The following is a 57,671-nucleotide window of genomic DNA, read 5'->3' on the forward strand; positions in this document are numbered from 1 at the left end:
TCGATCAGGTACGTGTCGGACCGGCGCCCCGGCGGCAACTGGATGCTGGGCAAGCCGATCCAGGTCGCCGAGGCGCGTGACCTCAACAGCAATGGACTCAAGATCGTCTCGTGCTACCAGTACGGCAAGGGCAACACCGCCGATTGGCTCGGCGGAGCCAACGCCGGTCTCCAGCACGCGCAGCGCGGAATGCAACTGCATGCCGCCGCGGGCGGGCCCGCCAGCGCGCCGATCTACGCCTCCATCGACGACGACCCGTCCTATGACCAGTACAAACAGCAGATAGCTCCCTACCTGCGGTCCTGGGAGTCGGTGATCGGTCATCAGCGCACAGGTGTGTACGCCAATTCGAAGACCATCGACTGGGCGCTGCACGACGGTTTGGGCACTTATTTCTGGCAGCACAACTGGGGTTCACCCAAGGGGTTCGCCCACCCGGCCGCCCATTTACACCAGGTCGAGATCGACAAACGCAGCGTTGGCGGGGTCGGGGTCGACATCAACGAGATCCTCAAGCCGGAATTCGGGCAGTGGGCCTAGCCTCCTTGCACCCTCTCCGGCCACCGTCCGGCCGCGACCCTTAGAGATCCCAGCAAACACTCGTTCGCTCATTCTCCGGCGCAGCGGGCGCGTGGGCCACCTCGATGACGCGACGGAAGCGCGCTCGACGCGACTCCAGGGCTCGAAATTTTTACATAACGATTACATAACAAAACTGCTTTGATCAGGGCAGTTATAGCTACTCGACCGTAACCACCTGCACGCAGCAGGTTTGTTCGCGGCGCCCGCGCGGCGGATTAAACGCGGTGTTATCCACGACACGGTTACCCGTGCGTAGAACTCATCAGTAACCGATCACCACACAAAACGGGGGTCCGTCCTTATGACACTCTTAGTACAGCCGATGCAGTCCGCCGCGCCGCTCAACCCACACGGGGGGTCCGCCGACAACGCACCAGCCAGACAGATTTTCGGTCGCGATTCGATGCGGAATCGACGGACTCCGTGAGTTCCTGTCCCCTTCGGACCGGCTGAACGCACTGATACGTAAGACGCATATGAGGCATTGAGGGAGATACAGACGTGACGATCCACGAGCACGACCGGGTGTCCGCTGACCGCGATGGAAAAGGCCCCCACGCGGCAGCCGGTGACACCCACGCTCTGGTCGACCGACTGACGGCCGGCGAGCCGTACGCCGTTGCGTTCGGTGGCCAGGGCAGCGCCTGGCTGGAAACCCTCGAAGAACTCGTGTCGTCCGCCGGCATCGAATCCGACCTGGCAACGCTGGCCGGTGAGGTGGAGCTGCTGCTCGAACCGGTCGCCAAAGAGTTGGTGGTGGTACGGCCGATCGGTTTCGAGCCGCTCGCCTGGGTGCGCGCGTTGGCGGCCGAGGATCCAGTCCCCTCGGACAAGCACCTGACGTCCGCCGCGGTGTCCATCCCCGGCGTGCTGCTCACCCAGATCGCGGCCGTGCGCGCGCTGGCCCGCCAAGGCATGGACCTCAAAGCCACCCCGCCGGTGGCCGTCGCCGGGCATTCGCAAGGGGTGCTCGCGGTCGAGGTGCTCAAGGCCGCGGGCGCCCGCGACGCAGAGCTGCTGGCAATGGCTCAGCTCATCGGCGCGGCCGGGACGCTGGTCGCCCGCAGGCGCGGCATCTCCGTGCTCGGCGACCGCCCGCCTATGGTGTCGGTGACCAACGCCGACCCCGAGCGCATCAGCCGACTGCTCGACGAGTTCGCGCAAGACGTCCGCACCGTGCTGCCGCCGGTGCTGTCCATCCGCAACGGCCGTCGCTCGGTCGTCATCACAGGCACCCCCGAACAGCTGTCCCGGTTCGAGCTCTACTGCCAGCAGATCTCGGAGAAGGAGGAGGCCGCCCGCAAGAACAAGCTCCGCGGCGGGGACGTCTTCTCGCCGGTCTTCGATCCGGTGCAGGTGGAGGTCGGCTTCCACACGCCCCGGTTGGCCGACGGCATCGACATCGTCGGCGGCTGGGCCGAGAAGGTGGGGCTCGATGTCGCGCTGGCCCGTGAGCTGACCGAAGCGATCCTGGTGCGACGTGTCGACTGGGTCGAAGAGATCAGCCGTGTGCACGAGGCCGGTGCGCGCTGGATCCTCGACCTGGGACCCGGCGACATCCTGACTCGGCTGACCGCGCCGGTGATCCGCGGCCTGGGCGTCGGCATCGTGCCCGCCGCGACCCGCGGCGGGCAGCGCAACCTCTTCACCGTCGGGGCCGTCCCCGAGGTGGCGCGGGCGTGGTCGACCTACGCCCCCACCGTCGTTCGTCTTCCCGATGGCAGGGTCAAGCTCTCGACGAAGTTCACTCGGTTGACGGGACGCTCGCCGATCCTGCTGGCGGGCATGACCCCGACCACCGTCGACGCCAAGATCGTCGCCGCCGCGGCCAACGCCGGGCACTGGGCCGAGCTGGCGGGCGGTGGGCAGGTCACCGAGGAAATCTTCGCCGGTCGCGTCGATGAGCTCGCCACGCTGCTCGAGCCCGGCCGCACATATCAGTTCAACGCGCTGTTCCTCGACCCGTATCTGTGGAAGCTACAGGTCGGCGGAAAGCGGTTGGTGCAGAAGGCGCGTCAGTCCGGCGCGGCAATCGACGGCCTGGTGGTCAGTGCCGGCATCCCGGATCTCGAGGATGCCGTCGAGCTGATCGAGGAATTGAACGACGTCGGCATCAGTCACGTCGTCTTCAAGCCCGGCACGGTCGAACAGATCCGCTCGGTCATCCGCATCGCGACCGAGGTGCCCACCAAGCCGGTGATCATGCACATCGAGGGTGGCCGCGCCGGTGGCCACCATTCGTGGGAAGACCTCGACGACCTGCTGCTGGCAACGTATTCGGAGTTGCGGTCGCGCCCCAACATCACCGTCTGCGTGGGCGGTGGCATCGGCACGCCCGAGCGGGCGGCCGAATACCTGTCCGGGCGGTGGGCGCAGGCCTACGGCTTCCCGCTGATGCCGATCGACGGCATCCTGGTCGGCACCGCGGCGATGGCGACCAAGGAGGCCACCACGTCGCCTTCGGTCAAGCGGATGCTGGTCGAGACGCAAGGCACCGAACAGTGGGTCGGCGCCGGAAAAGCCGCGGGCGGCATGGCTTCCAGCCGCAGCCAGCTGGGTGCCGACATTCACGAGATCGACAACAGCGCTTCGCGGTGCGGCCGGCTGCTCGACGAGGTCGCCGGTGACGCCGAGGCCGTTGCCGAGCGTCGCGACGAGATCATCGCGGCGATGGCCAACACCGCCAAGCCGTACTTCGGCGACGTCGCCGACATGACGTACTTGCAGTGGTTGCAGCGCTACGTCGAGCTGACCATCGGCGAGGGCAACTCCACCGCCGACACCGCCGCACCGGGCAGCCCGTGGCTGGCCGACACCTGGCGCGACCGGTTCCAGCAGATGCTGCAGCGCGCCGAAGCCCGTTTGCACGCAAACGATTCCGGCCCGATCGAGACGCTGTTCGATGACCCGGCGCTACTGGAGAGCCCCCAGCAGGCCATCGCCACGCTGCTTGCGGAATACCCCGACGCCGAGACCGTGCAGCTGCACCCGGCCGACGTCCCGTTCTTTGTCACCCTGTGCAAGACGCTGGGTAAGCCGGTCAACTTCGTGCCGGTCATCGACAAGGATGTGCGGCGCTGGTGGCGCAGCGACTCGCTGTGGCAGGCGCACGATGCCCGTTACGACGCCGACCAGGTGTGCATCATCCCGGGCACCGCGGCCGTGGCCGGCATCACCCGCATGGACGAGCCCGTCGGTGAACTGCTGGACCGCTTCGAGCAGACCGCCATTGACGAGGTGTTGTCCTCCGGTGGTCAGCCCCGGGCCGTCGCGTCGCGTCGGCTGGGTCGCCCCGACGTGACCGGGCCGCTCGCCGTCGTGCTCGACGCTCCCGACGTGCAGTGGGCCGGCCGCACCGCGATCAACCCGGTACACCGAATCGCCGACCCCGCCGACTGGCTGGTGCACGAAGGCTCTGAAGGCCCCGAAAGCCGTCGCGCCACGCACTCGTTCACCGGGGCGCGGCTCGCGGTCGACGGCGACCGAGTGGTGCTGAGTGTCCCGGTGTCGGGCATCTGGATCGACATCCCGTTCACGTTGCCCCCCAACACGATTGACGGTGGCACCCCGGTGGTTTCCACCGAAGACGCCGCGACCGCCATGCGCGCGGTGCTGGCGATCGCCGCCGGAGTCGACGGGCCGGAATTCCTGCCGGCCGTCGTCGACGGGACCGCCACCGTGGCGGTCGACTGGGACCCCGAGCGGGTCGCCGACCACACCGGAGTCACCGCCACCTTCGGGGAGCCGTTGGCGCCCGGTCTCACCACCGTGCCCGACGCGCTGGTCGGCCTGTGCTGGCCCGCGGTCTTCGCGGCGATCGGCTCGGCGGTCACCGACGCCGGCCTCCCGGTCGTGGAGGGCCTGCTGAGTCTGGTCCACCTCGACCACGCCGCCCACGTGGTTGGCGCGCTGCCCAAGGTCGCAGCCGAATTGACCGTCACCGCAACGGCTTCGCCGGCCATCGACACGGACATGGGCCGCGTCGTCCGCGTCTCGGTGACGATCGCCGACCCCAACGGCGCGACGATCGCCACCCTCGATGAGCGGTTCGCGATCCTAGGCCGCACGGGTGCCGCCGAACTCACCGAGCCGGTGCGGGCCGGCGGCGCAGTTTCGGAGAACGCGACCGACACCCCGCGTCGCCGCCGCCGCGACGTCCGGTTGACCGCCCCGGTCGACATGCGGCCGTTCGCCGTGGTGTCCGGTGACCACAACCCGATCCACACCGACCGGGCCGCCGCCTTGCTGGCCGGCCTGGAATCGCCCATCGTGCACGGCATGTGGTTGTCGGCCGCCGCGCAGCACGCGGTGACCGCCACCGACGGCCAGGCGCGCCCCCCGGCCCGGCTGGTCGGCTGGACCGCGCGGTTCCTGGGCATGGTGCGCCCCGGCGATGAGGTCGACTTCCGCGTCGAGCGTGTCGGAATCGACCAGGGCGCAGAGGTTTTGGATGTCTCCGCCCGCATAGGCTCGGACCTGGTGATGTCGGCGACGGCCCGACTGGCCGCCCCGCACACGGTTTATGCCTTCCCCGGCCAGGGGATTCAGCACAAGGGCATGGGCATGGATGTGCGCGCCCGGTCCAAGGCCGCCCGCAAGGTGTGGGACAAAGCGGACAAGTTCACCCGCGACACGCTGGGCTTCTCGGTGCTGCACGTGGTGCGCGACAACCCGACCAGCATCATCGCCAGCGGCGTGCACTACAACCACCCCGAGGGCGTGCTGTACCTGACGCAGTTCACCCAGGTCGCGATGGCGACCGTGGCGGCGGCACAGGTCGCCGAGATGCGTGAGCAGGGCGCGTTCGTGGAAGATGCCATTGCCTGCGGCCACTCCGTCGGGGAGTACACCGCGCTGGCCTGCGTCACCGGCATCTACGAGCTGGAAGCGTTGCTGGAGACGGTGTTCCACCGCGGCTCCAAGATGCACGACATCGTGCCGCGCGACGAGCTCGGCCGCTCCAACTACCGACTGGCGGCGATCCGGCCGTCGCAGATCGACCTGCCAGATGATGAGGTGCCCGCGTTCGTCGCCGAAATCGCCGACCGCACCGGGGAATTCCTGGAGATCGTGAACTTCAACCTGCGTGGTTCGCAATATGCGATCGCCGGCACGGTCCGCGGTCTGGAGGAGCTGGAAGCCGAGGTCGAGCGCCGTCGCGAGCTCACCGGCGGCAAGCGCTCGTTCATCCTGGTGCCCGGCATCGACGTGCCGTTCCACTCGCGGGTGTTGCGCGTCGGGGTGGCCGAATTCCGCCGCTCGCTGGAACGCGTCATGCCGCGGGACAAGAATCCCGACGTCATCATCGGGCGCTACATCCCCAACCTGGTGCCGCGCCCGTTCACCCTGGACCGCGATTTCATCCAGGAGATCCGTGACCTGGTGCCCGCCGAGCCGCTCGACGAGATCCTCGCCGACTACGACACCTGGCTCGCAGAACGCCGAAACGACATGGCGCGCATCGTCTTGATCGAGCTGCTGGCATGGCAGTTCGCGAGCCCGGTGCGCTGGATCGAGACTCAGGACCTGCTGTTCACCGAAGACGCCGCGGGCGGCCTGGGCGTGGAACGGTTCGTCGAGATCGGCGTGAAGTCGGCGCCGACCGTCGCCGGACTGGCCACCAACACCCTGAAGCTTCCCGAATATGCCCACAGCACAGTCGAAGTGCTCAACGCCGAGCGCGACGCCGCGGTGCTGTTCGCCACCGACACCGACCCCGAGCCGGAGGCGGAAGACGTTGATTCCGATTCGGCCGTTCCGGCCTCATCGGACGGTGCACCCATGTCCGATGTCGTCCCTGCCGTCGCTGCGGCTCCTGCCGCAGCTCCGTCCGGGACTCCACGCCCCGACGACATCGGGTTCGACGCCGCCGACGCCACCCTGGCGTTGATCGCGCTGTCGGCCAAGATGCGCATCGACCAAATCGAGGAGCTGGACTCCATCGAGTCCATCACCGACGGTGCCTCGTCTCGGCGCAACCAGCTGCTGGTGGACCTCGGTTCGGAGCTGAACCTGGGTGCCATCGACGGCGCCGCCGAGGCCGACCTGGCCGGGCTGCGGTCGCAGGTGACCAAGCTGGCGCGCACCTACAAGCCCTTCGGCCCAGTGCTTTCCGACGCGATCAACGATCAGCTGCGCACGGTGCTGGGGCCCTCGGGCAAGCGGCCCGGCGCCATTGCCGAGCGGGTCAAGAAGACATGGGAGCTCGGCGACGGTTGGGCCAAGCACGTCACGGTCGAAGTGGCGCTGGGAACTCGCGAGGGCACCAGCGTGCGCGGCGGCGCCATGGGCCACCTGCATGAGGGCGCGCTGGCCGACGCCGCCTCGGTCGACAAGGTCATCGACGCCGCGGTCACATCCGTCGCCGCGCGCCGCGGCATCTCGGTGGCGCTGCCATCGTCGGGTGGCGGCGGCGGGGCGACCGTCGACGCGGCCGCGTTGAGTGAATTCACCGATCAGATCACCGGTCGCGACGGGGTGCTTGCTTCGGCGGCCCGCCTGATCCTGGGCCAGTTGGGCCACGACGACCCGGTCAGCGCAGCGCCGGCGGCCACCGACGCCGAGCTCATCGACCTGGTCACCGCCGAACTCGGCGCGGACTGGCCGCGTCTGGTGGCGCCGGCTTTCGACGCGAAGAAGGCCGTCGTGTTCGACGACCGATGGGCCAGCGCCCGGGAGGACCTGGTCAAGCTCTGGCTGACTGACGAGGGTGACATCGACGCCCAGTGGAAGAGCCTGTCCGAAAGGTTCGAGGGCGCAGGCCATGTCGTCGCGACCCAGGCCACCTGGTGGCAGGGCAAATCGCTGGCCGCCGGTCGCCAGATTCACGCGTCGCTGTACGGCCGCATCGCCGCCGGCGCCGAGAACCCCGATCCCGGCCCCTACAGCAGCGAAGTCGCCGTCGTGACAGGCGCTTCGAAGGGCTCGATCGCGGCGTCGGTCGTGGCGCGACTGCTCGATGGCGGCGCCACCGTCATCGCCACCACGTCGAAGCTCGACGATGAGCGGCTGGCGTTCTACCGCGGGCTGTACCGTGACCACGCCCGGTACGGTGCCGCGCTCTGGGTGGTGGCCGCCAACATGGCGTCCTACTCGGACATCGACGCACTGGTCGAATGGATCGGTACGGAGCAGACCGAAAGCCTTGGGCCACAATCCATTCACATCAAGGACGCGCAGACCCCGACACTGCTCTTCCCGTTCGCGGCGCCGCGCGTCGCCGGGGACCTGTCGGAGGCGGGTTCGCGCTCCGAGATGGAGATGAAGGTCCTGCTCTGGGCGGTGCAGCGATTGATCGGCGGGCTGTCCAAGATCGGCGCCGAGCGCGACATCGCGTCGCGGCTGCATGTGGTGTTGCCCGGCTCGCCCAACCGCGGAATGTTCGGCGGGGACGGCGCCTACGGCGAGGCCAAGTCGGCGCTGGACGCGCTGGTGAGTCGTTGGCACGCCGAGTCCTCCTGGGCCGCAAGGGTCAGCCTCGCCCACGCGCTGATCGGCTGGACCCGCGGCACCGGGTTGATGGGCCACAACGACGCCATCGTCGAGGCCGTCGAGGAGGCCGGTGTCACCACCTACTCCACCGGGCAGATGGCGGCCATGCTGCTGGACCTCTGCGACGTCGAGTCGAAGGTCGCGGCGGCCGGCGCGCCGATCAAGGCGGATCTGACCGGCGGCCTCGCCGAGGCCAACCTCGACATGGCCGAACTGGCCGCCAAGGCGCGCGAGCAGGCCACGTCGGGCGAGCAGGCCACGGGCGACGCGGCTGCCGAAGGCACCATCGCCGCGCTGCCGTCGCCGCCGCGCGGCTTCACCCCCGCGCCGCCCCCGGAATGGGACGACCTGGACGTCGATCCGGCCGACCTGGTGGTGATCGTCGGTGGCGCCGAGATCGGCCCGTACGGTTCGTCGCGCACCCGCTTCGAGATGGAGGTCGACAACGAACTCTCGGCCGCCGGCGTCCTGGAACTGGCCTGGACCACCGGACTGATCCGCTGGGAGGACGACCCCCAACCGGGTTGGTACGACACGGAATCCGGCGACCTGGTGGACGAAGCCGAGCTGGTCGAGCGCTACCACGACACCGTGGTCGAGCGGGTGGGTATTCGCGAGTTCGTCGATGACGGCGCTATCGACCCCGATCACGCGTCGCCGTTGCTGGTGTCGGTGTTCCTGGACAAGGACTTCACCTTCGTCGTCTCGTCGGAGGCCGACGCCCGCGGGTTCGTCGAGTTCGATCCCGAGCACACGGTGGTGCGGCCGGTTCCCGATTCAAGCGACTGGCAGGTGACGCGCAAGGCGGGCACCGAGATTCGGGTGCCGCGCAAGACCAAGTTGTCGCGGGTCGTCGGCGCGCAGATCCCCAGCGGGTTCGATCCGACCGTGTACGGCATCAGCCAGGACATGGCCAGCTCCACCGACCGGGTGGCGCTGTGGAACATCGTCGCGACCGTCGACGCGTTCTTGTCTTCGGGATTCACCCCGACCGAGCTGATGCGGTGGGTGCACCCGGGCCTGGTGGCCAGCACCCAGGGCACCGGCATGGGCGGGATGACGTCGATGCAGACCATGTATCACGGCAACCTGCTCGGCCGGAACAAGCCGAATGACATCCTGCAGGAAGTGCTGCCGAACGTCGTTGCCGCGCACGTCATTCAGAGCTACGTGGGCAGCTACGGCGCAATGATCCACCCTGTCGGTGCGTGCGCTACCGCGGCGGTGTCGGTCGAGGAGGGCGTCGACAAGATCCGACTCGGCAAGGCCGAACTGGTGGTGGCCGGTGGATTCGACGACCTGACGCTGGAAGCGATCATCGGCTTCGGTGACATGGCGGCCACGGCCGACACCTCCATGATGCGGGGCCGGGGCATTCACGACTCGAAGTTCTCCCGGCCCAACGACCGGCGGCGGCTCGGCTTCGTCGAGGCCCAGGGCGGCGGCACCATCCTGCTCGCGCGTGGCGACCTGGCCCTCAAGATGGGTCTGCCGGTGCTGGCCGTGGTGGCCTACGCGCAGTCGTTCGCCGACGGCGTGCACACCTCGATCCCGGCCCCGGGTCTGGGGGCCCTGGGCGCCGGCCGCGGCGGCAGGCAATCGGCGCTGGCGCGCTCGCTGGCCAAGCTCGGCGTCGGGGCCGACGACATCGCGGTGATCTCCAAGCACGACACGTCCACGCTGGCCAACGACCCCAACGAGACCGAGCTGCACGAGCGGCTCGCGGACTCGTTGGGCCGCTCCGAGGGCGCCCCGCTCTTCGTGGTGTCGCAGAAGAGCCTCACCGGCCACGCCAAGGGCGGTGCCGCGGTGTTCCAGATGATGGGCCTGTGCCAGATGCTGCGCGACGGGGTGATCCCGCCCAACCGCAGCCTGGATTGTGTCGACGACGAGCTGACCGGTTCGGCCCACTTCGTCTGGGTGCGTGAGACGCTGCGGCTCGGCGAGAAGTTCCCGCTGAAGGCGGGCATGGTGACCAGCCTCGGCTTCGGCCACGTGTCCGGACTCGTGGCGCTGGTGCACCCGCAGGCGTTCATCGCCGCGCTGGACGCCGATCAGCGCGCCGACTACCAGCGGCGTGCGGAGGGGCGGCTGCTGGCCGGTCAGCGTCGGTTGGCCTCGGCCATCGCCGGCGGTGCGCCGATGTACGAGCGGCCGTCGGGTCGTCGCTTCGACCATGACGCGCCCGAGAAGCGCCAGGAGGCGGCGATGCTGCTGAACCCGGCGTCGCGGCTGGGTGAGGGCGAGGCCTACGAGGTCTCGGCCGGATGACGTCTTCGACCGTCCGTTAGCCTGGCGACCCATGGGAATTGTCGGTGTGGGGATCGACGTCGTCTCCATCCCTGATTTCGCCGAGCAGGTCGACCAGCCGGGAACCGTCTTCTCCGAGACGTTCACACCGGGTGAGCGCCGCGACGCGTCAGACAAGAGCTCTTCGGCGGCCCGGCACCTGGCGGCCCGGTGGGCGGCGAAGGAGGCGGTGATCAAGGCCTGGTCGGGATCCCGCTTCGCGCAACGGCCCGTGCTACCGGAGGACATCCACCGCGACATCGAGGTGGTCACCGACATGTGGGGGCGCCCCCGGGTGCGGCTGAGTGGTGACATCGCCAAACATCTGGCCGACGTGACGATTCACGTGTCGCTGACGCACGAGGGGGACACCGCCGCCGCCGTCGCGATCCTGGAGACGACCGCCGACTAGCCTCGGGATCATGAGCGATCTGTTTGAACGCGTCCGCGAGGTGTTGCCGTCGGTGCGCCGCGACCTCGAGGACTTGGTGCGCATCGAATCGGTGTGGGCGGACCCAGGCCGCCGCGACGAGGTGCACCGCAGTGCGCGGGCAGTGGCGGATCTGTTGTCGCAGGCCGGTTTTGGCGACGTGGAGATCGTCAGCGAGGGCGGTGCGCCGGCGGTCATCGCGCGCCATCCCGCGCCCCCGGGCGCGCCGACCGTGCTGCTCTACGCCCACCACGACGTGCAGCCCGAAGGCGATGCCGGCCAGTGGGCGTCGGCACCCTTCGAGCCCACCGAACGTGGCGGGCGGCTCTACGGGCGCGGCAGCGCCGACGACAAGGCGGGCATCGCAACGCATTTGGCGGCCTTCAGGGCGCACGGCGGCCAGCCGCCGGTGGGCGTGACGGTCTTCGTTGAGGGCGAGGAGGAATCCGGCTCCCCGTCACTGGGCCGGTTGCTGGCCACCCACCGCGACGCGCTCGCCGCCGACGTGATCGTCATCGCCGACTCGGACAACTGGAGCACCGACGTTCCGGCGCTGACGGTTTCGCTGCGGGGCCTGGTCGACTGCGTGGTCGAGGTCGCCACGCTCGACCACGGGCTGCACTCCGGGCTCTGGGGCGGGGTGGTACCCGACGCGTTGAGCGTGCTGGTGCGACTGCTGGCGAGCCTGCACGACGACGACGGCAACGTGGCCGTCGCCGGCCTGCACGAAAGTAGCGCTGCCGCTGTGGATTACCCGCCCGAGCGGGTCCGTGCCGACTCCGGGCTGCTGGATGGGGTGTCCGAGATCGGCTCGGGTTCGGCACCCCAGCGGCTATGGGCCAAGCCCGCGATCACCGTGATCGGTATCGACACCACGCCCATCGACAAAGCGTCGAACACGTTGATCCCGCGAGCCCGCGCCAAAATCAGCATGCGTGTCGCGCCGGGCGGTGACGCTGAAGCGCACCTGGACGCGTTGACGTCGCATCTGCAAAAACATGTTCCCTGGGGCGCGCGGGTCAGCATCACCCGCGGCGACATCGGCGAGCCCTACGCCATCGAGGCCAGCGGCCCGGTGTACGACGCCGCGCGGGCGGCGTTCCGGCAGGGGTGGGGGACCGAGCCCATCGATATGGGCATGGGCGGCTCGATCCCGTTCATCGCCGAGTTCGCCGAAGCGTTCCCGCAAGCCAAGATCCTGGTCACCGGCGTCGAGGACCCCGGCACCCAAGCCCACAGCATCAACGAGAGCCTGCACCTCGGCGTGCTGGAACGCGCCGCGATCGCCGAGGCGCTGCTGCTGGCCAACCTGGCCCAGTGACGCGTCCAGATCGACGCTGGCGCGAAGAAGTACGAGTGAGGTGCAAGCGTCGAAAGATTGTCAGACCGAAAGGTCGCGGCGCAGTCTGGCGACCTAGGAGGTGGCCTTGACGTTGTAATGCGCGACGGAAGGTCAGCCGTTGAGCAGATCGTCGGTGACGCGCCGACCCGACTGGTTAGGTGTGATCCACTTTTCGAGATCGAACCCCTGCCGGGTCGCTTCGGCGAGGTAGGCGGCTTTCGTGGCGTCGTCGATGCGAGGTTCGCGAGCCAGAAGCCACAGGTTTTTGCGGTCGGGTGTGCCGACAAGAGCGACCGTGTACGCGTCATCAATCTTCAGCACCCAGTAGTCACCCTTGGTGAACGGGATCCATCGCAGGAACTGTGGAAGGAACGACACCTCCAACCGTCCCGCCCTCCCGTTCACAGGGGTCGCATGACCGATCGCCTGCGACGGCGCGCCGTCCTTGTCGATGCACCGGTTGTCGACCCGCACGCTTCCGTCCTCTTGGGGCGTGTATTCGGCGGTGATGTCCGAGGCATCCGCTTCCTCCCATCTGAGCGGGAGCCTGCCGAGCTCGTACCACAGGCCGCTGTAGCGGTTGAGGTCGAGAGATCCGACGGCCGTGACGGGGGACCGTTCACTCATCGTGGCTTTCTCCTTCGGTGCACTGGGCTACCGCGCTGGAAAACGCACCGGTTTATCCACCCTCGTTGAACCGATCCGGGATACTCCGCATTGCCGGCGCCAATCACCCACCAAGGGACCCTAAGGAAAGCAGCGGGACGTGCTCAGGCACCCGGCTTGTCGTCACCCTGTTTCTTCAGCGTCTCGCTCGCGCTGCTGACGACGCTCCGGATGAACTCGTACTGCGTCTTGACGAGCTTATCGGCCATATCGAGGGCGGCGTCGACGATGGTGTTGCGTCTCGACGGATGGTCGTCTCCGTGCCCGGGTAACGACTCATCGACAGCGCCAACGAACTTGCGCACGGCATCGATCGCGGTGCGTTGTCCGGCTTCGACTGACTTGAGCACTTCGTCGGACAGGCCTGCTACTCGTTCCGTCAGGTCCGACGCTCGGTCCGCCGCCGTCTTCTTCTCGGTGTCTTCTGCCATGATCGCTCCCTAAGGGATGGCTGCAAAAACTCAACGCTGAATGATTCGGCTCAAGAATGCGCTCAGATCTCGGCTTTCTGTAGGGCCGATGGTCCCCTTCCGCGCACGTGGCGATCGCGCCTCAATTACGAGGCGCTGAGCAGCTTTGTGACGAAGGACGACGTATGTGCAGCCTTGACGTTGTACTGCGCGACGGCGATCTTGCCCTTCTCGTCGACCACGAAGGCCGAGCGGATCACGCCCTGCACGGTCTTGCCGTACATCTGTTTCTCGCCGTAGGCGCCCCAGGCGGTCAGCACCTTGCGGTCGGGATCCGACAGCAGCGGGAACGTCAGCTTTTCGGCGTCGCGGAACTTGGCCAGCTTCTCCGGCTTGTCGGGGGAGATGCCGACCACGTCGAGGCCGGCGTCGCCGAGTTCGTGCAGGTTGTCGCGGAAGGCGCAGGCCTGTTTGGTGCAGCCCGGCGTCGAGGCCGCCGGGTAGAAGTACACGATGACGCGACGCCCCTTGTAGTCGGCAAGCGACACCTGGTTGCCGTTGGCGTCGGGCAGGCTGAACGGGGGCGCTTTGTCGCCCGGCGCAAGCCGCGTGGTCTCGGCCAATTTCTGGGCCCCTTTCTGTTCACCGGAGCGTTGGGGTTATCGCCAGCTGATCTAGGGTAGTGCGTCAGGTGCATCAGGCCGACTGGGAGGACAGACACGTGGCGGACCGGGACCCCGAGGCGATCAAGCGGGACATCGACGTCGCCCGCGACCAGCTGGCGGCCACCGTCGACTCGCTCGCGGTGCGGGCCAACCCGCGCCGCCTCGCCGGCGACCTGAAGGCGAAGGCAGTCGAGTTCGTCAAGAAGCCCGCGGTGGCGGTGTCACTGGCCGGCGTCGGTGTCCTCGTCGTCGTGGTGGTGGTGCATCGGGTGCGCAACCGCTGACCCGTCACGCCATGCCGGCACCCGTGCCGCTCTGCACGTGCACCGGAATATCGTCGGCCCAGGGCTGCGTCGTGACCATGTCCTCGACGTCGACATAGCCGCGCTCGAATTCGCCGGTCGCCGCGTCGACGAGCCGGTACTCCTGCCGCTGGATGTGGATGGGCTGCGCGTCGAGAATCACCACCCGCACGTCGCCGGGCTGGAAATTGCACCGCTGCTGTAGCGCCTCGATGAGGCATTCGTTGTGCATGTGCCCGTCGCCGAAGTTCCAGCCGAGCACCATCGAGCACAGCACCTCGCCCTCGCAGAGGTTGTAGTCGTCCTCGTCGTAGCCGGCCAGCGCGCGGTGCACCAGGGTGAACAGCGCGCGCCCGTGGGTGTTCATCCCGCGGAACGCCATGGCCAGGTGAAGGGGGACCAGGGTCTCCTCTTTGGAGCCGTAGAGGCGCTCGAGTTGCAGGTGTTGCATCGGCCCGAGCGCGCGTGAGCCGGTGCGGAACTTCTCGTCGACCGACGGCTTGACGCACCACACGGTGGTGTCCCAGTTGCCCGCGTAGTACCGCATGCCCGGCAGGAAGGACACCTTGCGCGGGTAGAGGTTTCCGACGACGACGATGCCGGCGATGACCACGAACAGGATCGCCACCGGCAACGGGTTGGCCAGGCCGGACAAGCCGAGGGGGGCATGCGCGACGAACAGCGACAGCACCCCGAGGATCATGAACACGTTCCACTCCAGCGGCACCCCCATCGGGAAGGCCAGCAGGATGTTCAGGTGAAAGACGATCATCACGAACGCGGCGATCGCCGTCGGCCAGCCGCCGTGGGAGAAGAGCAGCGCCAGCGGTACCAAGCCTTCCACCGCGGTGGAGAAGTGGGCGATGAAACCCGCCAATGAGCTGGGCCGCAGGTCGTCCGGATAGTGCTTGAACATCGACCGTTTCAGCGGACCAGACGGGATGAACGGGTTGTTCGCCAGCATCGTCGAGATCACGAACGGGAAGTGCCGGTTGAGTTTTGAGGTGGCGGCCCCCAGCCAGATCACCATGAAGACCACCTTGGCCCCGATGATGGAGTCCGCCCCGGCGAACAGGAAGACGAGCGCCAGCGGCGCGTAGACCTCGCCACGCGCGGCCAGGAAGATCACCTTGTCGCGCAGCCCGATGACGGCCAGGACCGCCAGGATCGCGACGGTGTGCCAGGGCGCCAGCACGCCAATCTCAGTGTGCAGGGCGGGAATTGGCCCGGTGCCGTCGGCCACCAGCGCGATGGCGAGCAACACCAGCAGCGCGCCGTAGAGCGCCGCATCGACCGGGCTGCGGACGCTGCCCCGGGTCAGCGGCACCCGATCGGGCCACGGCGGCAACCGGATGGTGCCGGGCCGCAGCCAGTACAGGATCGAGCCCATCGGCGGGAAGTAACGGCCGGCCAGTGGCCCGAAGCAACAACCCAGGCCGATGACTTCGAACAGCATCGTGTACAGCACGGCCTTCTCGAACACAATCGGTTCCGACCACCAGGCGGCGACGCCGGTGAAGCTGCCGATGCCGGCCGTGCACCACCCGAACACCCAGCCGCCCAGGATGTACAGCGCGATCTTCACGCCGTACATCACGTGCATCACCAGTGGGGTGCCGAAGCCGTTCTCGGCGATGTGGCGCACCATCGGCACGATCCGCTCGGCGCGGCTCTGCTTGCTCCATTCGGCTACCTCGACGACGGGCAGATTCGGCTGGATGAACCCCATTGCAGCTCCTTCGACGCGGCTTGTTTCCAGGGGCGTTCGCTGTGAAGGAGAAGCTACCGGCCGGATCATCCGCGCGGCATACGAATTACGTCGAAAAAGTCGGGACGGGCCCGCCGCATGTCACGTGTCTATGCCGTAGCCACCGCGCAGGTCCGTGTGGGCGGCTTTCAACAACTGGTTGCACAGCACCACCAGCGCATCGACGTCAAGGTCCGACTCATCGCCGAGTTGCTTGAGAAACGTTGCTTCTTCGTCCTTCAGCGCAGTCCACTTTCGCTTCCGTTCGACCATCGCCTCATCGCTGTTTTGTGGGACGTCGACGGCGGTCTGGAGTTGCTCCTTGCACGCATCCAGCTGCGTCAGCGAGTAGCCGTGCTCGCGGAATTGGCGGTCCCATTCGTCGAGGATCAATTCGGTGAGGTCACGAACCGGTTCTGCGGCGTAGATCATCAGCTCGGCGACTCCGTCGTCGAGACCCAGCCGTGCGCGGAATTCGTACAACTCTCTGGTGGCCGCCGCCCGCCTTCGGCTGATGCTCTCGTCGGTGACTTCGGTGCCCGCGAGGGGTTCCGCCCCGCGCTTGAGGTGAAGGGTTGCCGAGATGAGACGCTTCAGCACCGCCTTCTTGTCCTCGCCGGCCCGCTTCTCGTAGTCGAGCACCAGAGCGTGGTCTCGATCCTCCCGCTTGGTTCTGGCGTCGATACGCTTCGTCCAGACCGCCACCGTCGCAGTCGACAAGACGGACGCGACCGGCACCAGAGTGGTCGTGAGCACGGTCTCCCAGCTCATGGCGCTACCGCCGGTCTCCGAGTGTGCACGAACGTGCTCATTCCCACGTGGCTCAGTGTGCCTGACTGGACAGTGGTACACGAGGGTTTGCCACCGTCACCGCGGCGCTGTTAGGGCGCGCGCCTGACGAGGGTAAGACATAATCGTCTCACTTGAGATATATTTGTCTCATGACGCCGGATCGTGAACAGATGTTGCGTGCCGCCGCGGATTTCCTCGGTCGGCGTCCCAACGCGACGCAGGACGAGATCGCCGCGGCGGTCGGCGTCAGCCGGGCGACCCTGCATCGTCACTTCGCCGGGCGGGGCGCACTCCTCGAGGCACTGGACCAACTCGCGGTGGCGCAGATGCGCGAGGCCCTGGGGACCGCCCGCTGGCAGGAGGGCTCGGCCACAGAAGCGTTGCAGCGCTTGGTGACCGCGTGCGAACCCGTGTCCGGATACCTCACCTTTCTGTGCACCCAGAGTCAGGGTTTCGACGCCGATCAGGCGCAGGAAGGGTGGGCCGAGATCGACGCCGAGATCAGGGCACTGTTCGAGCGCGGCCAGCGAGAAGGCGAATTCCGCCCCGATCTCAGTGCCGTCTGGTTGACCGAGGCGTTCTACGACCTTGTCGCGGGCGCGGCGTGGGTCATCCAGGCGGGACGGGCCGCGCGCCGAGACTTCACCCCGATGATCACCGACCTGCTGCTACACGGGGTGAGCCGGTCATGACCCGGGGTTGGTTGGCACTCGGGGTGCTCAGCCTCGGAGTGCTGGTGATCGGCGTCGATGGCACGGTACTGGCCGTCGCCACCCCGCTGATAATCACCGATCTCGGGGCGACGGCGACGCAGGTCTTGTGGATCGGCGATATTTACTCCTTCGTGCTGGCTGGTCTGCTTATCACGATGGGCAGCCTCGGCGACCGGATCGGCCACAAGAAGCTGTTACTCTGCAGCGCAACGGCATTCGCTTGCATGTCGGCGGCGACGGCATATGCCCCGACCGCCATCCTGCTGATCGGCGCGCGGGCACTGCTGGGCGTGGCGGGGGCGGTGTTGGCACCGTCGACCCTGGCGTTGATCCGCGGCCTGTTTCCCCAACCACGGCAACGCAGCGTGGCTGTGGGCGTGTGGGCCGCCATGTTCTCGGCGGGTACCGCAATGGGCCCGGTGGTGGGTGGGCTACTCCTGGAGCACTTCTGGTGGGGCTCAGTGTTTTTGATCAACGTCCCGGTGATGCTCATGCTCCTTGTCGGCGGCATCGTCTTGTTGCCGGAACAGCGCGACCGTACGCCGGGGCCGTGGGACCTGCCCAGCGTCACGCTGGCGCTCGTCGGCATGCTTGGCGTCGTCTACGCCGGCAAGGAAGGTGCCACCAATGGGCTTCGGGTGCAAGTTGCGGCGGCCGGTGTCGTCGGCGCCGCGGCGCTGACGGTGTTCGTCCGGCGGCAGCTCAGGCTGAACACACCGTTGATCGACGTACGGCTTTTCGCCAATCGCGCGTTTTCAGGTGTCGTCGCCGCTAATCTGCTTTCCGTGCTTGGCCTTTCGGGCCTGGTGTTCTTCCTGTCGCAATTCTTTCAACTGGTTCAGGGATACAGCCCGCTGAGGGCCGGGATGGCCGAACTGCCCGCCGCGGTCGCCGCGACCGTGTTCGGCCTGTTGGCCGGTGTCGCCGTGCGCCACTGGTCGCAGCGCGCGGTCCTCGCGACCGGTCTGGCGTTGGTCGGTGGCGCGATGGCGTCGCTGACACTGATCAGCCCATCCACCGGCTATCCGCAGCTCGGCGTCGCACTCTTTGTCGTCGGCGTCGGCCTCGGACTGGCTTTCACCGCGGCGAGCGACGTCGTGATCGCCAGCGTCATGCCGGACCGAGCCGGCGCGGCAGCGGCGGTTTCGGAGACCGCCTATGAGCTCGGCTCGGCGCTCGGCATCGCGGCACTTGGCTCCATCGTCAGCGCGGTCTACCGCGGGCTGGAAATTCCGTCCGGCGCCGCGGATGCCGTGGCGTCGCAAGCGCGGAATTCGCTTGCCGCTGCGACCGTGGCTGCGAGAAGTCTGCCTGCCGAGAAGGCACGAAGCTTGTTGGCCGCCGCGAAGTCAGCATTCACTGACGGGCTGGCCATCGCCGCGGGGGTCGGCTCGGCGCTGCTGCTCGCGTCGGCGGTGGCGGTGTGGCTGCTGCTCGAGCCAGTTCCGACGCCACAACCGGGTCAGCCGGCGGGAGGCACGCTCTGCTCGAAGCAGAAAACGTTCGCCGGGTCGTACTTGGCTTTAACCTCGCGGAGCCGTTCGCAGTTGGAGCCGTAATACTCACGCTCCCAGTCGGACGCGGGAGCATTGGGGACGTTGACGTAGGCGCCGTCGCCGAAGGGGCGCAGTGCGCGCCAGAAGTCGACGGCCCAGCCCAGAGCCTTCGAGTTCAGCGCGGGGTCGTCCCAAGCCGCGCCGGGCTCGCAGTAGAACAGCGCGTCACGGTGCGGGAACGCCGACCCGCCGGGCGGGGCGTGGCGCACGGCCCCGCCGAAACTCGAACAGAAGAAATTGCTCGGCGCGCTGGGTGTGTTCGACATGAAGCGAACGACCAGATCAATCGCCTCATCGGGGAATGGGCGAGTGACGAACTGAGAGTAGAACTTCCAGAACGGGAGATCCGCCGCCCTGTCGATATTTCCGTAGATGGTCGGCCAGGCCTCGTTCGTGTAGGTCACCTCGGGCTTGCCGATCGCCAGTAGCGAACGCAGCTCGGCGTCCAGTTCTTCGCGTGAGCCGCCGTGTAGCACCGCCGAGAGCTCGACCGCGGCGGAGCCCGCCTCCAGGGCACTGGTCAGGCGCTCGTCGGCGATCGGAGCGTCACGCTGCCATGTGCGAAGGATCGCGCCCAGATCGTCGAGACCGGTCCACCTGACAATCGCGAAGTCGACCCGCGAGAGCTCGTGCAGCTTCAGCGTGTAGGACGTGGCGATCCCGAAGTTGCCGCCGCCCCCGCCGCGGCACGCCCACAGCAGGTCGGCGTTGCTGTGCTCGGAGGCCTCGACAACCTTCGCCGAGCGCGGGCCGTCGGCCACCACCATCTCGGCCGCGATCAGGTTGTCGGACGCCAATCCCAAACTGCGCGTGAGTAATCCGAAGCCACCGCCGAGAACCACGCCGCCGAGCCCGACGCCCCCCTCCGAGCCGGTCGGAATGACAAAGCCGCGCTGCCCGAGAGCCGGGACGATCTCCTTCTGCGTGAGCCCGGTGCCGACCGTCGCCGTGCGCGCCGTTTCGTCGATCGTGACGCTCTTCATGCGACTGACGTCGACAACCAGGCCGCCGTCGATCGAGGACCAGCCATCAAGGCTGTGGCGCCCGCTGCGGGCACGCAGGGCTATGCCCTCCTCGCGCGCCCACCCGACCGCGTTGACCACGTCCTGTGTGTCGGCGCAGAACACGATTGCCTCGGGGTAGCGCGAATACAGGCGATTCCAGCCCACCCGCGCTGCCTCGTAGCCGGGGTCGCCCGCGCGCACCACCTCGCCCGTCAGCTTGCTAGTCATTCCGTCACTCCTGAATTCGCTGCGAAGGGATCGGCGTCTGAGGGCCCGGTCTCCAGCACGCCGCGGTTGAAGATCAGCATCTTGAGAAGTACGCCGCGCCGCGACGATCAAGCAGGCAGGCGATCAGGTTGGGACGCGTGCCTCTCCGGGCGCCGTCGAAGGTTTTGCCCCGTTCGCCGCGTCACCTTCCATCAAGGGGCACCACGGACCCTAGACGCCTGGATGGATTGTTTTCAGCAAACTCCCGAAACCGGGCAGAATGTGGCCGAAGTGGACGTCGCGCGGTGGGCACGCGCCTAGAGTCGAACGGCCGGCCGCGTATCCACGACTGGCCCAATTTTCCATCTCCGCCCGGGTTTTCGGGGTGATGGTCTCGAGGAGTGTGGCTTGTGAGTGGTTGGATCGTGAGCAATGTCCCGTCATGGTTGCTGTTAGTCGGGCTCAACGTCCTCATCGCGGGCGCAGCAGTGCTCGCCCTGGTGTATGTCCGGCATCGATTTCCCGGCCTGAGGGGGGACGAGCGCAGCGAGGTCACGCAGTTCGCCTTCTTGTTGGTCGGGTTCGTGTACGCGTTCTTCACAGGTTTCATCGTTACCGCGATGTGGGGTCAGAACAATAATGCGGACGACGCGATGCGGGCCGAGGGCACGACTGGGGTACAGCTGGCCAACGGCCTCACCGTGTTCGACAAGGCTGACAGCGACCGAATCCGCCAAGCGCTGCTGGACTATGAACGCGCGGCCGTAACTGAGTGGCCGATGGCCGCCAACGGCCACGCCTACCCTGCGGCCGGCCAGGCGCTGCAGCGCCTTCGCGCCGCATATCAGGTAGTTCAGCCGCGCACCGATATCCAAAAGGCTTCTCTCGCTGCGTCTTCCGACTCCCTTGACAAGATCGGTCAGGCACGCACGGATCGGCTGATCCGGGCTCGCACTGCAAACGGGCTGCCCTCGTCGATGTGGGTAGTCTTCTTCTTGCTCAGCGGGCTGGTACTTGGCTGCGTCATCGTCTACAGCGTCGAAAACCCCGTCATTCACTACTCGTTGGTCGCGACCGTGGCCGTGCTGCTGGCCACCGACCTGTTTCTCGTCTTGGAACTCGCCCATCCGTATATCGGCGACACTGCGACCTCGCCGGAGCCGCTGAACGCGGTCATCCAGGCCCTCTCGGCCCCACCGGCGTAGTCGCTATGCATGTACGGGCTGAAGTCGCACGCCGTCCGGACCAGCGCGCGTGATACAGATACCGCCACGGGGTTTGCTGTGGCATGCTGCAAGTTATTGGCGCTCTGATTAGTTTCACGCGCCCAAATCTCGTCATCGGCAAGTAGCGCAGCAAGCTCGCCCGGTTTGGTCGGGTTCCCTCTAGGTCAGTCCGTCACCGCGTCGACCGGATGTCGACATCGCCCTCGGGAGGTATGCATGTCCGTTCTGCGGTCAACCCAGCGCGCCGCGTTCGCGCTGGTCGCTCTAGCGGCGGTGGCGACGGTAGCCGGCGGCTGCCATAGCGAATCCAAAGCCAGCCCCGACCCGACCCCGACAAGCAACGCCCCACGAAACTGCGCCGCCCTATATAACGGGGACCCCCAAAACCCCGATTGGAGACGATGCATGGGAATGCCGTCCGACTGAATTCGATTGGCGCTGCCCTCATCCCCACCATCATCGCCTGCGGCGGGTACGACGGCATGGGGTCGAATAGTCGTTCAAGTTAAAGACAACGCACCGGCGTGCCGATTGCTGCAGGGGTCGCCCGCCCCAGCATGGGGGATGTTCACCGAACCGGTGGCCGGCATGTCGCCAAACACCAAAGTCCAGAAAAAATTTTTCTGACCTCGGGTTATGGGTTGTGCGCCGTCAGGGTTTCGAACCCCGGACCCGCTGATTAAGAGTCAGCTGCTCTACCAACTGAGCTAACGGCGCTTTCGACGGTCGAGACCGCGTACGCGACAATAACAGGCGTCCTGCCGCGGAGTGAAATCCTTGGAATCCTCTCCAGCGTAGCCACCGAGAAGATGGCAGGCCCCCGCCCGGACGCTCCGGTCACCTCGATCAACGAAATGGCCTGCAGCGCAGCGTGCTCAGAACAGCGTCCCGCAGTACGGTGCCCGGTCGGTGCGAAAGGCGGCATCCAAGTCGCGTATCGCACCCGGCCGCAGTTCTGTGGTCCGGCGACGCCGAACTCCACGAGACGGTCGATCAACCGGCCTGAAGACCCGGCTGAAATGGCCTGACGGCGCAATTCGTCACGATCGCGTGACACCGGATCGTGGACCTGCCGAGGACGGCACGTGAGCGCCCAAAAACCCATTACAATTCATGCACTGTTTCTGGTCAGCGGTGACCAACTCATCAAATTTCATGGAAGGTCGGTCGATGACGCCTTTGCGCAAACGACGATCGTGGCTGGCTGCCGCGATCGCTTCGGTTGCTGTCTTCGGCGTTGCCTGCGGCGGCGGCAACACCGCGGCGCCGCAGAAGGTGATCTTCGACAAGGGCACCCCGTTTGCCGACCTGCTCGTCCCGAGGCTCACCGCCTCGGTGACCGACGGCGCCGTCGGCGTCACCGTCGATTCACCCGTGACAGTGAGCGTCGCGGACGGCGTCCTTGCATCGGTCACCATGGTCAACGAGAACGGCAGGTCGATCAGCGGCCAACTCAGCCCCGACGGGCTGCGCTGGTCGACCACCGAGCAGCTCGGCTACAACCGGCGCTACACGCTGAGCGCCAAAGCGCTGGGCATGGGCGGCGCGGCGAATCGCCAGATGACCTTCCAGACCAGCTCGCCCGCCCATCTGACCATGCCGTACGTCAACCCGGGCGACGGCGATGTCGTCGGCGTCGGCGAGCCGGTGGCGATCCGCTTCGACGAGAACATCGCCAACCGCGCCGCGGCGCAGAAGGCCATCACGATCACCACCAACCCACCCGTAGAGGGTGCGTTCTACTGGCTCAACAATCGTGAAGTACGTTGGCGCCCAGAGCATTTCTGGAAATCGGGAACGACCGTCGATGTGGCGGTCAACACCTATGGCGTCGACCTGGGTGACGGAATGTTCGGCGAGGACAGCGTCAAGACCCACTTCACCATTGGCGACGAGGTCATTTCGACCGCCGATGACACCACCAAGACGGTGACCGTGCGCGTCAACGGCGAAGTGGTCAAGACGATGCCGACGTCGATGGGTAAGGACAGCACGCCGACTGCCAACGGGTTCTACATCATTGGCGGCCGGTTCAAGCACATCATCATGGATTCGTCGACGTACGGCGTTCCGGTCAACTCGCCCAACGGATATCGCACCGAAGTCGACTGGGCTACCCAGATGTCCTACAGCGGCGTGTTCGTGCACTCCGCGCCGTGGTCGGTCGGCGCACAGGGACATACCAACACCAGCCACGGGTGCCTGAACGTGAGCCCCAGCAATGCGGAGTGGTTCTACGACCACAGCAAGAGCGGCGACATCGTCGAGGTCATCAACACCGTGGGGCCGACGCTGCCTGGCACCGAGGGGCTAGGTGACTGGAACGTGCCCTGGCCGCAGTGGAAAGCGGGCAACGCCAACACCTGACGCGCGATCAGGCGACCTTCTGCCAGGCTGCGCAGTTCCTGGTCATGAAGGCGCGATCGGTCGGCAGAATCTGCACCGCCTGGGGACCGTCGTTGACGTTGTTGTCGATGATGTCGCCGGTGTCCAGGCTGCGCAGCCTCGCCCAATAGCATCCGTAATTGCCGGCGCTGCGGTAGGTGCCCGGTGCGATGTCGCTGCCGACGATGAACGTGCCATTCGCCGCGATGGTCGTTTTGGGCCCCGGCGGCGGTGGCGGCGCGACGGTCACGGTCACCGTCTTGGTCGCTGCGGGCAGCGTCGAGGTGACGGTGGTCGCCGTGTGGCTCGATCCCCCACAGCCGGCCAGAAGAACAGCGCAGCCCGCGATGGCCGCTCGCCGGGCAAGGGGGCGGCGTATCCGACGATGATTCGGCGGCACGGGCCGCTGTCCCTCCTGCGTAGGGGCGCGATCGCATTGCGCTGGGTCGATTACGCCCAGGCGGTCGGGAAGCGACAACGCCTCCCAACCGATTGGGGTGAGTGACGGGACTCGAACCCGCGACATTCAGGATCACAACCTGACGCTCTACCAACTGAACTACACCCACCATGGCCGCCGCCGGGCCGGGGCCCACGAGCAGCGACTGTCGATATTAGCGGTTCGGTGGCTCGGTCGCCGAATCAATTGCTCCGGACGGGCCCGGCGTGCCGTCCAGATCGGCCACGACGGCCTCGATTTCGCTGGTAGACGGCCCCGGCGGGGCGACGAACGCCGTCCGGCGGTAGAACTTCAGCTCGCGGATCGATTCGTGGATGTCGGCCAGCGCCCGATGGGCGAGTCCCTTGACCGGCTGGCCGAAGTAAATCCGCGGATACCAACGTCGGCAGAGCTCCTTGATCGAGCTCACGTCGATCATCCGGTAGTGCAGGAACGAGTCCAGCGCGGGCATGTCGCGGGCAATGAACGCGCGGTCGGTGGCGATGGAATTGCCCGCCAGTGGCGCCGTCTTGGATTGCTTGACGTGCTTGCCGACGTAATCGAGCACCATGGCCTCGGCGGTCGCCATGTCGACGGTGGACGCCCGCACCTCGTCGATCAACCCGGAACGCGAGTGCATTTCGGTGACGACCTCGATCATCGACGACAGCGCCGCATCGTCGGCGTGGATCACCACGTCGACGCCGTCGCCGAGGATGTTCAAATCGGCGTCGGTGACCAGGGCCGCGATTTCGATCAACTTGTCCGAGCCGAGGTTCAGCCCGGTCATCTCGCAGTCGATCCACACCAACTCGTCTCGCACAGCGCTCAGACTAGGCGCAAGTGGCGCTCACGTTGTCCGTCGCCCCCGACTCCGCCGGAGAAGTAGTGTGAGCGTTGCCGGACCGCATGCCGAACCACTGGAGAACAGGGGGGCGCAGCACGATGAGCACCGAATCAGCGGAGACACCCGCACGCCGGATCGCCGACGGTTATGCCGTCGACGGACAGGCACTCGAATTGGGCACGGTCGTCGTCGACGGCGCGGCCGACCCGACGGCACAGATCCGCATCCCGCTCTCCACGATCAACCGGCACGGTCTGGTGGCCGGTGCGACGGGAACCGGCAAAACCAAGACGCTGCAGCTGATCGCCGAACAACTCAGCGCGGCGGGCGTTGCGGTGATGATGGCCGACGTGAAGGGCGATCTTTCGGGCCTGGCCCGGCCAGGTGAGGGCAACGACAAGACCGCCGCCCGGGCCAAAGACACCGGCGACGACTGGGCGGCGACCGGATTCCCGGTCGAGTTCCTGTCGCTGGGCACCGGGGGAGTGGGCGTACCGGTACGCGCGACCGTCGCCAGCTTCGGTCCGGTTCTGCTGTCGAAAGTGTTGGGGCTCAACGCTACCCAAGAGTCGACGCTGGGACTGATTTTTCACTGGGCCAAGGAGAACAATCGTCCGCTGGTGACGCTGGACGATCTGCGCGGCGTCATCAGCCACCTGGCCAGCGAGGAGGGTAAGGCCGACCTGAAAGATCTCGGCGGGGTGTCGTCGACGACGGCGGGCGTCATCCTGCGGGCACTGGTGAACCTGGGCGGCGAGGGCGGGGACACGTTCTTCGGCGAGCCGAAGCTTGACCCCAACGATCTGCTGCGCGTCGACGGGCAGGGCCGCGGCATCATTTCATTGCTGGAGTTCAGTGGTCAGTCGTTGCGCCCCGTCATTTTCTCCACCTTCCTGATGTGGCTACTGACCGATCTGTTCGCGGTGCTGCCGGAGGTCGGTGACGTCGACAAGCCCAAGCTGGTCTTCTTCTTCGACGAGGCCCACCTGTTGTTCGCCGATGCCTCCAAGGCCTTCCTCGAACAGGTCGAACAGACGGTCAAGCTGATCCGCTCCAAGGGTGTGGGGGTGTTCTTCTGCACCCAGCTCCCCACCGACGTCCCCAACGACGTGCTCTCCCAGCTGGGCGCCCGCATCCAGCACGCGCTGCGGGCATTCACCCCGGACGATCAGAAAGCGCTGAGCAAGACCGTCCGCACCTACCCGAAAACCGATGTGTACGAACTGGAGTCGGCGTTGACGTCGCTGGGAATCGGTGAGGCCGTTGTCACGGTGCTGTCCGAGAAGGGCGCACCGACGCCGGTTGCGTGGACCCGGATGCGGGTGCCTCGGTCGCTGATGGCCTCGATCGGCGCCGACGCTATCGCGCAGGCAGCGAAAGACAGTCCGCTGCAGGCGAAGTACGGCCGGACGGTTCAGCAACCGGAGCGGCCGCAGCCGGGCCCGCCAGCCCAACCGGGGCCGCAGCCGCCGCAGGTCCAGTCCGAGTACCCGCCAGTGCCGGCGAACGAGCCGGTGCCGCCGATGCCGGAGCCGGCGGAGCCCAAAGGGTCCGGCTTGTTAGAACGGCTGTGGCACGATCGGGAAGTGCAAAGCGCGGTGAACACCGGGATCCGCGAACTTATCCGAGTCAAGTTCGGCAACGGCCGTCGGCGGCGGAAGTAAGGCTAGCTGCCGCCCAGCTTCTTGTAGAAGCTGCCCACGATCGGCGCCACGATCGCGCGCGGCGCGTAACCGCTCGCCACCGACATCGCCTTGGACGTCAGGCCGGGGACGATCCGCATCTTGTTGCGCGCCAACGCATCCAGTGACACCTGGGCGGTGTGCTCGGTGGAGATCCACAGGAAGTCCGGCACCAGCCGCTCCACCAGCGACCGCTCGGCGTCGTCAGGCAGGTCGGTGCGCACGGGTCCCGGTGCGAGCAGCGTCACGTGCACACCCGAGTGGCGCAGTTCGCCGCGCAGCGATTCGCTGAAGGTGTTCGCGAACGCCTTGGTGGCCGCATAGGTTGCGTTGTAGGGAATCGGCGAATTGCCCGCCGCCGAACCGGAAATGAGGATGCCGCCGGCCTTGCGCTCCACCATGCCCGGCAGCACCGCCAACGTAAGGTCGTGCACGCCCAGCACATTCAGCTGCAGCTGCGCCTTTTCGGTCGCCGGGTCGAGCGTCGCCACCGGGCCGAAGGTCGCGGTGCCGGCGTTGGCGCACAGGATGGAGATGGGTCGGGCGGCCAGTTCGTCGCACAGCTTCGCCCGTTCCCCCGGGTCGGCCAGGTCGGCGGGCCGCACCTCGACGGCGACGCGGTACTTGTCGCTCAGGCGGGCGGCCAGCTCGTTGAGCAGGTCTTCGCGTCGCGCGGTGACGATCAGGCTGTGTCCGCGCGCGGCCAGTTCGGTAGCCAGCGCTTCGCCGATGTTCTGCGAAGCTCCGGTCACCACGGCACGCGCGTCTGGGCTGGGCGCGGGGATCGGCATGAGCCAATCGTAGACAGGCGGCGCGGCGTAGCCGGGCGCGGCGGGTCGGCTGCCGAAAGCATGCGGCACGCGGTGTGCGAAACACATAGAGTGCCGGGCATGCGCCAGCCGTCGCCGGATTCACTCACGCCCACGCCCTCCCGGGTAGTGGCGTGGGCGCTCTGGGACTGCGGCTCCACCGGCCTGAACGCCATAGTGGCGACCTTCGTCTTCTCCGTGTATCTGACCAGCAGCGTGGGGGTGGGTATATCCGGCGGCACCACACCGGCGAGCTGGTTGGGGCGTGCCGCGGCCATTGCCGGGTTGACCGTCGCCCTGCTGGCGCCGGCCGTCGGCGTCTGGGTGGAGTCCCCGCATCGCAGGCGGGTGGCCCTGAGCGTGTTGACCGCTCTGGCCGTCGCGCTGACATGCGGGATGTTCTTCATCCATGACCGCCCCGGCTACCTATGGGCCGGGCTGGCACTGCTGGGGGCGACGGCGGCCTGCGGCGATCTGGCCAGCGTCCCGTATAACGCGATGCTGCGCCAACTTTCGACGCCACAGACCGCCGGCCGGATTTCCGGCTTGGGTTGGGCCGCCGGTTACATCGGCAGCGTCCTGCTCCTGCTCGTGGTCTACACCGGATTCATTTCCGGGAATGGCTCCGGGCCGGATGCCACGCGCGGGCTGTTCCGGATATCTCAGCACGACGGCCTCTACGTCCGCGAGGCGATGCTGGTCGCGGCGGCATGGCTGGCGATTTTGGCTTTGCCCCTGCTGCTCGTCGCGCACCGGCTCCCCGACTCGACCGAGGTGCACGAGCCGACGAGCATGCTCGGCGGCTATCGCAAGCTGTTTGCGGAGGTCGCCGCCGAATGGCGGCGCGACCGCAACCTGGTCTACTTCCTGTTCGCCAGCGCGCTTTTCCGGGATGGGTTGGCGGCGATCTTCGCTTTCGGCGCCGTCCTCGGCGTCAACGTGTACGGCATCTCGCAGGGCGACGTGCTCATCTTCGGTGTGGTGGCCAGCGTGGTGGCGGCGGTGGGCGCGGTGCTGGGTGGCTTCGTCGACCACCGCATCGGGTCGAAACCCGTCATCGTGGCGTCGCTGGCCGCGATCGTCGTCCTGGGGCTCACCCTGATGCTGCTGTCCGGCTCGGTGGCCTTCTGGATTTGCGGGCTACTGCTGTGCATGTTCATCGGGCCGTCGCAGTCGTCCTCGCGTGCCCTGCTGCTGCAGATGGCGAAGCACGGCCGGGAGGGTGTCGCGTTCGGCCTGTACACGATGACCGGGCGGGCGGTGGCGTTCGTCGCGCCGTGGCTGTTCTCCGTGTTCGTGGATGTATTCGGCGCCGTGCGCGCCGGTCTGGGCGGCATCTCGCTGGTGCTGATCGCCGGTCTGCTGGCCATGCTGGCGGTCCGGGTCCCGGCACGCGGTGCCCTCGCCGGCGAACCGTCGTAGAGCGGTTAGCCCCGGGCGTCGCAGATGGTTAAGCCCACCCCGGCGCGCTTGCTCACTTGAGCGCCGTTGACGGTGACCGAGCAGGTGACGTTGTGACCGATGTTGACGATTGTGACGTTGGCCGGGTGCGCCGCCGACTTGGCGAGGCTGACCTCTTTGGTCCAGGGCAGCTCGACGTTGAATTCGGTTTGGATCAGATCCCCGGTGTCGATGTACATGATGCTGATGGCGCGGCCCTCGCCGGCCACGCTGTAGACGATGTCCTGCAGGCCGGCCGGGCCGGTCGACTCGGTGGGCGTCGGCAATCCGCCGGTGGGGGGCACCGGGGCGGGGATGCGCGGCGCTGACGTGCGTGTCGACGGGCTCGGCATCGGGGGAGTCGTCTCCGGCATGGCGGGCAGCGGCGGGACGGCGGTCTGGGTCTTGATCGCGTTGTTCACCAGCACCAGAGCGATGACCAAGGCGACCACCAGCAGCACGGCCGCGCCGGCGACGATCCACAGCCATCGCGGTGGAGGCTTCGGTCCTTCGGGCGGCGGGGGAGCCGAGCCCTGCTGCTGCAGCCGACCCGACGGAGGAAGCTCCTGCTGCCAGTACGCGGGCAGCTGCCTGGTCGTGTTGGTGTCGTTCAGCCCGGCCGCCCACGGCGGAGCTTGCGCGCCATAGGCCGGTGCATAGGGCGCCTGATCGGCGTAAGCCGGGTCGACGGGCGGCGGGTACCAGGCGCGCTGCTGGCCCGATCCCGGCAAAGAGTCACTGAACCGTTCGGTGGGACGTGAATCGTTCATGTCCACCTCATAGTTTGCAAGAGTACCTGCGCCGGGCGCTCGGACGGCGAATCACCTCATGGGCGGCTCAGGGGCACTCGTTCCCCGCGGCGAGAGCCGCGACCGTCATCGCGCGCATCACCGCGCGGGACCGTGCGGCGCGGGCGGGCTTGCCGCGCGAGGCGTCGGGGGATTTCATGCTGTGGGGCGTCGAATTGAGCAAACCGAAAACCGCGTGGGCGGTCAGCCGCACATCGGCCTCGGCGAGGTCGGGATTGAGCTCGCGAAGCACGCCGACCCAGACCTCAACGTATTGGCGTTGAGCCTTGCGTACCTGCTTCTCAGCGGCCTCGGGCAGGTGCGCGAGGTCGCGGTCCTGGATGCGGATCAGGTCCGGTTCGCCCAGCGCGAAGTCCAGGTGAAAGTCGATCAGACCGTCGAGCGTTGCGGCCGGGTCGTCGGAGTTGCGGGCCCGCACGTCGCGGGCGCCGGCGAGCAGCCGGGCGCTGATGCCCACCAGCAACTCGACCAGCAGCGACTCCTTGTTGGGAAAGTGCCGGTAGATCGCCGGGCCGCTGACGCCGGCGGCGGCGCCGATGTCTTCCAGCCGCACGGCGAGAAAGCCGCGCTCGGCGAACAGTCGCTCGGCGGCCGATAGCAGCTGCAGGCGACGGTCGGATTTCAACTGGCTGCGTCGATTTGGGGCATCGGCGGGGCCGGCCTGGCCGTCGGAGGTGGACGTTGTCATGACGAACCCCCGTCCAGTTGGTTAATCACCACTAACTTAGCATGAGTTATTCACGATTAACCTGCGGTAACGGGCGGCGACCTTCCGGTGCAGTAGTCCCTGGACCAGCGGGAGCGACGATGGTATTGTCGCCCTGAGTTAATGAAGATTAACTCAAAACGCCCCGCCCGACGGCAAGGAGGCTGCTGCGGCGATGGACAAGGTGGTGGCGACGGCCGCTGAGGCGGTTGCCGACATAACCGACGGGTCGTCCCTGGCGGTCGGAGGCTTCGGGTTCTGTGGCATCCCCGAGGCATTGATCGCCGCGCTGGTCGCCACCGGGGTGCGTGACTTGGAGACGGTGTCCAACAACTGCGGCGGAAACGGTGTCGGGCTGGTGCACCTGTTGGTGCACAAGCGGATTCGCCGTGCGGTCGCCTCCTACGTCGGTGACAATAAGGAGTTCGCCCGCCAGTTCCTCGCCGGTGAGCTCGAGGTGGAACTCACCCCACAGGGCACGCTGGCGGAGCGACTGCGTGCCGGTGGCATGGGGATTCCGGCCTTCTATACCCCGGCGGGGGTGGGTACTCCCGTCGCCGACGGTGGGCTCCCGTGGCGCTACGACGCCTCGGGCGCGGTGGCCGTCATGTCGCCGCCCAAGGAGACCCGCGATTTCGACGGTGTCACCTACGTTCTGGAGCGGGCGATCCGCACGGACTTCGCGCTGGTGCACGCCTGGAAGGGCGACCGGCACGGCAACCTCGTCTACCACCGCGCCGCCTCCAACTTCAACCCCGACTGCGCGCAGGCCGGCAGGATCACCATCGCCGAGGTGGAACACCTCGTCGAGCCGGGAGAGATCGACCCCGCTACGGTGCACACCCCCGGCGTCTTCGTGCAACGAGTCGTGCATGCGCCCGACCCCGTCAAGCCGATCGAGAAGCTGACGGTGCGCTGATGCGCGCGCCACGACGATGCAGAACGAAGCGATGAGGAGGAGTGGCGCTGATGCCATGGAGCAGAGAGGGTTTGGCCGCGCGGGTGGCCGCCGAACTGGAGGACGGTCAATACGTCAACCTCGGCATCGGGATGCCCACCCTGGTCCCCAACCACATCCCAGCCGGCGTCACCGTGGTCGTGCATTCGGAGAACGGCATCCTGGGCGTGGGACCTTATCCCCGGCCCGAGGACGTCGACGCGGACCTGATCAACGCGGGGAAGGAGACGGTCACCACGTTGTCCGGCGCGTCCTTCTTCGGTTCCTCGACCTCGTTCGGGATCATTCGCGGTGCACACCTAGACGTCGCCGTGCTTGGGGCGATGCAGGTCTCGGCCACCGGCGACCTCGCCAACTGGATGATTCCCGGGAAGATGGTAAAGGGCATGGGCGGTGCGATGGACCTGGTCCACGGCGCCCGCAAGGTGATCGCGATGATGGAGCACACCGCGCGCGACGGCAGCCCGAAAATCGTTGAGCGGTGCGCGCTTCCGCTGACGGGCGCGGGCTGTGTCGACCGTATCATCACCGACCTGGCCGTCATTGATGTCCGTGACGACGGTTTGCACTTGGTCGAGACGGCGCCGGGCGTCTCGACCGACGAGGTGATCGACAAGACCGAACCGCCGCTTGTGCTGGCGACAACCGGGAGGCATTCGTGAGTTCATCCGTGATGACCGCTCCATCGTTCGCCGATGAGCACCGCCGGTTGGTCGGCGAGTTGAACGCCAGGCTGGCGGCCGCGGCACTGGGCGGCAACGAGCGCGCGCGGGAGCGCCACGTCAGCCGCGGCAAGCTGCTGCCGCGCGAACGGGTGGATCGACTGCTCGACCCGGGCAGCCCGTTCTTGGAGCTCGCCCCACTGGCCGCCAACGGCATGTACGACGACGAGTCCCCGGGGGCCGGGATCATCACCGGGATCGGCCGGGTGTCGGGGCGCGAGTGTGTGATCGTCGCCAACGACGCCACGGTCAAGGGCGGCACCTACTACCCGATGACGGTCAAAAAGCACCTGCGCGCACAGGAAGTCGCGCTGCAGAATCGCTTGCCCTGCATCTACCTGGTGGACTCCGGCGGCGCCTTCCTGCCGCGCCAGGACGAGGTGTTTCCCGACCGCGAACACTTCGGCCGAATCTTTTACAACCAGGCGACCATGAGCGCCAAGGAAATCCCGCAGGTGGCCGCCGTCCTCGGATCGTGCACGGCGGGCGGCGCTTATGTGCCGGCCATGAGCGACGAGGCCGTCATCGTCCGCGAACAGGGCACCATCTTTCTCGGCGGTCCGCCGTTGGTGAAGGCTGCGACGGGTGAGATCGTCTCGGCCGAGGACCTCGGCGGCGGCGACCTGCACTCGCGCGTCTCCGGGGTCACCGACCACCTTGCCGACGACGACGAGCACGCGTTGCGGATCGTCCGCGCCATCGCTGCCACTTTCGGTCCGCGCGTACCCAGCCAATGGGACGTCCAGCCCGTGGTCGACCCCAAGCACGCGCAGAGCGAGCTCTACGAGGTGGTGCCGCCGGATCCGCGCGTGCCCTACGACGTGCACGAGGTCATCGTGCGCCTGGTCGACGGCAGCGAATTCAGCGAATTCAAGGCCAACTACGGCAAGACGCTGGTGACCGCCTTCGCGCGCATCCACGGCCATCCCGTCGGCATCATCGCCAACAACGGCGTGCTGTTCAGCGAATCCGCTTTGAAGGGCGCCCATTTCATCGAGCTGTGCGACAAGCGCAAGATCCCGCTGCTGTTTCTGCAGAACATCGCCGGGTTCATGGTGGGCCGCGACTACGAGGCCGGCGGCATCGCCAAGCACGGCGCCAAGATGGTCACCGCCGTGGCCTGTGCCCGGGTGCCCAAGCTGACCGTCGTGATCGGCGGATCGTATGGGGCGGGCAACTATTCGATGTGTGGACGGGCGTACTCCCCGCGCTTCCTGTGGATGTGGCCCAATGCGCGCATCTCGGTCATGGGCGGCGAGCAGGCCGCCTCGGTGTTGGCCACGGTGCGCGGTGAGCAACTCGCCGCGGCCGGCAAACCGTGGCCGCCCGACGAGGAAGAGGCATTCAAGGCGCCGATCCGCGCGCAATACGAGGACCAGGGCAACCCGTACTACTCGACCGCGCGCCTGTGGGACGACGGCATCATCGACCCGGCCGACACCCGAACGGTTGTCGGGCTGGCGCTTTCGGTATGTGCCCACGCCCCGTTGGAGCCGGTCTCCTACGGCGTCTTCCGGATGTGATGACCATGTTTGAAACCGTATTGGTAGCCAACCGCGGCGAGATCGCCGTCCGGGTAATGCGGACCCTGCGCCGGCTGGGCATCCGGTCGGTGGCGGTGTACAGCGACCCCGACGCCACCGCCCGCCATGTCCTGGAGGCCGACACGGCCGTCCGCCTGGGTCCCGCCGCGGCCCGCGAGAGCTACCTCGACATCGGCAAGGTGCTCGATGCGGCGGCACGCACCGGAGCTCAGGCTATCCATCCCGGCTACGGATTTCTCTCCGAGAACGCCGACTTCGCCGCCTCCTGCGAGCGTGCCGGCGTGGTGTTCCTGGGTCCGCCGGCACGGGCAATCCAGGTGATGGGCGACAAGATCACCGCGAAGAACGCGGTCGCCGCCTTCGACGTGCCGGTGGTGCCCGGTGTGGCCAAGCCCGGACTGAGCGACGACGAGTTGGTCGCGGCCGCCGAAGAAGTCGGATATCCGGTGTTGATCAAGCCGTCGGCGGGCGGCGGTGGCAAGGGCATGCGCCTGGTGGACGACCCGAGCCGGCTGCGCGATGCCCTGCTGGGCGCCCGGCGGGAGGCCGCCTCGTCGTTCGGCGACGACACCCTGTTTCTCGAGCGATTCGTATTGCGCCCCAGGCATATCGAACTGCAGGTTCTCGCCGATACCCACGGTAACGTGGTGCACCTCGGCGAGCGCGAGTGCAGCCTGCAACGCCGCCACCAGAAGGTGATCGAAGAGGCGCCCTCGCCGTTGCTCGACCCGCAGACACGCGCCCGCATCGGGGCGGCTGCCTGCAACACCGCCCGCAGTGTCGATTACGTCGGCGCGGGAACGGTGGAGTTCATTGTGTCCGCCGACCGGCCGGACGAGTTCTTCTTCATGGAGATGAACACCCGGCTTCAGGTGGAACATCCGGTCACCGAAGCGGTTACCGGCCTGGACCTGGTGGAGTGGCAGCTCCGGGTGGCCACGGGCGAGAAGCTGGGGTTCGCGCAGGACGACATCGAATTGCGGGGCCACGCGATCGAGGCTCGGGTGTACGCCGAGGATCCCGCACGGGGATTCCTCCCCACCGGCGGCCGGGTCCTGCACGTCGCCGAACCCTCCGGCGCCGGCGTGCGGGTCGACTCCTCACTGCTGGCGGGCACGCAGGTCGGCAGCGACTACGACCCGATGCTGAGCAAGGTGATCGCCCACGGGGAGGACCGCGACGAAGCGCTCGCGAAACTCGACGGGGCGCTGGCGCGGACCGCGATCCTGGGTGTGCAGACCAACATCGAATTCCTCCGATTCCTGCTCGCCGACGAGCGAGTGCAGGCCGGTGACCTGGACACGGCGCTGCTGGACGAGCGTGTGGCCGACTTCGCGCCGCTGCCGGCGCCCGACGACGTACTCGCCGCCGGAGGCCTCTACCGCCAGTGGGCACTGGACCGTCGTGCCGCGGGCAATCCGTGGGCGGCGCCGACCGGATGGCGGGTCGGGGGCGCGCCGGCACCCGTACGCACCGAAATGCAGACCCCGCTGCGCAGCGAGACCGTGTCGGTATGGGGACCGCCGAACGACGCCCGCCTGCAGGTCGGTGTGGGTGAGATCCATTCCGCGAGCGCGCAAGTCGACGGCGCGCGGATGGACGTCACGCTGGACGGGGTGCGCCGCGAATACCGATGGGCGGAGGCAGACCGTCACCTGTGGATTGGCGACGAGCGGGGAGCGTGGCACCTGCGCGAGGCCGAGGAACACAAGATCCACCGCGCCGCCGGTGCGCAGCAGGCCGAGATCGTCAGCCCCATGCCCGGCAGTGTGATCGCGGTCCAGGCCGCCTCCGGCGCCGAGGTAGCCGAGGGCGACGTGGTGGTGGTCGTGGAGGCGATGAAGATGGAACACTCGCTCTCCGCGCCGGTTTCGGGACGAGTGGAGCTCTTGGTGTCTGTCGGCGATCAGGTCACCGTTGACCAGGTGCTGGCCCGGCTGGTTCCCGAAGAGCCTGAAGCAGCAGCCGATTCGAGTAAGGACGAAACATGACGACATCGATTACCGCGGGAACGCTACCCAAGGAATACCAGGATCTTCGCGACACGGTGGCCGAGTTCGCGCGCACCGTCGTCGCCCCCGTATCGGCCAAACACGATGAAGAGCACAGCTTTCCGTACGAGGTCGTCGCCAAGATGGGCGAGATGGGGTTGTTCGGCCTGCCGTTCCCAGAGGAATACGGCGGCATGGGCGGTGACTACTTCGCGCTATCGCTGGCGCTCGAGGAACTCGGCAAGGTCGACCAGTCGGTGGCGATCACGCTGGAGGCCGGCGTCAGCCTCGGTGCAATGCCGATCTACCGCTTCGGCTCCGAGGAACAGAAGGCTAGCTGGCTGCCGGACCTGACGGCCGGCCGGGCCCTGGCCGCCTTCGGGCTCACCGAGCCGGGCGCCGGTTCCGACGCGGGCGCCACCCGGACCACGGCCCGGCTCGACGGCGGCGAGTGGGTGATCAACGGCAGCAAGCAATTCATCACCAATTCCGGTACCGACATCACGAAGCTGGTCACCGTCACCGCGGTCACCGGCACTGTTGCCGATGGCAAAAAGGAGATCTCGACGATCATCGTGCCTAACGGCACCCCGGGATTCACCGTCGAGCCGGTCTACAGCAAGGTCGGCTGGAACGCCTCGGACACCCACCCGCTGAGCTTCGCCGACGCGCGCGTCCCGGAGGAGAACCTGCTGGGCCCCCGCGGCACCGGCTACGCGAACTTCCTGTCCATCCTGGACGAGGGCCGCATCGCGATCGCCGCGCTGTCGACCGGCGCCGCGCAGGGCTGCGTCGACGAGAGCGTCAAGTACGCCAAGGAACGCCAGTCCTTCGGGCAGCCGATAGGCTCGTATCAGGCGATCAGCTTCAAGATCGCGCGGATGGAAGCACGGGCTCATGTCGCGCGGACGGCCTACTACGATGCGGCCGCAAAGATGTTGGCCGGCAAGCCGTTCAAGAAGGAGGCGGCCATCGCGAAGATGATCGCGTCGGAAGCGGCAATGGACAACGCGCGCGACGCCACGCAAATCCACGGCGGGTACGGCTTCATGAACGAGTATCCGGTGGCGCGTCACTACCGCGACAGCAAGATCCTCGAAATCGGTGAGGGGACCACCGAGGTCCAGCTGATGCTCATCGCTCGATCGCTGGGGCTGTCATGACCGAAGCTAGGTCAATCATCCAGCGGGGCCTGTGGTTCGAGGAATTCGAGATCGGCACGACGTATCTGCACCGGCCCGGCCGTACCATCACCGAGGCCGACAACGTCTTGTTCACCACGCTGACCATGAACACCCAGTCGCTGCACCTCGACGCGGCGTGGGCCGCCGAGCAGCCCGGCTTTCGCGGCGAGCGGCTGGTGAACTCGATGTTCACCCTGTCCACGCTGGTCGGACTGTCGGTCTCGCAGCTGACGCTGGGCACCATCGTCGCGAACCTCGGATTCTCCGAGGTCTCGTTCCCCAAGCCGGTCTTCCACGGCGACACCCTGTACGCAGAGACCGTGTGCACCGCTAAGCGGGAGTCGAAGAGCCGGCCCGGCGAAGGGATCGTCACCCTCGAGCACACCGGGCGTAACCAGCACGGCGACATAGTCGCACGAGCCGCGCGCACAACTCTGGTCCAGAAACGCCCGAGCGACGAGGAGGCCGAGTGAACCTGCAAGCCGCCGGCCCGGGTTGGCTGTTCTGCCCTGCGGACCGGCCCGAGCGGTTCGCGAAGGCCGCCGCCGCGGCCGACGTGGTGATCCTCGACCTCGAGGACGGCGTGGCCGAAGCGGACAAGCCCGCCGCGCGCAAGGCGCTGCGGGAGACCCTGCTGGATCCCGAGCGCACTGTGGTGCGCATCAACGCGGCCGGCACCGAGGAGCACGGCCGCGACCTGGACGCCCTGGCCGAGACCCCCTACACGACGGTGATGCTCTCCAAGACCGAATCGGCCGCGCAAGTGTCGGCGCTGGCGCCGCGTGATGTCATCGCGCTGATCGAGACGCCCCGCGGTGCGGTCTTCAGCACCGAGATCGCCGCCGCCGAGGGGACCGTCGCAATGATGTGGGGCGCCGAGGATCTCGTCGCGGCCCTCGGGGGCAGCTCCAGCCGCCTGGCCGACGGCACCTACCGGGACTTCGCCCGCCACGTCCGATCCACGGTCCTGCTGGCGGCGTCCACCTTCGGCCGGGTCGCGCTCGACGCGGTGCATCTGGACATCCGCGACATCGACGGTTTACGCGCGGAAGCCAACGACGCCGTCGCGGTGGGGTTCCACGGGACAGTCTGCATCCACCCAACCCAGATTCCGGTGGTGCGCGATGCCTACCGCCCCAGCGAGGAGAAAGTCGACTGGGCCCGAAGGGTATTGGAGGCGGCGCGGACCGAGCGCGGCGTCTTCGCGTTCGAGGGACAGATGGTGGACTCGCCTGTGCTCAAGCATGCGGAAATGCTGGTGCGCCGGGCGGAGCAGTCCGCCGCGGGGTGACCGTCGAAAGCCGCCCGGCCCGCGTCGCCGCCGGGGGCGCGACACGTGCGCGATCACCGCGGTCTCTTCTCATTTGAGCGCATAATGGTGAGTACGCCAGTGTCGCGGCGAGCGGAGCCTTTCGTGTAGCTGGCGATCGGCTTCGGCTTCGCGGTAGGTCCCGGCTGAGACTGTGACCCCTGCGGCACCGAGGTAGGGAGACGGTATGGCGACGGTGCCCCAACTGCCGATGAGCGTCGACCTTGAGCCGGTGCAACTCGTCGCCGCGGATGGGACACCGACGCCCGAACCCCGCTATGGCCGTGACCTTCCCGCGGAGACACTGTGCTGGCTCTACGAGATGATGGTGGTCACCCGCGAGCTGGACACCGAGTTCATCAACCTTAAGCGCCAGGGAGAGTTGGCGTTGTTCGCGTCGTGCCGCGGTCAGGAAGCCGCCCAGGTGGGCGCGGCGGCCTGTTTGCGCAAGACGGACTGGTTGTTTCCGCAATACCGTGAGCTTGGCGTCTATCTGGTGCGCGGTATCCCGCCCGGGCACGTCGGCGCGGTGTGGCGTGGAACCTGGCATGGCGGACTGGAATTCACTAAGAAGTGCTGCGCCCCGACCGCGATCCCTATCGGCACCCAGACCCTGCACGCCGTCGGGGCGGCGATGGCCGCGCAACGCCTCGGCGAGGATTCGGTGACGGTGGCCTTCCTCGGCGACGGCGCGACCAGCGTGGGCGACGTGCATGAGGCGCTGAACTTCGCGGCCGTGTTCGCCACGCCGTGCGTGTTCTTCGTGCAGAACAACCAATGGGCGATCTCGGTGCCGATTCACAAACAGACCGCGGCACCATCCATCGCGCACAAGGCAATCGGCTACGGCATGCCCGGGATCCGGGTGGACGGCAACGACGTGTTGGCCTGCTACGCGGTGATGGCCGAGGCCGCGGCCCGCGCCCGGGCCGGCGGTGGCCCGACCCTGATCGAGGCGGTCACCTACCGGCTCGGCCCGCACACCACCTCGGATGATCCCAGCCGCTACCGGACCCAGGAGGAGGTGGACCGCTGGTCGGCGCTCGACCCCATCCCGCGCTACCGCACCTACCTGCAGGACCAGGGATTGTGGTCGAACCGCCTGGAGGACCGCGTCGCTGCCCGCTCCAAGCGGATGCGCGCCGAACTGCGCGACGCGGTGTTCGGCGCACCCGATTTCGACATCGACGAGGTGTTCACGACGGTATACGCCGAGATCACGCCCGGGCTGCACGCCCAACGCCAAGCGCTGCGTGCCGAACTCGACCGAAGCGATGGGAGGCCTGAATGACTCAGCTTGCTGATCGCCCGGCGAGTCCCGACGACACCCTCACCGCCACAACGGAGAACGCCGGAGCGCAGTCGCTGACCATGGTGCAGGCGCTCAACCGTGCCCTGCATGACGCGATGGCCGCCGACGACCGGGTGCTGGTGTTCGGCGAAGACGTCTCGGTCGAGGGCGGGGTGTTCCGGGTAACCGAAGGGCTGGCCCAAACGTTCGGCGAGCAGCGATGTTTCGACACGCCGCTGGCAGAGTCCGCCATCATCGGGATCGCGGTGGGACTGGCACTACGCGGCTTCGTGCCGGTGCCGGAAATTCAGTTCGACGGCTTTTCCTACCCGGCCTTCGATCAGGTGGTCAGCCATCTGGCGAAATACCGCACCCGCACCCGCGGCGAGATCAACATGCCGGTGACGGTGCGGATCCCGTCCTTCGGCGGAATCGGTGCCGCCGAACATCATTCGGATTCCACCGAATCGTATTGGGCGCATACCGCGGGCCTGAAGGTGGTGGTTCCGTCTAACCCGGCCGACGCGTATTGGCTGCTTCGCCATGCCATCTCTTGCCCGGACCCGGTGATGTATCTCGAGCCGAAGCGCCGCTATCAGGTCCGCGGCACCGTCGACACCGAGCGGCCCGAACCGCCGATCGGCCGGGCGGCGGTGCGCCGGCCCGGCTCCGACGTCACTGTGGTGACCTACGGCAGCTTGGTCAGCACCGCGGTCGGCGCCGCGGAAGAGGCGCAGCGGCAACGTGGTTGGAGCCTGGAGGTAATTGACTTGCGGTCACTGGTCCCGTTGGACTTCGATACGGTGGCGGCGTCAATTCATCGGACGGGACGTTGTGTGGTGATGCACGAGGGGCCGCGCAGCCTGGGATACGGCGCCGGGTTGGCCGCCCGGATCCAAGAGGAAATGTTCTACGAACTGGAAGCGCCGGTGTTGCGCGCCTGCGGGTTTGACACTCCGTACCCGCCCGCGCGACTGGAGCGATTGTGGCTACCGGGGCCCGACCGGCTGCTGGACTGCGTCGAGCGTGCGTTGGGGCAGCCGTGAGCGCCGACGGGCGGGTCAAGTCGTTCCGGGTTCCCGACCTCGGTGAGGGATTACAGGAAGTGACGGTGACGCACTGGAATGTCGCCGCGGGCGACGATGTCGAGCTCAACCAGGTGCTTTGCTCCGTCGAGACCGCCAAGGCGGAGGTGGAACTGCCCAGCCCGTATGGGGGCCGCATCGTCGAAACTCACGGCGGCGAAGGCGATGTGCTCCCGGTGGGCGCGGTGCTGGTCCGCATCGACACCGCACCGCTGAACGGCGACATCCCCGCGCCCTCCGGGCAGCTGCCCACGTTGGTCGGTTACGGCGCGGACGCCGACATCGATGTCAGCCGGCGGAGCAGCCGCCCACGCGCGGCCCCGCCAACCCGCAAATTGGCCAAGGAGCTGATGGTCGACCTGCGCTCGCTGCAGCGCGATCCCGCCGACATCATCACCCGCGCGGACGTGCTGGCGGCGGCTGACCAAAACGGGGCCGACGTTCGACCGGTCCGAGGCGTGCACGCCCGGATGGCCGACAAAATGACGGCGTCGCACCGGGAGATCCCCGCGGCCAAGGTCAGCGTCGCAGTTGACTGTACCGAGTTGTTGAGGCTGTCCGACCTGGCGTCGGCAGAGCAGAGGATCACGCCGTTCGTCCTGACAATGCGAATGCTGGTAATTGCGCTGCGCCACAACGAGATTCTCAACTCGGCGTGGGTCGACTCGCCCGAGGGCCCGCAGATTCGCATCAATCATCAAGTGCACCTGGGATTCGGAGTGGCCACCACACGCGGGCTCCTGGTTCCGGTGATCACCGACGCGCACAACATGACCACCCGCCAACTGGCCGCTCGGGCAGCCGAATTGATCACCGGCGCGCGCGAAGGCACGCTCACGCCGGGGGAGTTGCGTGGCTCCACCTTCACCGTGTCGAACTTCGGGGCACTGGGCGCCGACGACGGCGTGCCGGTGATCAACCATCCCGAAGCGGCCATCCTGGGGATGGGGTCGATCAAGCCGCGCCCGCTCGCCGTCGGTGATCAGGTCTTGGTGCGCCCGACGATGACCCTGACCTGCGTGTTCGACCACCGCGTCGCCGACGGCGCCCAGGCCGCCCGGCTCGTCACCGAGCTGAGGGACTTGGTCGAGTCACCCGCGACCGCGTTGCTCGACCTGTAAAAGCTCAGGGGTGCGGCGGTACGGGGCACCAGAACAGGCCGCAGTTGAAATTGGGCGCGCGCGAAGGAGGCGGGGGTGGGTAGTTCGGCGGGTTATCGGTGTCCCAGCACTGATTCCAGTACTTGTTCTCGCCCCATGCCGGGTTCCACGGTTGATTGGGGCACCAGTAGACCTGCGGCGCAGGGCTTGGCTGGGCGTGGGCGGTGCCGGCAGCCAGTGCGAATCCGGCCGTGGCGAGTCCGCTGGAAAGCAGAGCGCCGGCGGCGATGCGGGTGAGGGTGATGTTCACGCAACGTGTCCTTTGTCCATGCGCCGGGTCGGTTGGCGTCGTCGCAGCAAGCACACAACGTTTGCTCTGCTACCGATCCCAACCTGCTAGCCCATGATTGCACTACCGTCGCTGCGCCGCAGCCAGTCGCTGGGCAAATTCGGGCGACTGCATGGAGTAGGCCTGCGGGCCGAGCTCGGTGCGCATGGCGAAGACGTGTTGCTCGTGGTCCAGCGATCCCGGGCTGACGGTGGCGCGCATGGTGGCCTTCGTCGCCAGCACGACCTCGCGCGGGGCGGCCGCGGGCCCCGCGGCGAGCTCCAGCGCTGCGGCGACCGGATCGTCGGCGACGGAGAGCGCCAAGCCGTGGCGCACGGCGGCCTCAGCGTCGAAACGCATGCCGAAGAGCAGGGCCGCGCGGGCCACCTGCGGGCCCACCGACCGCTGCAGCATCCAGGTCGCACCACCGCCGGGATGCAGCCCGAGCTTCTGGAACCGGGCGTCGAACAGCGCCGCCGGACCGGCGATGCGCACGTCGGCCACCAGTGCGAGATTCAGACCCGCGCCGACGGCCGCGCCGTTGACCGCGGCGATGGTGGGCAGCCGGCAACTGCCGACGGCCATGAAGCCGTCGTAGAGCTGCTGCAGACCCGTCTCGGCCTTGTCGCCGCCCGCGGCGCCGAGCGCGCTGAGGTCCGCGCCGGCGCAGAACGCTTTGCCGGCGCCGGTGACCACCAGGGCGTGTACGTCGGGATCGGCCTCGGCCCGCTCCACGGCGGCGCGCAGGCGCGCCGACATCTCGGCGGTCACCGCGTTGCGCCGGTCAGGGTCGTTGACGGTGATGAGTGCGACGCGTTTGTCGACGGTGAACAAGACGAGGTCGGATTGGGCCATCGGGCACCTCCGCGGCTTGGGTTTGGCGGGTCCGGGCGACGCACGATGCTGTGCCGTCGGCTGCGACTCCGGGGCAGGGTAAGGGTACTGCGCGACCTGCTTGCGGATGGCAACCGGTGTGAGCGCGGTCGCCGCGAGTTTCGCCCGATAGGCACCAGCGGGAACCCTTTAATGCCTTCGCATTCGGTCTTGACCGGCGGGGGATTCGCTTCCCCTCAGGACGCGAACGCTATTGGAGGTCGGCTACGGGCATTTCCAAAGAATGGTTGGGAAAAGGCGAATACGTTTGCCCTGGGCGCTCGAGCGACGCTCGAAAAGGTGCCGAGACACGGCACGTCGTTTAATGACGGAGATGTGATTCAGGACCGAAAATGCGCCACCGCGCTTGACCCGACGCCCAAGGAGCATCACGCATTGAGCCTGGAGCCTTGACTAGTTTGCTCACCCGCATCGGGTCTAGCCAACCTCTTCGCCAGCTGATCGAGCGCCGCTTGGCGCCGTCTGACGGCACCCGCTCGTTGATCCCGCTGCGTTCCTTGGATCACCGTGCTTGGCAACGCGTCGTAGCGCAGCCTCGTATTCGCATAGTGGATTGCCGCATCGATCATTTCGATGTAACGCTCCGCTTCGTCCACGGCGCACGTGCCCTCGATGCGCTGGACCTCATCCCAACAGGGATAGGAGGAGTACCGGGCATCGAGCCGTTGCTGCGAAACCTGGGCACCGAAGTAGCCGCGCCAGTCTCGGCTTAGCCACCCCCGTGTCTTGACCTCAACTTTGATCCTGTTCCCCAGCCCGGCTACGAACTTGGGTTCTCCAACTCGCACCACCGGTTGCCAGTCGTCCGACGTCACATCGACCACCCCTCGAATAGAGACGCCCTAAGTCATAATCCCCCGACCAGCGTCGTCTGCTCGCACGACACGCTAATTGTCGTTCCCTAACCGTCTATTTGGCAAACGTTTGGCGACCGGCGGCAATGCAGCACTTGTTGAGAGCCTTTAACACCGTTGTGTCCTGCGGCGCAGCGACGGTGCGCGAGGGCACCAAGGAGCCTTTGAGAATCCGCCAAGGCCTACCGCTGATGCTGATAGCGGGCCGCAGAGAGCGCCCACGCAAGGCGCCGACGGCAGGAGCACTCAATGCGAATCGTGGCGGAGCAGAAGACAGCAGACAAGAAAGTCGGTTACGTTCGCCTGGCGATAGTCTCTGCCGTAATCGCCGGTCTGATCGTGCTCGGTCTGTGTCTGATCTCCGCGAACAGGCCCGCCGCGGGTCACCCTTGTTCCATGCGGAATGTGACCACGAAGGACGCGACCGGCCACACGGTTTCGTGCGACCGGACGACCGCAAAAGCGCGTGACCTCGTCTGGCAGGTCGCACCGGCGTCGTAGTGGCGGTTCGCGGTTGCACGCGGGCCACGGGATGGGCAACGCTCGGGCGCCTCAATGCATTGCTAACGGTGGCACCTATGGCGAAAGAGTTCATGAAGGAACTCCGTTAAGGGAGTGCCGCAGGCCATGCGGGTTCACACTTGTGGAATGAACCTCCTTGATTGCACCGCCTACGCGCTGAGCGCAGCGCCACCGCGGGTGGCCTGATCGTGCCCGCCGGTGGGCCCGAGCCGGAGCCGCGCCGCCCGTTGAAGGGCCTCTCGGACATACGCGCGTTCTTTCACACCAACAAGGTGCCGCTGTACTTCATCTCGCCGACCCCGTTCAACCTGTTGGGCGTTGACCGCTGGATACGAAACTTCTTCTACCTGACCTACTTTGACTCTTTCGAGGGCACACACTCGCGCGTGTTCGTGCCGCGGCGACGTGACCGCCGCGATTTCGACTCGATGGACGAGGTGTGCAGCCATCTCCTGTCCGACCCCGAGACGCTGGAGTTCATCGCCGGTAAAGGCCCCGGCGGCAAGTGCTGCTTTGTGATGATGAACGAGGAAATCCAGGCCCTCGCGCGGTCCGCGGGCCTCGAGGTCATGCATCCGCCGATCGAGCTGCGCAATCGCCTGGGCTCCAAGATCGTCATGACGCGCCTGGCCAGCGAGGCGGGGGTGCCGAGCGTGCCAAATACGATTGGGCGGGCCGGCTCCTATGACGAACTGATGGCGCTCGCACAAAACGCCGGCTTGGGAGACGATCTCGTCATCTCGATCGCGTATGGCAATGCCGGCAGCGGGACGTTCTTTGTGCACGGTCAGCGCGACTGGGACGAGCACGCCGGTGACCTGGTCGGGCAGGACCTCAAAGTCATGAAGCGGATCCGCAATGTGGAGGTGTGCCTCGAGGGGGCCGTGACCCGCCACGGCACTGTGGTCGGCCCCGCGATGACCAGTCTCGTCGGTTATTCGGAGCTGACTCCGAGCCGGGGCAGCTGGTGTGGCAATGACATCTGGCACGAGGTGCTGCCGCCCGCCCAGACGCGTGCCGCGCGAGAAATGGTGACAAAGCTGGGCGACGTCATGCGCCGCGAGGGTTACCTCGGTTACTTCGAGGTGGACCTGCTGCACGACCTCGACTCCGACGAGCTCTACCTCGGCGAGGTGAATCCGCGCCTGAGTGGCGCGAGTCCGATGACGAACTTGACCACCGAGGCCTACGCCGACATGCCGTTGTTCCTCTTTCACCTGCTCGAGTACATGGACGTGGAGTACGAGCTCGACATCGACGAGATCAACTCCCGCTGGGAGCGCGGCTACGGCGAAGACGAGGTCTGGGGCCAGGTGATACTCACCGAGACCTCGCCGGATATCGAGATCTTCACCGCGACGCCACGCACCGGGGTATGGCGTATCGACGACGACGGTCGGGTCTCCTTTTCGCGGACCGCCAACGACTGGGCCACGCTGCTCGACGGCTCCGAGGCCTTTTACATGCGGGTCGCGGCGCCCGGCGACTTGCGTTCCGAGGGCGCCCAACTCGGCGTGCTCGTCACCCGCGCACACCTGCAGACGGACGACTATCAGCTCAGCGAGCGCTGCCAGCGCTGGGTCAAGGGTATGAAGGCGAAGTTCACCTCAACGCCCCTGACGCCCGCCGCGCCGATCGTCTCGCGACTCGTCGCGCGCGCGTGAGCCGCCCGGCCGGCATCGCACTGCACAACTGGCTGTCGCCGCCCTACGCGCGGTGGTCCTTCCAGCATGTCGAAAACATGGTGCCGACCGCGGTAATCCCCCGGGGGACCGGGCCGGTCGCGCGCCTGCCCGCCGCCCGTGCTCCCGTGGCCGAAATCCCGGTGACCAACACCAATGGGACGGCCGCCACCGTCGGCGCGGTAATGGCCGCCACCGTCACCGACGGGTGGGCCGTCGCCCACCGCGGCTCGACGGTGGCCGAGGAGTACCTGGACGGCATGACGGCCACGACCCGGCACCTGCTGTTCTCGGTGAGCAAGTCGATGGTGGCGGCGGTGGCAGGCGGGTTGCACGGCTCCGGTGCGATCGATCTTGACGCGCCGGTCACGAGATACGTTCCCGCCCTGGCCAATTGCGGCTACGCCGGCGCGACGGTGCGCCACCTGCTGGACATGAGGTCGGGCATCGCCTTCTCCGAAAATTACGACGACCCGGCCGCCGAGATCCACCGTCTCGACCAGGCGATGGGGTGGGCACCCAAGACCGGCCCGGACGTCCCTGCCACGCTGCACGACTTCCTGCTGACCCTGCGGCAGAAGTCGGCTCACGGCGGACCGTTCGAATACCGCTCGTGTGAAACGGACGTCCTCGGCTGGATCTGCGAGGTCGCTGCCGGCCAGCGGATGCCCGAGTTGATGTCGAAACTGCTGTGGAGCCGGATCGGCGCCCAACGCGACGCCACCATTGCCGTCGACCCGGTCGGTACTGGGTTTTGCGATGGCGGCGTCAGCGCCTGTCTGACCGACATGATCAGGTTCGGGTCGCTGTTTCTGCGCGACGGTGTCTCACTGACCGGGCAGCAGGTGATGCCGGCGGCGTGGATCGCCGACACCCTCGACGGCGATGCCGACTCCCGTCAGGCGTTCGCCGCCAGCCCCGACCACGACACCGACCTGCCTGGCGGGATGTACCGAAATCAGATGTGGTTCCCCTACCCGGGCAACAACGTGGTGCTGTCCCTGGGCATGTGCGGCCAGATGATCTACGTCAACCGCGCCGCGGAGATGGTGGCCGCCAAGGTGTCCACCCAGCCGCACTCCCATGAGCCGCACATGCTGGACACGCTGCGCGCGTTCGATGCGGTGGCGCACGAACTGGCCGGAGTCTCCGGTTAGTGCCTGGTGCCCGCGTCAGGTGTGGACGATCCAGCCGGCTTCGGTGTAGGGAGCGTGTTGCGCGGGATCGTTGATCGTGATGTACAGGTCGTCGCCCGGCGGCATAACGAAGCCAACGAATCCATGTGCGGTCTGCCCGTCGTGAAGTCCGCCCATTTCCAGCGGGGGCATCTTGTCGAGCCTCTGGTAGTCGACCGCAAACGTCGCCGGCTGCGGCGCATCGGCGGGATGCGTCAACGGCTGATTGCCGCCGCCGTATCCAGCGAATATGTAGTTCTGGTCGAACTGGAAGAACCGGTGGGACGTCGCGGTGATAGTGACTTCCACGACGTTGCACCCGGAGTCAGCCGCCGGATTCGCAAAATGAGAGGCGCACCCCGGCGGTAACCACGTTGCACTGTTGACCGTGATGTCGGCGGTCGCGCCGCCGGCCGCCCGCGCATGCACGGGCACGCCCATCTGACCGATCGGGAACGGTGGATTCTCCGACGTGGGGTCAGCCGAACCGGTGGGACATGGGTATGCGGCAATGGCCACGACGGCCGCAGCTGCAGGAATCACAGATTCCGCGCGCACCCCGGGTGGTTACCCGCAGCGCTGCCGCACGCAAACCCATCACTAATCACCGCCCTCACGGCGACGTACCGCTGCCCGGCCACGCTCAACGCCCTCATCAAGTGGAGTGTCAAGGATCAACCGAAACGGGGTGTAAAGCATCAGCCGAAACACACCAGATAGTGCCCCCGGCACGACTCGAACGTGCGACCTAGGGATTAGAAGGCCCTTGCTCTATCCACCTGAGCTACGGAGGCAATGTGCAGGTCAGTCTATTCCAACGGCGTGTCGCGAGACGACTCGCCGCCGCGACGCGCGCGAAAAGCGTTCCCGCGCCGGGGTTATCGGCTATGGTTGGGACCCTCGACACACGTACAACACCGGCCGGTAATCGGCCGTTTACCGCAACGAGGCGTGTGCAGATCGTCGAGGGGTGGCGTTGCTATGAGCGTGACCACGCACCTGACTTCACGGTGCTCTTGGGCTGGTACCCAGGCAGCACGCCTGGCGGCCGACGCGATGGATGCCTACCGGGCCGGCACCCTTTTGCTGCGGGGGTCGCCATTGGCGCTGGGCTGCCTCGTGGGCTGGCTTTCGACGGAGTTTCCACCGCACGTCGTGACCGGGCACGCGTTGTCGCGGGTCGCGCACCCGTCCATCGGCCGCGTCGGCACATCCTGGGCGGCGCAGCGGGCGGATAGGGCGCTGACCGCCGCGCTCGAGGAGTCGTTCGGTCCGGACTTCCGCGAGCAGGTGTGCCACCCGACCAGCATCAAGCCGGTCTGCGCGCCACGCAGCGGCATGTTGAACAGGCCAGGGCCGCATCGCCGGTACGCGGCGCAGACGTCAAACATCTCCTACGGTCCGGGTGGGCGCGACAACCTGCTCGACATCTGGCGCCGTCATGACCTGGCGCCGGGGCGGCGGGCGCCGGTGCTGATCCAGGTCCCCGGCGGGGCGTGGACGGTCGGCGACAAACGAGTGCAGGCCTACACGCTGATGAGCCGCATGGCCGAACTCGGCTGGATCTGCGTCTCGATCAACTACTGCAAGAGCCCACGTTCGACGTTTCCCGCGCACCTCATCGACGTGAAGAGGGCGATCGCGTGGGTCCGCCAAAACATCGCCGACTACGGGGGTGATCCCGACTTCATCGCGATCACCGGCGGCTCGGCCGGCGGACACCTGGCCTCCCTGGCCGCGCTCACCCCGAACGACCCGGCGTTCCAACCCGGATTCGAAGGCGCCGACACGACGGTTCAGGCCGTCGCGCCCTATTACGGCGTTTACGACTTCACCGATTTCGAGAACATGCACGACTTGATGGTGCCGTTCCTCGAGCAGTTCGTCGTGAAGGCCCGCTACGCCGACAAGCCCGAGCGGTTCAGGGCGGCGTCACCGGTTACCTACGTGCACAGCGACGCGCCGCCCTTCTTCGTGCTGCACGGCGAGAAGGACGAGTTGGTTCCCAGTGGCCAGGCCCGGGGCTTCTGCGCGGCGTTGCGCGCGGCCGGCGCTGCCACGGTGGCCCACGCGGAGCTCGCCAATGCGCACCACGCGTTCGACATCCTCTCCACGGTTCGATCGCGGCTGGCCGCCGACGCCGTCGCCGATTTCTTGGGCGTCATCTATGGCCGGCGCGTCAACTCCCTGCTGGACTTGGACCAGCTGGCAGCCACGTCGGCTAGCTGAGCCCGGGCCCTCGGTCACCGGCGCCGCGGTCCGGCCGCTCCTTTCACCAGCGCGGCAACCCGACTAGCGTTGTGTTGGCTATGGGGTTGGCGGGGCCGAGGCAGGAGGCTTGATCGACGGTGACAGGGCTGGCGCGTCGGGCGGAGGACCATGACTGAGTCCATCGAGGTCGTGAAATTGTCCGACCAACTTGGACCGGTCGACTATCTGATGCATCGTGGTGAAGCGAATCCCCGGACTCGGTCGGGGATCATGGCGCTGGAACTTCTCGACACCACGCCGGACTGGGATGAGTTCCTGACCCGATTCGAGAACGCTTCCCGACGGGTGTTACGGCTGCGCCAGAAGGTTGTCGTGCCGACCCTGCCGACCGCGTCGCCGCGCTGGGTGGTGGATCCCGATTTCAACCTCGAGTTCCACGTGCGCCGGATGCGGGTGGCCGAACCCGGCACACTGCGCGACGTCTTCAACCTCGCCGAGGTGATCCTGCAGTCGCCCATGGACATTTCCCGTCCGCTGTGGACGGCCACCCTGGTGGAGGGTCTGGCCGACGGCAAAGCCGCCACGCTGCTGCACGTCAGCCACGCGGTCACCGACGGCGTCGGCGGTGTGCAGATGTTCGCGGAAATCTACGACCTGGAGCGCGACCCGCCTTCCAAGCCGACGCCCCCGCTGCCCATCCCGCAGGACCTCACGCCCAATGACCTGATGCGGCAAGGCATTAACCACCTGCCCACCGCCGTGGTCGGCGGTGTCGTGAGTGCGGTGGCCGGTGCGGTGTCGGCGGCCGGACGGGCCGTCCTGGAACCGGGGTCCACCGTGTCCGGGATCGTGGGCTATGCCATGTCCGGGATGCGGGTGCTGAACCGGTCAGCCGAGCCGTCTCCGCTGCTGCGGCGCCGCAGCCTGGCCACCCGCACCGAGGCGATCGACATCCCGCTCTCCGACCTGCACCGGGCGGCCAAGGCCGGCGGCGGATCGATCAACGACGCGTACCTCGCCGGCTTGTGCGGCGCCCTGCGGCGCTACCACGAGGCGCTCGGCGTGCCGATCGGCACACTGCCGATGGCGGTGCCGGTGAGCCTGCGGGCCGAGGCCGACACGGCGGGCGGCAACCGGTTCACCGGGGTCAACCTGGCCGCGCCCGTGGGTACCGTCGACCCGGTTTCGCGGATGAAGAAGATCCGCGCGCAGATGACGCAGCGCCGCGACGAGCCCGCGATGAACATCATCGGTTCGGTCGCACCACTGCTCAGCGTCCTGCCGACCGCGGTGCTTGAGGGGCTCACCGGCTCGGTGATCGGCTCCGACGTGCAGGCCAGCAACGTGCCGGTGTACCCCGGAGACACCTACATCGCCGGCGCAAAGGTGTTGCGGCAGTACGGGATCGGTCCGTTACCGGGGGTGGCGATGATGGTGGTGTTGATCTCGCGGGGCGGGTGGTGCACCATCACCGTGCGCTATGACAGGGCGTCGGTGCGCAACGAGCCACTGTTCGCTCAATGCCTGCTGGAGGGCTTCGACGAAATTCTGGCGCTGGCCGGTGAGGGGGCACCCCACGCGGTGCCCGCCTCGTTCACCGAACCGGCGACTTCGGCACGGGCGGTGTCGGGCTCATGAGCGCCGCCAAGGACCAGGGAGACGAGCGCGGAGCGGCCGGGTCGGACATGCGCTTGCCGGGCTCGGTCGCCGAAATCATGGCCAGCCCACCGGGTCCAAAGATCGGGGCGTTCTTCGACCTCGACGGGACGCTGGTGGCCGGCTTCACGGCGGTGATTCTCACCCAGGAGCGACTGCTGCGCCGTGACATGGGCGTGGGTGAGCTGCTCGGCATGGTCCAGGCCGGCCTGAGCCACACGCTCGGGCGCATCGAGTTCGAGGACCTCATCGGCAAGGCCGCCGCCGCGTTGGCCGGCCGCCTGCTGGACGACCTGGAGGAGATCGGCGAGCGGCTGTTCGTGCAGCGGATCGAGTCGCGGATCTACCCGGAGATGCGCGAGCTGGTGCGGGCGCACGTGGCTCGCGGGCATACCGTGGTGCTGAGCTCGTCGGCGCTGACCATCCAGGTCAACCCGGTGGCGCGGTTCCTGGGCATCTCGAACATGCTCACCAACAAGTTCGAGACCACGGAAGACGGAATACTCACTGGCGGTGTGCAGAAGCCGATCCTGTGGGGTCCCGGCAAAGCTGCTGCGGTGCAACGGTTTGCCGCCGAGAACGGCATCGACCTGAAGGACAGCTACTTCTACGCCGACGGGGACGAGGACGTCGCCCTGATGTACCTGGTCGGCAACCCGCGCCCAACCAATCCCGAGGGCAAGATGGCCGCCGTGGCCAAACGCCGCGGCTGGCCGATCCTGCGGTTCAGCAGCCGCGGTCCGGTGGGCCTGCGCCGGCAGATCCGCACCCTCGCCGGGTTCGGCTCGATGTTCCCCGTCGCCGCCGGCGCCGTAGGCATCGGCGTGCTGACCCGCAACCGGCGGCGCGGGGTCAACTTCTTCACCTCGACCTTCTCGCAGCTGTCGCTGGCGATCGCCGGGGTGCAGCTCAACGTCATCGGTCAGGAGAACCTGACCGCGCAGCGACCGGCGGTGTTTATCTTCAATCACCGCAACCAGGTTGACCCGGTCATCGCCGGCGCGCTGGTGCGCGACAATTGGATCGGCGTGGGCAAGAAGGAGCTGAAGAAAGACCCGATCATGGGCACGCTCGGCAAGCTGCTCGACGGCGTCTTCATCGACCGGGACGACCCCGTCGCCGCGGTGGAGACGATGCACGAGATCGAAGACCGGGCGCGGAGGGGACTGTCGATCGTGATCGCGCCGGAAGGCACCCGCGTCGACACCACCGAAGTCGGGCCCTTCAAGAAGGGGCCGTTCCGCCTGGCCATGGCGGCCGGCATCCCGATCGTCCCGATCGTGATCCGCAACGCGGAAATCGTCGCCGCCCGCAACTCCACCGTAGTCAATCCCGGTACCGTGGATGTCGCCGTCTTTCCGCCGATCTCGGTGCAGGACTGGACCGTCGAGAACCTCTCGGAGCGCATCGCCGAGGTTCGCCAGCTGTATCTGGACACGCTGGCCAACTGGCCGATCGACGAGCTGCCCCAGGTCGGTATATATGCCGAGAACAAGGCGGCGAAGAAAGCGAAGGCCCCCGCGAAAAAAACTGCGGCTAAGGCCGTCTCGAAAGCACCGGCGAAGAAGGCCGCGCCGAAGAAGGCCGCCTCGAAAGCCAAGCCCGCCAAGGCGAATCCCCATGAATCCCAGGCCGCCCTCAAAGACGGTGAGGCACACGGGCCCGCCGAGTCCGCCGCCGGCGCGGAGCCGCCGGAATCCGCGCCCGAAGGGCGGCCGTGACCGAAGCGGCCGCGGATACCACCGCGGTCCTCACCGGCCAAGACTCGCTGGTGTTGGCGTCCATGGCCTCACCGGTCGAGCGGGAACTGATGACGGCCTGGATGGCTCAACAGCGCGCGGATAAGCCCGAGGCGACATTCGACGTGCTGGAACTCCCGCCGCCCACCGCGGCCCGCGACGCGCTGACCGCGTTGATCGAGCAGCTCGAGGCAGGCGGCGGCGACGACCGTTCCATCGTCCCGGTGCGGGTGTTCTGGCTGCCCCCACCGGATCGCGGCAGAATCGCCAAGCTGGCCGGCCTGCTACCGGGGCGAGATCCCTACCACCCCAACGAACGTCGGCAACTGCAGATCATGCGCAACGCTCCCCAGCGGGCGCGGGTGGTGGCCGGCGAACCCGCGAAAGTTTCCGAACTGCGCGAGCAGTGGCGCGACATCACCGTTGGCGAGAATGAAAGCGACTTCGCCCGATTCGTCATCCGGCGCGCGCTGCTGGCGCTGGAACGCGTCGAGTATCGGATCCTGGGGCCACAGTACAAGTCTCCGCGCCTGGTAAAGCCGGAGATCTTGGAGTCCAGCCGATTTCGTGCCGGGCTCAAGAAGATCCCCGGCGCGACCGTCGACGAAGCGGGCGAGATGCTCGACGAACTCTCCACCGGCTGGAGCCGGGTGTCCGTCGACCTCGTTTCCGTCCTGGGCAGGATGCTGAGCCGCGGATTCGATCCGGAGATCGACTACGACGGATATCAGGTCGCGGCGATGCGCGCCGCCCTGGAGACCCATCCGGCGGTGCTGCTGTTCTCGCATCGCTCCTACATCGACGGCGCGGTGGTGCCGGTGGCGATGCAGGAGAATCGGCTGCCGCCCGTGCATGTGTTCGCCGGCATCAACCTGTCGTTCGGCGCGATGGGCCCGTTGCTGCGCCGGTCCGGTGTCATCTTCATTCGCCGCAACATCGGCGAAAACCCGCTCTACAAATATGTTCTCCGCGAATACGTCGGGTACATCGTCGAAAAGCGGTTCAACCTGAGTTGGTCCATCGAGGGCACGCGCTCGCGCACGGGCAAGATGTTGCCGCCAAAGCTCGGCCTGCTGGCCTACGTCGCGGACGCCTACCTGGACGGCCGCAGTGAAGACATCCTGCTGCAGCCGGTGTCCATCAGCTTCGACCAGTTGCACGAGATCGCCGAGTACGCGGCCTACGCCCGCGGCGGGGAGAAGACGCCCGAAGGCGTTGGCTGGCTGTACAACTTCATCAGGGCGCAGGGCGAACGCAACTACGGCAAGATCTACGTCCGCTTCCCGGAGGCCGTTTCGATGCGCCAGTACCTGGGCCCGACGCACGGCACGCTGACTCACGACCAGGACGCCAAACGGCTTGCGCTGCAGAAGATGTCGTTCGAGGTCGCGTGGCGGATACTGCAGGCGACACCCGTGACGGCGACGGGCCTGGTGTGCGCGTTGCTGCTCACCACTCGCGGCGCGGCGTTGACGCTCGATCAGCTGCACCACACCCTGCAGGACTCGCTCGACTATCTGGAACGCAAACAGAACCCGATGTCGACGAGTGCGCTGCGGCTGCGCTCGCGCGCCGGTGTTCGGGCGGCGGTCGACGCGTTGTCCAACGGGCACCCGATCACCCGGGTCGACGGTGGCCGGGAACCGGTGTGGCACATCGCCCCCGACGAGCAACACGCGGCCGCGTTTTACCGCAACTCGCTGATCCATGCCTTCCTGGAGACCTCGATCGTCGAATTGGCGCTGGCGCATGCCCGGCACGCCGAGGGCGACCGGATGCGCGCCTTCTGGGAACAGGCGATGCGGCTGCGCGACCTGCTCAAGTTCGACTTCTACTTCGCGGACTCGGCGGCGTTCCGGGACAACATCGCCGAAGAGCTGGCCTGGCACGACGATTGGGAAGCCCACGTCAGCGCCGGCGGCGAGGAGATCGACGCGCTGCTGTTCGCCAAGCGTCCGCTGATGGCGGACGCGATGCTGAGGGTGTTCTTCGAGGCCTACGAGATCGTCGCCGACGTGCTGCGGGATGCGCCGGCCGACGTCGGCCAGAAGGACCTCACCGAGTCGGCGCTCGGCGTGGGCCGCCAATACGTGGCGCAAACCCGGGTCCGCAGCAGCGAATCGGTGTCGACGCTGTTGTTCGCCACGGCCTATCAGGTCGTCGTCGACCAGGATCTCATCGCGCCCGCGCCGGACCTCGCCGAACGTCGGGCCGCTTTTCGGGGGGAGCTGCGGGACATCCTGCGGGATTCGGATTACGTCGGGCGGATAGCCCGCGGCCAGTTCGTCGCCCGCGAGGTCAAGGCGCGTCGGGAGCGCCTGGCTCGGTAGTCCCCGGTAGGGGCCCATACCCTGGCTGTATGACGGTCGATCGGTCGGTGACGCCACCCCGCGCGCGGGTGTGGCCGCTGCTGGTCGGTGTCGCGCTGCTGGCGGGCTGCACGGCGGCCGGTATCGGGGCGCTCTCCCTGGCCGACGCGCTGACCGCCACGGGTTTGCCGAACCCGGGTCCGGCAACCACGCTGGGGCTACCGCTCGCCCGGGCGGCGGGGGAGATCGCTGCGGTGCTGGCCGTCGGGTCGTTCCTGTTCGCGGCTTTTCTGGTGCCGCCGCAACGCAGCGGCGTCCTGGACGCCGACGGGTACCGGGCGCTTCGCCTGGGGACCGTGGCGTCGGGTGTCTGGGCGGCGTGTGCGGCGCTGCTGGTTCCGCTGACCGTTTCCGACGTGTCGGGCCGCCCGTTGGTCGCGCTTCTGAACCCGGTGCGGATCTGGTCGATCGCCGGCCTGGTCACCACCGCCTCCGCGTGGCGCTGGACCGCGGCGCTGGCCGCGCTGGTGATGCTGGCCAGCCTCTCGGTGCTGCGCTGGTCGTGGACGCCGCTGCTGTTCGCCGGCTCGCTGTTGACGCTCATCCCGCTCGGGCTGACCGGCCATTCGTCGGCGGGCGGTTCACACGACCTGGCGACCAACAGCCTGCTGATCCACCTCGTCGCCGCGGGCCTGTGGGCCGGCGGCCTGCTGGCGTTGACCGCCTACGGGCTGCGCGGCGGCGGGCACGTCGCCCTGGCGGCGCGGCGGTTCTCCGCAATCGCGCTGTGGTGCTGGGTCGCGATGGCGCTCAGCGGTCTGGTGAACGCCGCGGTGCGCGTCCCGCTGGGCGACCTGCTGACCACCGACTACGGCCGACTGGTCGTCGGCAAGTTCGTCGCATTGTGCGTGCTCGGGGTGATCGGCTGGCGCCAGCGGCGCTCGTCGGTCGCCGGTTTGCAAGCGCGACCGGCTCAGCCGGAGGCGCGCCGCGCCCTGCTCCGGCTGGCGCTCGCCGAGGCCGCGGTCTTCGGCCTCACCTTCGGCGTCGCCGTCGGGCTGGGCCGCACCCCACCACCACCGCCGCCGAGCCGGCTGCCCTCGATTCCCGAAGCCGAGATCGGCTACGACTTCAACGGTCCGCCGACCCCGGCGCGGATCCTGTTCGACTGGCGTTTCGACTTGATCTTCGGCAGCGCCGCCATCGTCTTCGCCGCCCTCTATGTGGCCGCCGTGGTCCGCCTGCGCCGCCGCGGTGACGCCTGGCCGCCGGGGCGGACCGTGGCCTGGCTGCTCGGCTGCCTGGCGCTGCTGTTCGTCACGTCCTCGGGGGTCGGTCGCTACATGCCGGCGATGTTCAGCGTGCACATGGTCGCCCACATGGGCCTGTCGATGCTGGTGCCGATCCTGCTGGTGCTGGGCGCCCCGGTGAGCCTGGCCCTGCGGGCGTTGCCCGCCGCCGGGCGCGAGGACCCGCCCGGTATGCGGGAATGGCTGTTGGCCGCCCTGCACAGCCGGCTGTCGCGGTTCCTCACCAACCCGGTCGTGGCCACCGTGCTCTTCGTCGCCGGCTTCTACGGGCTGTACCTGTCGAGCCTGTTCGACGACGCCGTGGGCAGTCATGCGGGGCACCTGGCGATGAACCTGCACTTCCTGCTCAGCGGCTACCTCTTCTACTGGATCGTCATCGGGGTCGACCCCACGCCGCGCCCGATCCCGCCGCTGGCAAAGGTGGGCGTGGTGTTCGCGTCGTTGCCGCTGCACGCGTTCTTCGGGGTGGTGCTGATGGGCACCCGCAGGGTGCTCGGCGCCGACTACTATCGCTCGCTCGGTTTGACCTGGCACACCGACCTGCTCGGTGACCAGCGGTTGGGTGGGGGCATCGCCTGGGCGGCGGGGGAGCTGCCCCTGGTGATCGTGATGCTGGCGCTGCTGGTGCAGTGGGCGCGCAGTGACGACCGCACCGCCCGGCGGTTGGACCGCGCCGCCGACCGCGACGACGACGCCGAGCTGGTCGCCTACAACGCGATGCTCGCCGAGCTGTCGCGGCGCGACACGCCGAAGCCCTCCCACGCGGACTGATCCACAGTCGCGATTCCTTCCACAGGGCCGGCGGGGCACCGCCGGATCGGGCCATTCGCCCGCCGGCCCGTCGGTGGCGCCGGGCTCAATGGCAGCCACGACGGGCGGTGTCGCGTTCACCGCCCAATAGCAACCGAGAAGGGATCATTCCAATGTTCGAAACCCCGCTTACCGTCGTCGGGCACATCGTCAACCACCCCGAACGCCGCCAGGTCGGCACCCAGGAGGTCATCAAGTTTCGCGTCGCCAGCAATTCCCGCCGGCGCACGGCAGACGGCGGCTGGGAGCCGGGTAACTCGCTGTTCATCAACGTCAACTGCTGGGGCAAGTTGGTCACTGGCGTCGGTGCCGCGTTGGGCAAGGGCGCCCCGGTGATCGTGGTCGGCCACGTCTATACCAGCGAGTACGAGGACCGTGACGGCAACCGCCGCTCATCACTGGAGATGCGTGCGACCTCCGTCGGGCCCGACGTGTCCCGCGCGATTGTGCGGATCGAG

At 67.4% G+C, this 57,671-nt stretch carries 44 protein-coding genes and 3 tRNA genes (2 of these 47 running past the window's edge); 29 read left to right on the forward strand and 18 right to left on the reverse strand.

Annotation, left to right across the window (positions count from 1 at the left end):
• The 4 genes from A5781_RS21280 to A5781_RS21295 all read left to right on the forward strand — a co-directional run.
• A protein-coding gene (locus A5781_RS21280; RefSeq protein ID WP_067211402.1) for a DUF1906 domain-containing protein crosses the window boundary here: on the forward strand, positions 1-540 show its 3' portion. The gene continues 183 nt to the left of window position 1, outside the view; 540 of the gene's 723 nt are visible here — the last part of the coding sequence; the start codon falls outside the window, past its left edge; it ends in the stop codon at positions 538-540.
• 543 nt (positions 541-1,083) lie between these two features.
• On the forward strand, positions 1,084-10,344 hold the full coding sequence (locus A5781_RS21285; protein WP_067211405.1) for a type I polyketide synthase: 9,261 nt from the start codon (positions 1,084-1,086) through the stop codon (positions 10,342-10,344).
• 31 nt (positions 10,345-10,375) lie between these two features.
• Positions 10,376-10,774 carry a holo-ACP synthase gene (locus A5781_RS21290; RefSeq protein WP_046182674.1) on the forward strand — a complete coding sequence of 133 codons (399 nt, stop codon included), beginning with the start codon at positions 10,376-10,378 and terminating at the stop codon, positions 10,772-10,774.
• 10 nt (positions 10,775-10,784) lie between these two features.
• Positions 10,785-12,113 carry a dipeptidase gene (locus tag A5781_RS21295; protein ID WP_067211407.1) on the forward strand — a complete coding sequence of 443 codons (1,329 nt, stop codon included), beginning with the start codon at positions 10,785-10,787 and terminating at the stop codon, positions 12,111-12,113.
• Positions 12,114-12,245: 132 nt separating this feature from the next.
• On the opposite strand, the gene A5781_RS21300 is transcribed toward A5781_RS21295, so the two are convergent.
• The 3 genes from A5781_RS21300 to bcp all read right to left on the reverse strand — a co-directional run bounded on the left by A5781_RS21300 (position 12,246) and on the right by bcp (position 13,833).
• On the reverse strand, positions 12,246-12,761 hold the full coding sequence (locus A5781_RS21300; RefSeq protein ID WP_067211410.1) for a lipocalin family protein: 516 nt from the start codon (positions 12,759-12,761) through the stop codon (positions 12,246-12,248).
• Between the two features lie 143 nt (positions 12,762-12,904).
• Positions 12,905-13,231, reverse strand: a complete 327-nt coding sequence (locus A5781_RS21305; RefSeq protein WP_067211412.1) for a hypothetical protein — start codon at positions 13,229-13,231, stop codon at positions 12,905-12,907.
• A 125-nt stretch (positions 13,232-13,356) separates the two neighbouring features.
• Entirely contained in the window at positions 13,357-13,833 is a 477-nt protein-coding gene (gene bcp, locus A5781_RS21310; RefSeq protein WP_067211415.1) for a thioredoxin-dependent thiol peroxidase, read from the reverse strand.
• A 98-nt stretch (positions 13,834-13,931) separates the two neighbouring features.
• On the opposite strand from bcp, the gene A5781_RS21315 reads away from it, so the two are divergent.
• A complete protein-coding gene (locus A5781_RS21315) occupies positions 13,932-14,159 on the forward strand; it encodes a DUF3618 domain-containing protein (RefSeq protein WP_067211587.1) in 228 nt (75 codons plus the stop codon).
• A gap of 4 nt (positions 14,160-14,163) precedes the next feature.
• Here A5781_RS21315 and A5781_RS21320 read toward each other — a convergent pair whose 3' ends face one another.
• Together A5781_RS21320 and A5781_RS21325 are read right to left on the reverse strand one after the other, a co-directional pair.
• Positions 14,164-15,906 carry a DUF3556 domain-containing protein gene (locus tag A5781_RS21320; protein WP_067211418.1) on the reverse strand — a complete coding sequence of 581 codons (1,743 nt, stop codon included), beginning with the start codon at positions 15,904-15,906 and terminating at the stop codon, positions 14,164-14,166.
• A gap of 120 nt (positions 15,907-16,026) precedes the next feature.
• A complete protein-coding gene (locus A5781_RS21325; protein ID WP_067211419.1) occupies positions 16,027-16,695 on the reverse strand; it encodes a hypothetical protein in 669 nt (222 codons plus the stop codon).
• A gap of 170 nt (positions 16,696-16,865) precedes the next feature.
• On the opposite strand from A5781_RS21325, the gene A5781_RS21330 reads away from it, so the two are divergent.
• Positions 16,866-17,408 carry a TetR/AcrR family transcriptional regulator gene (locus A5781_RS21330; protein ID WP_067211421.1) on the forward strand — a complete coding sequence of 181 codons (543 nt, stop codon included), beginning with the start codon at positions 16,866-16,868 and terminating at the stop codon, positions 17,406-17,408.
• Complete coding sequence (locus tag A5781_RS21335) at positions 17,405-18,988, forward strand: MFS transporter (protein WP_082939465.1); 1,584 nt, start codon at positions 17,405-17,407, stop codon at positions 18,986-18,988. The genes A5781_RS21330 and A5781_RS21335 overlap by 4 nt, the downstream gene beginning before the upstream one ends.
• On the opposite strand, the gene A5781_RS21340 is transcribed toward A5781_RS21335, so the two are convergent.
• The gene (locus A5781_RS21340; protein WP_067211422.1) at positions 18,892-20,217 is read right to left on the reverse strand and encodes an FAD-binding oxidoreductase; all 1,326 of its coding nucleotides are present in this window, start codon (positions 20,215-20,217) and stop codon (positions 18,892-18,894) included. The genes A5781_RS21335 and A5781_RS21340 overlap by 97 nt on opposite strands.
• 389 nt (positions 20,218-20,606) lie before the next feature.
• Here A5781_RS21340 and A5781_RS21345 point away from each other — a divergent pair, with 389 nt between their 5' ends.
• Entirely contained in the window at positions 20,607-21,401 is a 795-nt protein-coding gene (locus tag A5781_RS21345) for a hypothetical protein (RefSeq protein ID WP_369817778.1), read from the forward strand.
• Positions 21,402-22,066: 665 nt separating this feature from the next.
• On the opposite strand, the gene A5781_RS21350 is transcribed toward A5781_RS21345, so the two are convergent.
• A tRNA-Lys gene (locus tag A5781_RS21350) sits at positions 22,067-22,139 on the reverse strand.
• A 438-nt stretch (positions 22,140-22,577) separates the two neighbouring features.
• On the opposite strand from A5781_RS21350, the gene A5781_RS21355 reads away from it, so the two are divergent.
• Positions 22,578-23,789, forward strand: a complete 1,212-nt coding sequence (locus A5781_RS21355) for an Ig-like domain-containing protein (protein WP_067211424.1) — start codon at positions 22,578-22,580, stop codon at positions 23,787-23,789.
• A 7-nt stretch (positions 23,790-23,796) separates the two neighbouring features.
• Here A5781_RS21355 and A5781_RS21360 read toward each other — a convergent pair whose 3' ends face one another.
• The 3 genes from A5781_RS21360 to orn all read right to left on the reverse strand — a co-directional run bounded on the left by A5781_RS21360 (position 23,797) and on the right by orn (position 25,069).
• Entirely contained in the window at positions 23,797-24,135 is a 339-nt protein-coding gene (locus A5781_RS21360; RefSeq protein WP_231990772.1) for a hypothetical protein, read from the reverse strand.
• 165 nt (positions 24,136-24,300) lie between these two features.
• A tRNA-His gene (locus tag A5781_RS21365) sits at positions 24,301-24,376 on the reverse strand.
• Positions 24,377-24,421: 45 nt separating this feature from the next.
• A complete protein-coding gene (gene orn / locus A5781_RS21370; RefSeq protein WP_067211427.1) occupies positions 24,422-25,069 on the reverse strand; it encodes an oligoribonuclease in 648 nt (215 codons plus the stop codon).
• Between the two features lie 122 nt (positions 25,070-25,191).
• On the opposite strand from orn, the gene A5781_RS21375 reads away from it, so the two are divergent.
• A complete protein-coding gene (locus tag A5781_RS21375) occupies positions 25,192-26,757 on the forward strand; it encodes a helicase HerA-like domain-containing protein (RefSeq protein WP_067211430.1) in 1,566 nt (521 codons plus the stop codon).
• Positions 26,758-26,759: 2 nt separating this feature from the next.
• On the opposite strand, the gene cmrA is transcribed toward A5781_RS21375, so the two are convergent.
• A complete protein-coding gene (cmrA, locus tag A5781_RS21380; RefSeq protein ID WP_067211598.1) occupies positions 26,760-27,566 on the reverse strand; it encodes a mycolate reductase in 807 nt (268 codons plus the stop codon).
• 99 nt (positions 27,567-27,665) lie between these two features.
• Here cmrA and A5781_RS21385 point away from each other — a divergent pair, with 99 nt between their 5' ends.
• Positions 27,666-29,006, forward strand: a complete 1,341-nt coding sequence (locus A5781_RS21385) for an MFS transporter (protein ID WP_067211433.1) — start codon at positions 27,666-27,668, stop codon at positions 29,004-29,006.
• Positions 29,007-29,011: 5 nt separating this feature from the next.
• Here A5781_RS21385 and A5781_RS21390 read toward each other — a convergent pair whose 3' ends face one another.
• On the reverse strand, positions 29,012-29,800 hold the full coding sequence (locus A5781_RS21390; RefSeq protein WP_231990770.1) for an MmpS family transport accessory protein: 789 nt from the start codon (positions 29,798-29,800) through the stop codon (positions 29,012-29,014).
• 61 nt (positions 29,801-29,861) lie between these two features.
• Positions 29,862-30,521: a TetR/AcrR family transcriptional regulator gene (locus A5781_RS21395; RefSeq protein ID WP_067211437.1), complete on the reverse strand. Its 660-nt coding sequence runs from the start codon at positions 30,519-30,521 to the stop codon at positions 29,862-29,864.
• A 193-nt stretch (positions 30,522-30,714) separates the two neighbouring features.
• Here A5781_RS21395 and A5781_RS21400 point away from each other — a divergent pair, with 193 nt between their 5' ends.
• The 10 genes from A5781_RS21400 (at position 30,715) to A5781_RS21445 (ending at position 41,744) form a co-directional block, all read left to right on the forward strand.
• Positions 30,715-31,458, forward strand: a complete 744-nt coding sequence (locus tag A5781_RS21400; RefSeq protein WP_067211440.1) for a CoA transferase subunit A — start codon at positions 30,715-30,717, stop codon at positions 31,456-31,458.
• A 50-nt stretch (positions 31,459-31,508) separates the two neighbouring features.
• Entirely contained in the window at positions 31,509-32,159 is a 651-nt protein-coding gene (locus A5781_RS21405; protein ID WP_067211604.1) for a 3-oxoacid CoA-transferase subunit B, read from the forward strand.
• Between the two features lie 11 nt (positions 32,160-32,170).
• Positions 32,171-33,742, forward strand: a complete 1,572-nt coding sequence (locus A5781_RS21410) for a carboxyl transferase domain-containing protein (RefSeq protein ID WP_067211444.1) — start codon at positions 32,171-32,173, stop codon at positions 33,740-33,742.
• A gap of 5 nt (positions 33,743-33,747) precedes the next feature.
• Positions 33,748-35,754 (forward strand): acetyl/propionyl/methylcrotonyl-CoA carboxylase subunit alpha, encoded by a 2,007-nt coding sequence (locus A5781_RS21415; RefSeq protein ID WP_067211607.1) that lies wholly within the window; start codon positions 33,748-33,750, stop codon positions 35,752-35,754.
• The gene (locus A5781_RS21420; RefSeq protein WP_067211447.1) at positions 35,751-36,917 is read left to right on the forward strand and encodes an acyl-CoA dehydrogenase family protein; all 1,167 of its coding nucleotides are present in this window, start codon (positions 35,751-35,753) and stop codon (positions 36,915-36,917) included. Before A5781_RS21415 ends, A5781_RS21420 begins: the two co-directional genes overlap by 4 nt.
• Complete coding sequence (locus A5781_RS21425; RefSeq protein ID WP_067211450.1) at positions 36,914-37,411, forward strand: MaoC family dehydratase; 498 nt, start codon at positions 36,914-36,916, stop codon at positions 37,409-37,411. The genes A5781_RS21420 and A5781_RS21425 overlap by 4 nt, the downstream gene beginning before the upstream one ends.
• Positions 37,408-38,229 carry a CoA ester lyase gene (locus A5781_RS21430; protein WP_067211454.1) on the forward strand — a complete coding sequence of 274 codons (822 nt, stop codon included), beginning with the start codon at positions 37,408-37,410 and terminating at the stop codon, positions 38,227-38,229. Before A5781_RS21425 ends, A5781_RS21430 begins: the two co-directional genes overlap by 4 nt.
• Before the next feature lie 205 nt (positions 38,230-38,434).
• Entirely contained in the window at positions 38,435-39,538 is a 1,104-nt protein-coding gene (gene pdhA / locus A5781_RS21435; RefSeq protein ID WP_067211457.1) for a pyruvate dehydrogenase (acetyl-transferring) E1 component subunit alpha, read from the forward strand.
• Positions 39,535-40,584, forward strand: coding sequence for a 3-methyl-2-oxobutanoate dehydrogenase subunit beta (gene bkdB / locus A5781_RS21440; RefSeq protein WP_067211460.1), 1,050 nt, complete (start codon positions 39,535-39,537; stop codon positions 40,582-40,584). The genes pdhA and bkdB overlap by 4 nt, the downstream gene beginning before the upstream one ends.
• Complete coding sequence (locus tag A5781_RS21445; protein WP_067211462.1) at positions 40,581-41,744, forward strand: dihydrolipoamide acetyltransferase family protein; 1,164 nt, start codon at positions 40,581-40,583, stop codon at positions 41,742-41,744. The genes bkdB and A5781_RS21445 overlap by 4 nt, the downstream gene beginning before the upstream one ends.
• A gap of 4 nt (positions 41,745-41,748) precedes the next feature.
• Here the strand turns inward: A5781_RS21445 and A5781_RS25730 are convergent, their stop codons facing one another.
• The 3 genes from A5781_RS25730 to A5781_RS21455 all read right to left on the reverse strand — a co-directional run bounded on the left by A5781_RS25730 (position 41,749) and on the right by A5781_RS21455 (position 43,760).
• Positions 41,749-42,033 (reverse strand): hypothetical protein, encoded by a 285-nt coding sequence (locus A5781_RS25730; RefSeq protein WP_156624921.1) that lies wholly within the window; start codon positions 42,031-42,033, stop codon positions 41,749-41,751.
• A 102-nt stretch (positions 42,034-42,135) separates the two neighbouring features.
• Positions 42,136-42,906: an enoyl-CoA hydratase gene (locus A5781_RS21450; RefSeq protein WP_067211467.1), complete on the reverse strand. Its 771-nt coding sequence runs from the start codon at positions 42,904-42,906 to the stop codon at positions 42,136-42,138.
• A gap of 407 nt (positions 42,907-43,313) precedes the next feature.
• Positions 43,314-43,760 (reverse strand): hypothetical protein, encoded by a 447-nt coding sequence (locus A5781_RS21455; RefSeq protein ID WP_067211611.1) that lies wholly within the window; start codon positions 43,758-43,760, stop codon positions 43,314-43,316.
• Positions 43,761-44,503: 743 nt separating this feature from the next.
• Here A5781_RS21455 and A5781_RS21465 point away from each other — a divergent pair.
• A complete protein-coding gene (locus A5781_RS21465; protein ID WP_156624930.1) occupies positions 44,504-45,985 on the forward strand; it encodes a biotin carboxylase in 1,482 nt (493 codons plus the stop codon).
• Positions 45,982-47,160, forward strand: coding sequence for a serine hydrolase domain-containing protein (locus A5781_RS21470; RefSeq protein ID WP_067211474.1), 1,179 nt, complete (start codon positions 45,982-45,984; stop codon positions 47,158-47,160). Before A5781_RS21465 ends, A5781_RS21470 begins: the two co-directional genes overlap by 4 nt.
• A gap of 15 nt (positions 47,161-47,175) precedes the next feature.
• Here A5781_RS21470 and A5781_RS25965 read toward each other — a convergent pair whose 3' ends face one another.
• Together A5781_RS25965 and A5781_RS21480 are read right to left on the reverse strand one after the other, a co-directional pair.
• Positions 47,176-47,736 carry a hypothetical protein gene (locus tag A5781_RS25965; RefSeq protein WP_067211478.1) on the reverse strand — a complete coding sequence of 187 codons (561 nt, stop codon included), beginning with the start codon at positions 47,734-47,736 and terminating at the stop codon, positions 47,176-47,178.
• 162 nt (positions 47,737-47,898) lie between these two features.
• Positions 47,899-47,972 (reverse strand) — tRNA-Arg (locus tag A5781_RS21480).
• 187 nt (positions 47,973-48,159) lie between these two features.
• Between A5781_RS21480 and A5781_RS21485 the strand changes: the two genes are divergently transcribed.
• The 6 genes from A5781_RS21485 to A5781_RS21510 form a co-directional block, all read left to right on the forward strand.
• Positions 48,160-49,407: an alpha/beta hydrolase gene (locus A5781_RS21485; protein WP_067211482.1), complete on the forward strand. Its 1,248-nt coding sequence runs from the start codon at positions 48,160-48,162 to the stop codon at positions 49,405-49,407.
• Between the two features lie 150 nt (positions 49,408-49,557).
• Complete coding sequence (locus A5781_RS21490; RefSeq protein ID WP_067211485.1) at positions 49,558-51,027, forward strand: wax ester/triacylglycerol synthase family O-acyltransferase; 1,470 nt, start codon at positions 49,558-49,560, stop codon at positions 51,025-51,027.
• On the forward strand, positions 51,024-52,766 hold the full coding sequence (locus tag A5781_RS21495) for an HAD-IB family hydrolase/lysophospholipid acyltransferase family protein (protein ID WP_067211488.1): 1,743 nt from the start codon (positions 51,024-51,026) through the stop codon (positions 52,764-52,766). Before A5781_RS21490 ends, A5781_RS21495 begins: the two co-directional genes overlap by 4 nt.
• Positions 52,763-55,114, forward strand: coding sequence for a glycerol-3-phosphate 1-O-acyltransferase (locus A5781_RS21500; protein ID WP_067211491.1), 2,352 nt, complete (start codon positions 52,763-52,765; stop codon positions 55,112-55,114). The genes A5781_RS21495 and A5781_RS21500 overlap by 4 nt, the downstream gene beginning before the upstream one ends.
• 29 nt (positions 55,115-55,143) lie before the next feature.
• Positions 55,144-57,174: a cytochrome c oxidase assembly protein gene (locus A5781_RS21505; RefSeq protein WP_067211494.1), complete on the forward strand. Its 2,031-nt coding sequence runs from the start codon at positions 55,144-55,146 to the stop codon at positions 57,172-57,174.
• A 152-nt stretch (positions 57,175-57,326) separates the two neighbouring features.
• Positions 57,327-57,671 carry the 5' portion of a single-stranded DNA-binding protein gene (locus A5781_RS21510; protein ID WP_067211497.1) on the forward strand. It continues 162 nt past the right edge of the window, so the window shows 345 of its 507 coding nt (coding positions 1-345); its start codon is at positions 57,327-57,329; the stop codon falls past the right edge of the window.

It is taken from the genome of Mycobacterium sp. 852002-30065_SCH5024008, from assembly GCF_001665645.1.
Classification (GTDB): domain Bacteria; phylum Actinomycetota; class Actinomycetes; order Mycobacteriales; family Mycobacteriaceae; genus Mycobacterium; species Mycobacterium paraffinicum.

Excerpts from the sequence above, each read along its gene's own strand:
- A5781_RS21305 (WP_067211412.1), bottom strand. The coding sequence starts at position 13,231 with ATGGCAGAAGACACCGAGAAGAAGACGGCGGCGGACCGAGCGTCGGAC.
- A5781_RS21420 (WP_067211447.1), top strand. The coding sequence starts at position 35,751 with ATGACGACATCGATTACCGCGGGAACGCTACCCAAGGAATACCAGGAT.
- A5781_RS21400 (WP_067211440.1), top strand. The coding sequence starts at position 30,715 with ATGGACAAGGTGGTGGCGACGGCCGCTGAGGCGGTTGCCGACATAACC.
- A5781_RS21290 (WP_046182674.1), top strand. The coding sequence starts at position 10,376 with ATGGGAATTGTCGGTGTGGGGATCGACGTCGTCTCCATCCCTGATTTC.
- A5781_RS21325 (WP_067211419.1), bottom strand. The coding sequence starts at position 16,695 with ATGAGCTGGGAGACCGTGCTCACGACCACTCTGGTGCCGGTCGCGTCC.
- A5781_RS21505 (WP_067211494.1), top strand. The coding sequence starts at position 55,144 with ATGACGGTCGATCGGTCGGTGACGCCACCCCGCGCGCGGGTGTGGCCG.
- A5781_RS21295 (WP_067211407.1), top strand. The coding sequence starts at position 10,785 with ATGAGCGATCTGTTTGAACGCGTCCGCGAGGTGTTGCCGTCGGTGCGC.
- A5781_RS21385 (WP_067211433.1), top strand. The coding sequence starts at position 27,666 with ATGCGCCAGCCGTCGCCGGATTCACTCACGCCCACGCCCTCCCGGGTA.
- A5781_RS21330 (WP_067211421.1), top strand. The coding sequence starts at position 16,866 with ATGACGCCGGATCGTGAACAGATGTTGCGTGCCGCCGCGGATTTCCTC.
- A5781_RS21415 (WP_067211607.1), top strand. The coding sequence starts at position 33,748 with ATGTTTGAAACCGTATTGGTAGCCAACCGCGGCGAGATCGCCGTCCGG.
- A5781_RS21395 (WP_067211437.1), bottom strand. The coding sequence starts at position 30,521 with ATGACAACGTCCACCTCCGACGGCCAGGCCGGCCCCGCCGATGCCCCA.
- cmrA (WP_067211598.1), bottom strand. The coding sequence starts at position 27,566 with ATGCCGATCCCCGCGCCCAGCCCAGACGCGCGTGCCGTGGTGACCGGA.
- A5781_RS21490 (WP_067211485.1), top strand. The coding sequence starts at position 49,558 with ATGACTGAGTCCATCGAGGTCGTGAAATTGTCCGACCAACTTGGACCG.
- A5781_RS21340 (WP_067211422.1), bottom strand. The coding sequence starts at position 20,217 with ATGACTAGCAAGCTGACGGGCGAGGTGGTGCGCGCGGGCGACCCCGGC.
- A5781_RS21320 (WP_067211418.1), bottom strand. The coding sequence starts at position 15,906 with ATGGGGTTCATCCAGCCGAATCTGCCCGTCGTCGAGGTAGCCGAATGG.
- A5781_RS21300 (WP_067211410.1), bottom strand. The coding sequence starts at position 12,761 with ATGAGTGAACGGTCCCCCGTCACGGCCGTCGGATCTCTCGACCTCAAC.
- A5781_RS21485 (WP_067211482.1), top strand. The coding sequence starts at position 48,160 with ATGAGCGTGACCACGCACCTGACTTCACGGTGCTCTTGGGCTGGTACC.
- pdhA (WP_067211457.1), top strand. The coding sequence starts at position 38,435 with ATGGCGACGGTGCCCCAACTGCCGATGAGCGTCGACCTTGAGCCGGTG.
- A5781_RS21410 (WP_067211444.1), top strand. The coding sequence starts at position 32,171 with ATGACCGCTCCATCGTTCGCCGATGAGCACCGCCGGTTGGTCGGCGAG.
- A5781_RS21450 (WP_067211467.1), bottom strand. The coding sequence starts at position 42,906 with ATGGCCCAATCCGACCTCGTCTTGTTCACCGTCGACAAACGCGTCGCA.
- bkdB (WP_067211460.1), top strand. The coding sequence starts at position 39,535 with ATGACTCAGCTTGCTGATCGCCCGGCGAGTCCCGACGACACCCTCACC.
- A5781_RS21335 (WP_082939465.1), top strand. The coding sequence starts at position 17,405 with ATGACCCGGGGTTGGTTGGCACTCGGGGTGCTCAGCCTCGGAGTGCTG.
- A5781_RS21375 (WP_067211430.1), top strand. The coding sequence starts at position 25,192 with ATGAGCACCGAATCAGCGGAGACACCCGCACGCCGGATCGCCGACGGT.
- A5781_RS21355 (WP_067211424.1), top strand. The coding sequence starts at position 22,578 with ATGGAAGGTCGGTCGATGACGCCTTTGCGCAAACGACGATCGTGGCTG.
- A5781_RS21425 (WP_067211450.1), top strand. The coding sequence starts at position 36,914 with ATGACCGAAGCTAGGTCAATCATCCAGCGGGGCCTGTGGTTCGAGGAA.
- A5781_RS21405 (WP_067211604.1), top strand. The coding sequence starts at position 31,509 with ATGCCATGGAGCAGAGAGGGTTTGGCCGCGCGGGTGGCCGCCGAACTG.
- A5781_RS21495 (WP_067211488.1), top strand. The coding sequence starts at position 51,024 with ATGAGCGCCGCCAAGGACCAGGGAGACGAGCGCGGAGCGGCCGGGTCG.